The sequence below is a fragment of the Pontibacter roseus DSM 17521 genome, assembly GCF_000373265.1.
Lineage (GTDB): Bacteria > Bacteroidota > Bacteroidia > Cytophagales > Hymenobacteraceae > Pontibacter > Pontibacter roseus.
This window is the reverse complement of the sequence record NZ_KB890768.1, coordinates 115,344-171,802: the sequence shown is the minus strand read 5'-3', so window position 1 is coordinate 171,802 and position 56,459 is coordinate 115,344. Positions and strand designations below refer to the sequence as shown.

The following is a 56,459-nucleotide window of genomic DNA, read 5'->3' as shown; positions in this document are numbered from 1 at the left end:
TTACATTGCCGGTTTTATCGATAAAAGGCGAGAGAAAAACAGGTGATTTAAAGTAGTTTTTCCTGAGAAGTAAAATTGGAGTTGCAGTCAGAACATATAATGTGCTCTCCATAGAGAGGCAGGAGGGAATTGCTTGACAACAATTCACTGAAACAGACAGAGCCCGCAGGTGCTATACCTACGGGCTCTGTCTGTTAGGCTATACCTGGTTAGAAACCCACTGCCATGTCATCACCGCGCGGGTCTGCGCCTCCTTCGAGTTTGCCGTTGGGAAGTACCAGAATGCCTTCCACGGCGCCATACTTGCCTCTTTGCTTCAGTTTATACCCTTTGCTTTCAAGTGTCGCTCTTACCTCAGGCGAGATAGCGTCCGGCTCATGCTGAATCTCATCGGGCAGCCACTGGTGATGAAAGCGGGGAGCGGCTACGGCTTCCTGCATGGTCATGCCGTGTTCCACCACATTCAGGATGGTCTGAAAAACGGAGGTGATGATGGTAGAGCCTCCTGGCGTTCCCACCACCATGAAGAGTTTCCCGTCTTTCTCTACAATGGTGGGCGTCATGGCACTGAGCATGCGCTTTCCGGGCTGCACGGAGTTCGCCTCACCGCCTACCAAGCCAAACATGTTGGGTACGCCTGGCTTGGCGCTGAAGTCATCCATCTCATTGTTCAGCAGGAAGCCGGCACCTTCCACGACCACCATAGAGCCATAGCCGCCGTTGATGGTGGTAGTGATAGAGGCGGCGTTGCCGAACTGGTCTACAATGCTGAAGTGCGTGGTCTGGTCAGACTCGTAAATGGGCAGTTCTCCGGCCTTCACGGCAGACGATGGCGTAGCCTGCGCAAGGTTGACATCATCCATCCGGTTTTTAAGGTAAGTCCGGTCCAGCAGGCCGCTCACCGGCACGTCGTAGAAGTCTGGGTCGCCCAGGTAGGTGGCCCGGTCAGCGTATACCCGGCGCTCGGCCTCCGTCATGATTTGGATAGTCTGTGGTTGTTGCCAGCCTGTTTCCTTCAGGTCGTATGGTTCCACCATGGTGAGAAGCTGCAACAAAGCTATACCTCCGCTGGATGGCGGTGACATAGAAGTGAGCTTGAAATCTTTGTACTGACCTGTTATAGGTGTACGCCACACAGCGTTGTACTCCTGCAGGTCCTGATGCGAGATAAGGCCGCCGCCGCGCTGCATTTCCTTTACAATCAAATCGGCTGTCTCGCCGGTATAGAAGCCAGCCCGTCCCTTGTCGCGGATGCGCTCGAGCGTTCGGGCCAGGTCTAGGTGGTAGAGCGTGTCCCCTGCCTGCCAGGTTTGCTGGCGCACCAGGTAGGGGAGGTGCTTGTTATAGGCCACCATCTCCTCCTTGGCATTGTTGAGCATGCGTGCCTCCCGCGGTGTCAGCACCACGCCCTGGCGGGCCAGGTCAATAGCGGGTTGCACCAGTTCTGCAAAGGGAAGCGTACCCAGTTTCTCATGAAGCTTCACCATGCCATCCACGGAGCCAGGCACGCCGGCGGCCAAGTGGCCCAGTAGACTCAGGTTCGGTACCACATTTCCTAGAGAGTCCAGATACATATCACGTGACGCGGCGGCGGGGGCTTTCTCCCGGAAATCGAGGGCGCCGGTCTCACCGGTGTGGTGGCGGTACACCAGAAAGCCACCGCCCCCGATGTTGCCAGCCACCGGATAGCACACGGCCAGGGCAAACTGCGTAGCGATGGCCGCATCGTAGGCGTTGCCCCCCTTGCGGAGTATCTCCAATCCAATTTTAGATGCGTCAGGATGGGCGGATACCACCATGGCTTTATCAGCAACCACACCCCGATTTGCAGCCTCCGTGCCGGTTCTGGAACCGGTGGCACAGCCCGAGACGGTAAGAAGTATGGCAGCGAAACAGGTGAAGGTATGGAGCCTAGCTTTGGGTTTATAGGCGTGTATGGTTAGTCTCATAATCAGCGTTTTTAGTGGAAGGATGATGTGCAAAATAAAAAAAAGCCGGTTATAAACATAACCGGCTTTCCTAGTCAGGCTGTGGTTAGCCTATTTGATATCGCTCTTGATGATGGCTACCGCCTCCTCTACATAAATGTCTTTCTGCAGGTTCTTGATGAAGTCCTTGTTACGAGCAAGCTTGGCGGTGTCTCCGGCAATGGCCTGCAGGTCCATCTTCATTCTCGACACATTGAGGGTCGGCACGCTCTTCTGGGCTTCCTCCAACTGTTTGCTGGCGGCCTCACTCTTCTTCTCTTCCTCCATGTACTTCTGCAGGCTCAGGGAGCGAGTGGTGATGTCTGACTGCTTTTTCAGACGCTGTCCGCTCTGCTGAATCAGTTTGAAGCTCTCGTTGCTGGCCATGCGACTACGGCTGTTCGCCTGGATGGATGGTATGTTGAGTTTGCTCTGTGTCCACGGCTTGTAGCGGGCAGGGGCTATCTCATCGAACGGAAGCGGATACTCCTGCTCTTTCTCGCCAAACTCCAGGAAGCTGTACATGTCAGGCAACTCCACATCCGGCTTTACGCCACGCAGCTGCGTAGTGCCGCCATTGATGCGGTAGAACTTCTGGATAGTCAGCTTCAGGGCTCCGAAGGGCTTGTAAGGGTCGAACTGCGATGGCAACGCCTCGTCCAACTCAAAAAACTGCTGTACCGTTCCTTTGCCGAAGGTAGGGCTACCCACAATCACGGCACGTTTGTAATCCTGCATGGCAGCGGCCAGAATCTCAGAGGCAGACGCGCTGTTGGCATTCACCATGACTACGAGCGGGCCACCATATTGCACCGCGGCGTCTCGGTCATCGAGCACCACTGTTTTGCCAGAAGCTGCCCTTATTTGCACAATCGGCCCCTGCTCAATGAACAGGCCGGCCATCTCCACGGCATCAGCCAAAGAGCCACCCCCGTTATTGCGGAGGTCCAGAATCAGGCCTTCCATACCTGCTTTCTTCAGCTTCTCTATTTCGGCCTTCACATCGGCGCCGCTGTTACGGCCACCCTTGCGCTCAAAGTCAGCGTAGAAGCCAGGCAGCTTGATGTAGCCTATTTTCTTGTTGTCGTCAATCATGGCGGACTGTGCGTACGTCTCCTCAAACACAATCACGTCACGGATGATGGGTATGATGCGGGTGCTACCATCTGGCTTTCTCACCGTCAGGCGGACCTCAGTTCCTTTCTTGCCACGAATCAGTTGGATGGCGTCGTCGAGGCGCATGCCTTCTACCAGCACGGGGTCACCGTTGGCCTGTGCCACTTTTTGGATGGCATCACCTGGCTTCAAATCACCTTGCAGGTACGACGGGCTACCCGGCACAATTTCCACTACCTTTATCTGACCGTCTTTCTCTTGAAGTGAGGCGCCTATACCTTCCAGGCGACCTGTGAACTCAATGTCAAAATCGGACTTGGCCTTTGGAGGGAAGTAACCGGTATGCGGGTCATATACATTGGCCACTGCGTTGATGTAGGTAGCACGGCGGTCGTCGCGCGTCACCTGGTCCAGCCGCTTGTACAGTTCATTGTAAGCAGTCAGCACCTTTTCTCTGGCCTCCGCCTCCAGTTGTTCTGGTGTCTTCTGCTCTTTGTTTTCGCCTTTGGCTTTTGCCTGCTGCTGTTGCATGTCAGCCAGTCGCACCAGGGTCTGGTACTTTAGCTGCTTTCTCCAGGCTTCCTTCAGTTCTGCCTTGTCTTTGGCGAACTTCAGTTTCTCCCCGTCCAGCTCTATCGTTTCGTCTTTGGTGAAGTCGAATGGTTTGGCCAGAATCTCTTTGTAGAAAGCCGCAGACTCTTTGGTGCGCTTCTCAATCAGGTCAGCCGATATGTCGAAGAACTCGAAGGAGCCCTGGCGCAGCTGGTCGTCCAGTTGGGTTTCATACTTACGCAGCATGGCCACGTCAGACTCCAGCAGGAACTTCTTGTTGAAGTCCAGGCGGTCCAGGTATAGGCCGAACGCTTTCTTGGAGAAGTTGTCGTCTACTTTCTCAGGGCTATAATGGGCTGAGCTAAGGCCTTGCATCAAGGCCTTTATCAGTATCTCGTTTTTCCCCTCAGGTACGCTGTTCTTACTGTAGAGTATGAAGGAGCCCGTGAGCAATATCACGGCCAGCACAGAGAGGAATATTTTTAATCTGGTTGTCAAGGATAGCATCTAATTAGGTTAGTTGGACTACAAAGCTATACGCAAAAGTAATGCCGCAGATGGTATGGCAGCGGCTTCTTTGGCTGCGACTCCTAATGTAGTATAAATAATACTCTATCACAAAGGATGCAGCAGGCAGTATAGCTACAGGCAAGGGCGGTAAGATGTTTACGCGCACGCCCACTGTTTATTATAACTGTTCTACATTTTTTTTCGTTTCCGATGGAGAATAAAACTTGGGTATAGCGGTCGTGCCACTTGCGCGCGCGCATAGCTAGCGAGCGGTCCAGGGGGCTGGGTTCTGTAATGTAAACCTGAGTAAATAGACAATAGGAGAGGCTATGAAGACAATACTATTTTTTGGAGACAGTCTGACGGCAGGGTATGGGTTGCCAGCCTCCCAAGCTTATCCATCGCTCATACAAGCGAAGCTGAAGGAGGACGGCTACGACTATACCGTCATCAACGCCGGTATAAGCGGCGACACCACAGCCAGTGGCCTGTACCGGCTGGACAGGTGGCTAGGCAAGCCGGTGGATATTTTTGTGCTGGCTCTAGGGGCTAACGATGGCCTGCGTGGCATACCTGCCCGCGAAACATCCCAGAACCTGCAGCAGATGATTGACAAAGTGAAGCACAAAAGCCCTGAGGCGCAGATAATCCTATCCGGTATGGAGATTCCAGACATCGTACCGGGACGTTATGCGGCTGAGTTTCGGGTGCTGTTCCGGGAACTGGCCATCAAGAACAACGTCTCTTTCGTGCCTTTCCTGCTGGAAGGGGTGGCCGGCATGCGCCACCTCAACCTGCCGGATGGCGTGCATCCCAATGCGGAAGGGCAAAAACTGCTGGCACGCCATACCTGGGCGGTGCTGGAAGGGCTATTGAAGAAAGATGCTTAAAAAACGAAAGGCGAAACTCAAGTGCTTCGCCTTTCGTGCTGCGTGCGGTATGGCTAGTTCTTCTGGTCCTGCCGGCGCTCCATGGCCTCTTCCATGTGGGCGCGCACTTCTTTCGCGCTGTTTCTAGCCCAAAGGTTAAATGGGGCGTTGTCTGTCTCTTTAAAGTCCTTCACTTTGTCATCGAACTCTCCCAGAGCCTCTTTGTGAGCCTCCACGACGGTGTCCCAGTAGGCTTTGTCAAACTCTTTGGAGTCTTTGTCGCGCAGTTCCTGCACCTTTCCCATCTGGTCCTCGGTCATGTTTGCAGTCAGCATGGCCGAATCCTGCCCGGCAATTTCCTTTAACTCCTTTTGCCTTTCGCCGTAAAGGTCCACCATTTTCTGGCCATACTCCCTTACCTGCGTGGCGCCGCCTTTCTCAACTGCCAGCTTGCCGAGTTCCATCTGCAGGGCAGAGTTCGTGAAGGCATAGCCCATAAACTCACGTATGTCCTCGCTGAAGGCCGTCGTGTCTGCGGAGGTCGTCTCTGTCTCGACGGTCTGCTCTGTATCCGTAGCAGTGGTCGTGGTCTGTTCCTGTGAGCCGGAGTCACAGGATATAAAGGCAACGGCTCCGAAAATAAGGCCCGCTGCCATCCATAGGTTCTTCATAGTTTTATGCTTTAGAGTTAGCGTGATAGTTTCCTAAAGCATACGAAACTGATGCGAATTGTTTGCTACCCCTGTACTTTGGCAGTGGTGGAGAGCAGGTTCTGTAACATAACCAGCGACAGCGGCTTCTGCAGAAAGCCCTGTACAACACAGTAGCTGAGGGCTCGTTTTTTCAGTTCTTCCTCTTCTGAGGATGATAGGATGATGATGACTGCGTCCTGTGTCTCCTGAAAACCTGCCTGGTAGTAGTACTCCAGAAAAGTGAACCCGTCATGGTAGGGCATGGTAAGGTCAAGCAGAATCAGGTCAGGGAAAGATGGCTCTTGGTGCTGCTCCGAATTGCGCAGAAAATCGAATGCTTCGGGTACACTTTGGCATACCGAGGTGCGGTGGCTGATATCGGCATCCTCCAGTATGATTTGCGTGAATACATTGTTTATCTCGTCGTCGTCTACAATCAGAATGTGATTGAGCTTGTGCATCCTACCCTCCTTTAAGCTGATGAAATTTCAGGCAATTTAGGAAGGTTTTACCTTTTAATTACTCTTTTTAATGGTAAAATTAAAATAATAAAATAAATGATTATACTTTAGGATATTAGGGTTGTGCTGCAGGTATAGGAGGAAAGGGAGGCGGCAAGAATATAGAAGACCTGCTTTGGTGGTAATACTCAGCATGTTGCAGCTAGGTCGGTTAAGAGCGGAGGGAGGGGGTGAAAGAACAAAGGCTCGACTCCTCCGTCAGGACAAGCCAAGCCTTTGTATTATCTAATATTTACTACGGTCTAGTAATAGATATGCTCTCCGCGGTTTTTCTGGAAGTGCTGCTCAAAGTAGCGGGCATCTTCCGGAGTACGAGGATTGAAGCCTAGTACGATATTACCTTCCTTCACGCCTTCTTCGTATACTTTGGCGCGTTCTTCAGGTATACCGGCACCTACCAGTGCGCCAATCAGGCCGCCTGTCAGACCACCAGCACCGGCACCCGCCAGACCAGCCGCCAACGGACCTGCCACTACCAGACCAAGGCCCGGAATCGCTACTGACGTACCGATAGCCGCTATGGCACCTACAATGGCACCCAAGGTACCACCAATGGCAGAACCAGCGCCTGCACCTTCCAATGATTTGTTGCCGAGTTCCGTGTCGCCTTCTTTGTTCACTTCATTTGAGAAGTGACGCTTGCGGCCCTCATCTGACATCACTACATTGATATCATCTTTGTCATATCCTCTGGCACGTAGTTCTTCATAAGCGCGTTCAGCACTGTCTCTGTCTCTGAACATGGCTGTCATCATGTTGGTCTTATCTGTTGTGTTCATAGCTTTATTTAAGTTTATGTTTGATGGTTCAAATGTGTCTTTTTTAAGACTAGTCTATTATAACGAATCCATAAGGCTATAGTTACGAATGATTTCCATATCCTCTGACAGGCCAATCTGGTATTGCCAGGTTATGCCTGCTCTTGACTGAAAGTATTCCCAAGCCATGAAGGTGGGGGTGATTCGCTCTAGAATGAGGCTCCTCATACTTACCCGGCACAAAAAAAGCCCCCTTGTATCAGGGGGCTTTTTCTAAATTAAATGAGTTGTATTATTTTTGGTCTTGTACACGGTCAGCGGTAACAAGCACCTTGTCCACAATATGGATGACACCGTTAGCAGCTTCAATATCGGCCTCTACAACGCTGGCGCCGCCTATAGTCACGTTGTTCATGCTGTCGCCTACGCTCACATCGATGTAGTCATTTTCGCCTACCTGTATGCGCTGGTTGTTCTGAAGCTGCGCGGTGGTCACCTTGGTGGCAATCATGTGCGCTTGCAAGACCTTCAGAAGTTCATTTCTATTCTCAGGCTTTTTCAGATAGTCGAGTTGGCCCGCTGGCAGGTTTTCGAAAGCCTCGTTGGTAGGGGCAAAGATGGTGAACTCACCCTGTCCCTGCAGAGCCTTAGCCACTTTGGCGGTCTCAATCAGCTCCAGAAAGGTGGAAATCTCACTTCTGGTGGCTGCGGCATCGAGGATGGACATAGAGCTCGTCTCCATATCACTTGTGACCTCCGTACTCATTGCGTCTGTGTTGGTCGTCACGTCTGTCGTGGAAGCAGTATCTGTGGCCATATCGTCACCAGCCATCGTCTGCGTTTCGCTCATCGTGCTGGTGTCGTCTGCGGCAGTTGTGTCTGTCGTCTCGCCTGTACTGGCGCATCCATACATGAATCCTGCAGCAAGCACGGCAACAAATGGTTTTAACATTCTCAGTTTCATAGTTTTCATATTTATGTTAGTCAAAAAAAGGCGCATCAGTTACCGGAACCAACACCCTTCTTATTTAACTGCTTCTTTCCTAAAATGTTAAATAAAAAAGGGATTATCCATGGCTTTGCACCGGATAATCCCTAAAATTATTGCAATAAAGCAATAGGATATTATTTAATTATAAACTTTTACAACGAAAACGTAATCCTGTAGTTTCTTGAGTTGCTGTGTTCTGGAGCTGCCTAGCAAGGTATTGTTAGCAGGTATAGAGACGGGTGCAGTCGCTGTGCTCTGCTGCATCTCGGTCACCATCTGCAGCAGGTAAGACGACTTCACAGCAAAGGCGGCACCTTCCTGTCCAGCCTGCTTGCCATTGATTACCCCAATCACGTTGCCCTTGTCATCTAGCAGCGGACCACCGCTGTTGCCCGGGTTAAGCGGAATGGAAATCTGATAGGACGTGGTATCGCCCTCAAAGCCTGTGGCGGAACTCAGCGAGCCTTCCCCAAAGACGATGTCCTCGCGCGGGAAGCCCAGGGTATACACACGTTCTCCCAAATCAGAAGAGGCTGTTTTGAAGGTATAGGGCAGCTTACCGAATCCTCCGAAAGTAGGGTCCTCCACTTTCAGGATGGTCAGGTCATATTCTGTGTTGCGGTATACCTCTGTCACCTTGTACCTGAGTCCAGCCTTGTTCTCGATGAGGATGGAGTCGGCTTTGGCGATTACGTGCGAGCTCGTCACCACGTATCCGTCGGGGCTGATGGCGAAGCCGGTTCCGCTGAAGCGGGCCGAGCGGGGAGCCGGAGCTACCGTCTCGTTGCTGGCTATGCCGTTGATGAGGGCGCGCTGCTCCTTCTTGATTTTCTCTACTTCGCGGCGAAGCTCGATGTACCTAGCCGTCTGCTGCCGCACTGGTGCTTTCAGCTGCTGCACGCTCCAAAGCGTACCAAACACAGAGAGTAGGGACACGCTGGCTGCCACGGCCATGGTCTGTGCGTGTTTCTTCCAGAAGACTTTCCAAACGGGAACCTCTTCTGTGGCCACGGTTGGTTGCTGTGCTGCCTCCATGTCGTGGTGTATGCTGTTGAGCTTCTGGCGGAGGCTCTGGCGCTGGCCGTAGTGCTGCATGGCCTGCAGGAGCTGCTTGTGCTCCTGCACCTTGTCAGCCAGCCGGAGGTCGGTGCGCAGGAGAGCTTCAAAAGCCGCCTGCTCTTCAGCGGGCATGCTCTTGTTGAGGTAGCGCTCTATTTGCTCGTAAATGCGGTAGTCAAACATTTTCCTAAAAACTATACCTTCTGCAAGGTGGTAAATCCAATAGCGGGTGGCCTATACCTGTGGTTTATAAGCCGTGAAAAACAGTTTCTTGAGGCGCTGCAGGCACTTGTACTTCTGGTTTTTGGCTGTGTCGGTGTTGGTGTAGCCAAACTTCTCCGTGATATCCTGCATGCTTTGCAGGCGGATGTAGAAGTCCTCTAACAGGGTGCGGCAGGGTTCCCCCAACTGGGACAGCGACTCGGCCATTACCCCAAACTGCTTTTCGTTCTCCTCGTGCACAGGCACCTCGTCTTCCAAAGTAAGGTAGCTGTCCGAGTCATCAATTCTGTTGGCGTAGCGCCCTTTCTCGGCTAGCCGCTTCAGCCAAAGCCTCCTGCACACCGAGTAAATGTACGTTTTGATTTGGCAGCTGAGTTCGAGGCTGTTGCCCTTTATCTTCTCATAGAAAACGATGACGCCTTCCTGGTAAATGTCCTTGGCCTCATCATCAGTTCCACTGTTGCTGATAATGAAGTGAGATATCATGGGGAAGTGAAGCTTATACAGGTAGGCAAGCGCCCTGTCGTCATCCTGCCTGATGCCCTCTATTATCGCCTCATCCGTCTCATACAAACTCTTCTTCATTCCGCTCTACTTTTAATACTTCCGGCCGCTTTTTGTAACCCATCGAAAAATAATTTAAAAAAAATAAAAAGAGCCGGGTTACCTAGGCTCTGTTCTGGTATCAAGTTCAAATTCGAAACCAAAACACTTAATCACAAACACAAAATGAAAAATCTGTTCAAATTCGCTTTCGTAGCGTTCGCCCTGGTAGCTTTCACAGCTTGCAACACTGAAGAAACTGCAACTGAAACTGAAGCTGTAGAAACTGAAGTAACTACTGAAGAAGAAGTTGTTACTGAAGAAGTTGAAGCTGACACTACTGTTGAGACTACAGTTGAGACTGACACTACTGTAACTGTACAGTAATCAATAACGGAACTACGGTTCATACCTTATAGTTCTAAACACATAAGCAGGCCCTGCAGCAATGCAGGGCCTGCTTATTTTTATTTCAGGCTAGTCACAGGTATAGCCACGGCAGGTTTACCGCGGTGACAGGTATAGCCTAGCGCTTGGCCTTCTTGCGGCGCTCCATCTCTTTTCGAATCAGGCCGAACTCACGGCTGCTCTGCCCGGCTATGGCCGTGTTCTCGTTGGCGCGGCGCAGCAGGTAAGGCATTACGGCCTCCACCGGACCATAGGGCACGTACTTGGCCACGTTATAACCCGCCTTGGCCAGGTTGTAGGACAGGTTATCGCTCATGCCATACAGCTGTGCAAAGAAGATACGCTCGTCGTTAGGCGCGATGCCTTTCTCTTCCATCAGCTCCATGAGCAGGTAAGAACTGTTCTCGTTGTGCGTGCCGGCACAGAGGGCGATGCGGTCCAGGTGCTCCACACAGTAACGCACTGCCTCGTCAAACAGCGCATCAGAAGCTTTTTTGTTTGGGTTGATGGGGTCCTGGTAACCGTCTTCCTGCGCGCGTCTGCGCTCTTTCTCCATGTAGGCGCCACGCACCAGCTTGGCACCTACAAAATAGCCGCGCTCCACCGCCTGCTCGTAATCGCGCTTGATGACCTCGAGGCGGTCGTGGCGGTATAACTGGTATGTGTTGTAGACAATGGCCTTCTCCCGGTTGTAGAGCTCCATCATCTCGTAAGTCAGGTTATCAATCGTCTCCTGTATCCAGCTTTCCTCGGCATCCACGAACACGCGCACGTTAGCCTGGAAGCAGCGCTGGCAGATGGCATTCACGCGCTCGCGGCCACGCTCGAAGGCGGCGCGCTCATCGGCTGTGAGCTCCTGCCGCGCCTGCACCTTCTCCAGCAGCTTGATGTCTATGAGGCCTGTCACTTTGAACACCGAGAAGGGGATGTTTGGATTGCCTTTGGCCTTCTCCACGGTACGGAGCAGTTCGTCGCGGGTGGCGTTGAAGCTTTTCTCATCGCCTTCGCCCTCCACGGAGTAGTCCAGAATGGTGCCGATGTTATATCGGGCCAGCTCCTGTATAGCGCGCTCTGATTCTTCTATCGTCTCGCCTCCGCAGAAGTGGTTGAAGATGGTTGGCTTGATGATGAACTTCACCGGCAGGTGCAGGTTGAGGGCCAGATTAAGCAGACTTCCACCCACTTTCACGAACGTGTTGCTGTTCATGGACTTGAACAGCAGGTACATTTTGTACAGTTCAGCGTCTGATTTGGATGAAAAAGCGACGGCGGTGTCGTCGAAGGAAACGTTGGTAACCGGGTTCATGTAATTGAGTATTAGACGGTGCAAAGATAGTGCATCAGCCAATTTATACACCATAGCAGCCCCTCCTTGCCGCATATTTTTGTACTTTGGTCTGGTTGGGGCTCTGGCATCAAACCTCTGTGCCTGCCATATTGTTCTAATTGTCGTACCTTTGCAGGGAGATTCGACACACATGATTTTCAAGAATAAAGATACTTATTTCGCAGACCTGCTGGCGGAGCGGGGCAGGCCGCTGGTGATAGCCGGGCCGTGCAGCGCCGAGAGCGAGCAGCAGGTGATGCAGACGGCGGAGGCGCTCCAGCAACTAGGAGTGCACCTGTTCCGGGCCGGCATCTGGAAGCCGCGCTCCCGACCCAACACCTTTGAGGGAGTGGGGTTGCAGGGACTCGCCTGGCTAGGCCGCGTAAAGCGAGAACTAGGTATGCGTGTGACGACGGAGGTGGCCACGGGCCGCCATGTGGAAGAGGCGCTGAAGCAGGGGATGGATGTGCTGTGGATTGGCGCCCGCACCACCGTGAACCCTTTTGCCGTGCAGGAGATAGCCGATGCTTTGACCGGCGTTCAGGTACCGGTGATGGTGAAAAATCCAGTCAACCCAGACTTGGCACTTTGGATTGGAGCGATTGAGCGCATCTACAACGCAGGTATAACAGATTTGGCCGCCATCCACAGAGGATTCTCTTCTTACCAGCCTTCTAAGTACCGCAACGCGCCGGTATGGCAGATTCCCATTGAGCTGAAAGCCCGTTTCCAGAACCTGCCCATCATTGTGGACCCGAGCCACATTGGCGGAAGCCGCCCCCTGATACACCCGCTGTCGCAGCGCGCGCTGGATTTAGGCTATGACGGCGTGATGATTGAGACGCACCCGAACCCCGACCAGGCGCTGAGCGATGCTGAGCAGCAGGTAACGCCAGCAGCGCTAGCCGACATCCTGGGTAAACTGCAGGTCCGCAAAACCAACTACGACGATGCCGAACTGGTGAACAGGGCAGAGGAGCTGCGCCTGAAGATTGATGCCGCTGACCACGATTTGATTGGCGCGCTGGCCCGGCGCATGGCGCTGGTGGAGCAGATTGGAGAATATAAGAAACAGAACAACGTGCAGGTGCTGCAGCTGGAGCGCTGGAAAGAGATTTTTAGGACCCGCGCCGACTGGGCCGCCGAGGCCGGCATCAACCCGGCTTTCGTGGAAGAACTGTACCAACTCATACATGTAGAGTCCATCCGCAAGCAAACAGCCATCCTGCAGGCTGAGGCCCCAGAGGTTCAGCCCGATGGCGCTAAGCCTGCTTCTACGTAAGAATCACTCAGCTCAGGTGCCTGCCTCTGGTTTGTACAGGCCCTGGAGTTTACGCTATACCTTAAAAGACACGTGACAGATAACATCTATATCGGGAAAAAGGCCCTGCCACAACTGACGGAAGTGCTGCAGAACCTGGCCTTCACCAAAGTGGCCGTGCTGGTGGACGAAAACACCCTGCGCGACTGCTATGCATTGCTGAAGCCATACCTGCCTGAGCACGACATCATCCAGGTGCCGAGTGGCGAGGAGAACAAGACCCTCCATACCTGTGAGCACATCTGGCAGCGCATGACGGAACTGAACCTAGACCGTTGGTCGGTGCTGGTGAACCTGGGCGGTGGCGTGATTGGCGACATGGGTGGCTTCTGTGCGGCCGTTTTCAAGCGGGGTATGTTCTTCGTGCAGGTGCCCACCACGCTGCTGGCGCAGGTAGATGCCAGTGTGGGCGGCAAGACAGGCATCGATTTCCATGGCCTCAAAAACCACATTGGGGTATACCGCGAGCCTCGTGCTGTTATTATTAACCCGGACTTTCTGAGCACCTTGCCCCAACGCCAGATTAAGTCGGGTTATGCCGAAATCATCAAGCACTGGCTGATTGCGGACAGGGAGGCTTTCCAGGAGCAGCGGCATGTCGGTTTGTTTACGGAAGATTGGGAAGAACTTATCCGGCACTCCGTAGGTATAAAATCGGGTGTGGTGGAGGCTGATCCGCTGGAAGGCGGCTACCGGAAGGTGCTGAACTTCGGGCATACCGTAGGGCATGCCGTGGAGAGCTTCCTGCTGGAGCAACCCGGCCGGGAGCTGCTGCATGGCGAGGCCATCGCGGTGGGAATGCTGTGTGAGGCTTTCCTGTCGGTGAAAAAGGAACTGCTGAGCCAGCAGGAACTGGAGCGTATTGAGACCTTCCTGGTATCGGTGTACGATAAGGTGAAACTCACCGAGGAAGACATCAAGGCCATATCCCAGCTGGCGTTGCAGGACAAAAAGAACACCGGTTCCACCATCAACTGCACCTTATTGCAAGGTATAGGAAAGGCCGTCTACGACCAACCCGTTACCCTGTCCGAAATTCAGGCATCGTTGCGCTATTACCAACTACTATGATTAAAACTGTTACGCTCACCCATCCTTCGGGAGTTTTGAAGGGAACCATACAGCTGCCAGCTTCTAAGAGCGAGTCGAACCGCGCCCTGATTATCGCTGCCCTTTCGGGTCAGGAGTCGGAGCTGCACAACGTATCCGAGGCCAACGATACCCAATTGCTGCAGCGCCTGCTGCAAAGCACGGACGAAACGATTGATGCCGAAGATGCAGGAACCGTCATGCGGTTTCTGACGGCTTACTATGCCATAACGGGGCAGCAGAAGACGCTCACCGGAACCGAACGCATGTGCCAACGACCCATACAGGTGCTGGTGGAGGCGCTACGGGAACTGGGAGCAGGTATAGCCTACCTGGGAGAAGAGGGATATCCTCCCCTGAAAATAACCGGTTTCGAAGGCAACGGAAACAACAGGCTCAAAGTCCGCAGCGACATCAGCAGCCAGTATATTTCGGCGCTGCTGATGGTGGCGCCCCTGCTGCCGGAGGGGCTGGTGCTAGAACTGGAAGGGAAAATCGGCTCCCGACCTTACATCGAGATGACGCTCTCGCTGATGCGCCACTTCGGAGTCAGTGCGGAATTTGGAGGGAACACCATCACCGTGCCGCACCAATCCTACAAGCCGGCTAGCTTCGAGGTAGAGCCGGACTGGTCAGCAGCGAGCTACTGGTATAGCCTGGTGGCGATGGCCAAAGAAGCTGATATCCTGTTGCCCGGGCTCAAGGAGAAATCTTTGCAAGGCGACCGCGCCATCGTGGACATCATGAGGCGGCTAGGAGTGCACACAGCGTTTTCGCAGGAAGGGGTGCGGCTCACCAAAAAACACAGTGAGAAGCGCATTTCCTGCGACTTCAGTAACTACCCGGACTTGGCCCAGACAGTAGTGGCCGTATGTGCCGCCTTGGGGATAAACCTGGAAATGACGGGTGTAGAGAGCCTGCGCATCAAAGAAACCGACCGCATACAGGCGCTGCAGATTGAGGTGCTCACATTGGGCGCCTCTTTAGAGGAATACGCCCCAGGCGTTTTCCAGATGAAGCCTTCAATCATCAAAAACCGGAGGTTTGTTTTCAGGACCTACCAAGACCACCGCATGGCCATGGCCTTTGCCCCGCTGGCCCTCCTGGAGCCCATCGAGATTCAGGAGCCGGAGGTGGTACGAAAATCATACCCGCGCTTTTGGGAGGATTTGGCAAGAGTAGGCTTCGAGTTGAGCTATAAAGAACAACAGTATGGGGAAAAGGCGCCTGTTCGGTGACGCAGATTTAATTGAGATTCTGCTGAAGCAGATGGAGCTGAAAGAGACCGCTGCAGGTGGCTTCGCATCAGTCTATCAAGACACAACCAATGGCTCTTTCTGGTTGAAGTACTATGCCACCGCGGCCACGCAGGGCGGAGGTTACTTAACGCTCATGCGGTTACCAGCCCCACCCACAAAAGAGTTGATTGAATTGGCCTTGACATCGGTTTTTGAGGATGAGGCCGTGGCAGCTATCCTGCGCCTTTTAGACGAAGAAGCGATAGAGAAGAAGGATTTCCGGCAGCGCCTGGTGGAACGGCTCGAGCAGGCACACGAAGAGGCAACGGTGGAACCTGAACGGCTGGTGAAAGTCATCAAGCTAGCCGGGCTGGATGACCCGATGAACCGGCGCGAGCTGCTGCACAAGAGCCAGGGACAGATTCAGCAGGATGCGGATTATTACAAGAGGGTGGCTGATAGAGCCGCTAAACTGCTGGAGAAGCTACTTGCCTAATTCCTATACATTGAATTCCTGCCTTACCTCATTTACCAACTGTTGCAGGTATGCCGGCGCCAGTAGCAACCTGCTGCCGTACCAACTGAACATCTCTCCATCCACTACCTTGATGATAGCCTGCGGGCATAGTGCCTGAAACTCGACGAAATGTTTTTCCTGGAAGGGGTAGGGCTCTGAAGAAAGCAGGATAAGCTGTGGGGTAATTTGCTGCAACTGCTCCGGGGCCACCTCCGGATAACGCGCCGTATCAGCGAACACGTTGGCAAAGCCGCAGCGCTGCAGCATGTGGTCAATGATGTTGTGGCTGCCCACCGCCATGTACGGCTTGCGCCAGATGAAATAGGCCGTAGGTATAGCGGTCTGTAGAGGTTGCAGCTTCTCGAAGCCTGCTGCTATACCTTGGGCCAGTTCCTGCGCCCTCTGTTCTGTGTCCGTCAGCTGCCCGATTTGAAGAATCATCCCCAACGCATCTTCCAAGGTATAGATGTCACTCATCCAGACGGGATACTTCTCCTGCAGCCGGGCTATACCTTCCTGATAGTTCTCTTCCTTATTGCCTATAATCAGGTCAGGCAGCAGTTGGTCTATCACATCCAACTTGAAGTTCTTGGTGCCGCCTACCACCTCTTTTAGCTTTACCTGCTGCTGCGGATGTATACAGAACTTCGTGAGCCCTACTACACGTTCACCCAAACCAAGCTCGAAGAGAAGCTCCGTTTGCGAAGGCACCAGCGACACGATGCGCCTTGGCAGGTGCGGCAGTGTGATTTGGTGACCCATCTGATCGGTAAAGGTATAGGGAAAGCGCATGTTCAAATGTAGGGATTTGCGAGGGGGCAAAAAAGAAAAACCTCACAGGTCCAGAAGACGCTGTGAGGCTTCACATTGGCTAAAAGTGAACTCTTACTTCAGGTACCGGAAGTCCTGGTTGTCTTCTATTTTGAGGAGCGTCTCGTAAATCAGTTTTGTCACGTTCTCCACGTCATCCTTGTGCACGGTCTCCACCGTGGTGTGCATGTACTTCAGCGGCAACGATATTAGGGCTGAGGCCACACCGGCGTTGGAGTAGGCGAAGGCATCGGTGTCGGTGCCGGTTGCACGTGAAACAGCAGAGCGCTGGAACGGAATCTCTTTCTCCTTGGCGGTATTGATAATCAGGTCGCGAACATTGTTCTGCACCGCCGGGCCATAGGCAATCACCGGACCTTTGCCGCAATGGATGTCGCCGCTGTTCTTCTTGTCATACATCGGCGACTGCGTGTCGTGCGTCACGTCTGTGATGATGGCCACATTCGGGTTAATGCGATGGGCAATCATCTCAGCGCCACGCAGGCCAATTTCCTCCTGCACGGAGTTGACGATATAGAGGCCGAACGGCAGCTTGTGCTTGCGCTCGTGAAGCATGCGCGCCACCTCGGCAATCATGAAACCTCCCACGCGGTTGTCCAGAGCGCGGCCCACGTAGAACTTGTCGTTCATCACCGTGAACTCATCCTCGAAAGTAGCCACACAGCCTACGTGTATGCCCATTGCCTCCACTTCTTCGCGGTTACTGGCGCCGCAGTCCAGGAACACAGTCTCAATGGTCGGCGCTTTGTCGTTCTCCACCTTGCGCACGTGTATGGCTGGCCAGCCGAAAACAGCCTTCACTATACCTTTGGACGTATAGATGTTCACCCGCTTGGACGGAGCAATCAGGGCATCGGAGCCGCCGTTTCGCTTCAGGTATAGGTAACCTTCCTGAGTGATGTAGTTCACAAACCAGGAAATCTCGTCGGCATGCGCCTCAATCACCACCTTGTACTCCGCCTCCGGGTTTACCACACCCACCACAGTGCCATAGGTATCCACGAAGTAATCGTCGATGTACGGTTTTATATACTCCAGCCACAGCTTCTGACCCTCAGACTCGAAGCCGGTAGGAGAGGAGTTGTTCAGATATTTCTTCAGGAACTCAAAAGATTCTTCTCTCATCAATGTCAGTTAACAATTGTCAAAAATCGGTTATCAGATGATAACGGGTTGAAGCTAGGTTTGTTTACCAGTGCCTTGTCCACTGGTTGCTGCTAAAGCGGGATGTTGCCGTGCTTCTTACGAGGGAGTTGCACCGCTTTGTTCTCCAGCATCTTGAACGCCTTGATGAGCTTACCGCGTGTCTCGGATGGCATGATGACCTCATCAATAAAACCACGGTGCGCGGCACGGTAAGGCGTCGCGAATTTCTCCTTGTACTCCTGCACCTTCTCCGCCAGCTTGGCTGCCGGGTCTTCGGCCGTGGCAATCTCGCGCTTAAAGATGATTTCGGCGGCACCCTGCGCGCCCATCACCGCAATCTCGGCCGTTGGCCAGGCGTAGTTCATATCAGCCCCGATATGCTTGGAGTTCATCACATCGTACGCGCCACCGTACGCCTTGCGGGTAATCACGGTGATACGTGGTACAGTAGCCTCGCAGAAAGCGTAAAGCAACTTGGCTCCGTTCGTGATGATGCCGCGCCACTCCTGGTCGGTACCTGGCAGGAAGCCTGGTACATCCTCAAGCACCAGCAACGGCACATTGAAGCAATCGCAGAAGCGTACGAAGCGCGCGGCCTTGGTGCTGGCATTAATGTCCAGTACGCCAGCGAGCACGGCAGGCTGGTTGCCCACGATGCCGATGCTGCGGCCTCCCAAACGGGCAAATCCCACCACGATGTTCTCGCCAAAGTTTTTGTGTACTTCAAAGAAGGTGTCGGTATCAATGATGCCTTCAATCACCTCACGGATGTCGTACGGCTGGTTCGGGTTTTCAGGTATGATGGTGTCAAGTACGGAGCGGATTTCGTCAGCTGCTTCCTCATAAGGTACTGAAGGCGGCAACTCTTCGCAGTTCTGCGGGATGTAGCTCAGCAGCGTTTTGATGTAGTTGATGCACTCCACCTCGTTGGCGCAGGAGAAGTGTGTCACGCCGCTCTTGGTGCTGTGGGTGCTGGCTCCGCCCAGTTCCTCAGAAGTCACGTTCTCGTGCGTCACCGTCTTCACGACGTTAGGCCCGGTCACGAACATATATGAGGTGTCCTGTACCATCATGATGAAGTCGGTGATGGCAGGGGAGTACACGGCACCGCCGGCGCATGGTCCCATAACAGCCGAAATCTGAGGTATAACGCCAGAGGCCAGTGTGTTACGGTAGAAGATGTCAGCATAGCCGCCCAATGATACCACGCCCTCCTGTATGCGGGCACCACCAGAGTCGTTGAGACCGATGACCGGAGCGCCGTTCTTCATGGCCAGCTCCATGATTTTCACTATTTTCTCAGCGTGTGTCTCGGACAGCGAACCACCCAGCACGGTGAAATCCTGTGAGAAGACGTAGACCAAACGGCCGTGGATGGTGCCGTAGCCTGTCACCACACCGTCACCCAGGTAGTACTGCTTGTCAAGACCAAAGTCCTTTGAGCGGTGCATCACGAACTTTCNGATTTCCTCGAATGAGTTCTCGTCGAGGAGCAGGTGGATGCGCTCACGGGCTGTGAGTTTGCCTTTCTTGTGCTGTGCTTCTATTCTGTCCTGTCCGCCACCTAGCAACGCCTCCGCGTTTTTGCGCTCCAGCGTTTCTATCTGGGTTTGTCTGATTTCTCCTGCCATGAAAATGGGTATAGCTGTTTGTCTGATATCGTGTGATGAATGTCCAAATTTAAAAACTATAAGCCGAAATCAGTCACAATCCGGATACTTTTTGCAGGTATAGCCGAGCATGGCGCAGAAGCAGGGGCAAAAAATAAGGGCTGCCCATCCGGGCAGCCCTTAAAGTCAATCATATTTATAGTTTATTCGCCAGATTTATCTGTGCCTGAGTCAGTACCGGTAGATTTGGTCGGCTCTGTCTCTTCCTCTCCGTCGTCAGCCATGCCTTTGTTTTTCTTGCCATTGCTTTTCTTAGAAGAGAAGGTGAGTTTGTCATCGCCTTCCTTGTAATCCACCATCATGGTGTCGCCTTGCGCTACCTCGGCCTTCAGAATCTCTTCCGCAATTGGGTCTTCGATGTACTTCTGAATAGCACGGTTCAGCGGACGGGCACCATATTTCGGATCGTAACCTTTCTCTGCCACATAATCTTTCGCTTTGTCTGTCAGCTCAATCTTGTAGCCAAGCGTCTCAATGCGCTTGAACAGCTTACCAAGCGACAGCTCGATGATTTTGTGCATGTCTTCGCGGCTGAGCGAATTGAACACAATCACATCATCCAGACGATTCAGGAACTCAGGCGAGAACGTCTTCTTCAGGGCGCTGGCAATAGTGCCTTTCATGATATCGTCCACGTTTTCCTGCTTGCTCTTAGACATGAAACCGATACCGGCTCCAAAGTCCTGCAGGTCGCGGGCACCGATGTTGGATGTCATGATGATAATCGTGTTACGGAAGTCAACCTTGCGGCCCAGTCCGTCTGTCAAAATACCATCGTCGAGCACCTGCAGCAGCAGGTTGTACACATCCGGGTGTGCTTTCTCAATCTCGTCGAGCAGCACCACAGAGTATGGCTTGCGGCGGATTTTCTCCGTCAGCTGACCACCTTCTTCGTAGCCCACGTAGCCTGGAGGCGCTCCCACCAAGCGAGACACGCTGAATTTCTCCATGTACTCGCTCATGTCGATACGCACCAGCGAATCTTCTTTATCGAACAGGTAAGTAGCCAGTACTTTGGCAAGCTCCGTTTTACCAACACCAGTCGGGCCTAGGAACACGAATGAGCCAATTGGCTTTTTCGGGTCTTTCAGACCAACACGGGTACGCTGGATGGCTTTCACCAATTGCTTGATGGCTTTCTCCTGGCCAATCACCTTGCCACTCAGCTCGTCGGCCATGTTCAACAGCTTCTGGCCTTCGTTCTGGGCAATACGCTTCACCGGTATACCTGTCATCATGGCAATAACCTCTGCCACATTTTCCTCTTTTACCGAATAGCGCTTCTTCTTGGTCTCTTCTTCCCAGTTCTTTTTAGCTGACTCGAGTTGGTCAATGAGTTTTTTCTCTTTGTCTCGCAGCTGGGCAGCCTCTTCGTACTTCTGGCTCTTCACCACACGGTTTTTCTCCACCTTGATGTTCTCAATCTGCTCTTCGAGCTTCAGGATATCATCCGGCACCACGATGTTGTTGATGTGCACGCGCGCACCAGCCTCATCGAGGATGTCAATAGCCTTGTCCGGAAGGAAACGGTCGCTCATGTAGCGGTCCGAAAGCTTGACGCAGGCTTCGATTGCCTTGTCGGTGTAGTTCACATGGTGGTGGTCCTGGTACTTGTCCTTGATGTTGTGCAGGATTTCCATGGTCTCCTCCGGTGTGGTAGGGTCTACCATCACAATCTGGAAACGACGGGCCAACGCACCATCTTTCTCAATGTACTGGCGGTACTCGTCTAGCGTAGTCGCGCCAATGCATTGAATTTCGCCACGGGCCAAGGCAGGCTTGAACATATTGGAGGCATCCAAGGAGCCAGAGGCACCACCAGCACCTACAATCGTGTGCAGCTCATCAATAAACAGGATAACGTCCGGAGACTTCTCCAGCTCGTTCATCACAGCCTTCATGCGCTCCTCAAACTGACCGCGGTACTTCGTACCGGCCACCAATGAGGCCAAGTCCAGAGTAACCACACGCTTGTTGAACAGCACGCGGCTCACCTTTTTCTGGATGATGCGCAGGGCCAGGCCTTCAGCGATAGCTGTCTTACCCACACCAGGCTCACCAATCAGAATCGGGTTGTTCTTTTTGCGGCGGCTCAGGACCTGCGCCACGCGCTCAATCTCTTTTTCACGACCAACTATTGGGTCCAGCTTGTCGTCTTCGGCCAGCTTGGTCAAGTCGCGGCCAAAGTTGTCGAGCACCGGGGTGCGCGACTTCTCGCCAGGCTTCTTGCTCGAGCTGCTGCCAGCGCGGGATGAGCTGCCGAATAGCTTGTCAGAATCATCATTGTCATCTGTATCAGACGATGCCAGCGGATTATTGCTGTGATAATCCAGGGAGTCTCTTATTGCTTCGTAGTTCACGTTGAATTTCGCTAGGATTTGAGAAGAAATATTGTCCTCATCCCGAAGGATGGATAATAAGAGGTGTTCAGTACCTATAATGTCACTTTTGAAGATTTTGGCCTCCAGGTAAGTAATCTTAAGCACCTTCTCAGTTTGCTTGGTAAGCGGGATACTGCCGGTGATGCTGTTGCTCTGCGATGCGGTGTTTCGTGTAGCCTGCTCCAAAGCGTACTTCAGTTCATCTATCGAAACGCCCAGCTTCTTAAGCAAAGCGATGGCTGTACCTTCTCCCTCCCGAATCATGCCCAGCACCAGGTGTTCGGTGCCGATGTAGTCATGGCCAAGACGGATAGCTTCCTCACGGCTGAGTGAGATAACCTCTTTCACTCTGTTCGAGAATTTAGCTTCCATGTATACTCTATAAAAAATCTAAAAAGTCTAAAAATTATAACTGATTGAGGCTAACAGGATAAGCCCTAGTTTTCAAACAAGCCATGCGGTACAAAGGTTTAATTTGCTGCAGCCTTATTGTGTATAGGAAAGTGACTTTGGTCCCTGCGTAAACAACAAGTCAAGTATACTAAGGTCTTGTACAAATTGTTTGCCAAATACCTGCGTATAGGGTTTTACGTACAAGTTGTCAGGAATGATTTTAGGATGTATCCTATTTCTGAGGTCCAGCACTCCGGGCGGGGGCTCAGGCTGGTAGCTGTCAGTGAACTGCAGCGGCTTTTCCAGTTTCAGAAATTTAAGATAAAGCCGCAATAAGTCAATGTTGAGCTCGAACAAATATTTCGGCTGCCGCTCGTACACCTCCCGCAGATAGTCACTGTAAAATTCAAAATAGGGCGCCCGCCCATACGCCGCCTGTATGGTGCGCCAGTGCACGTTGTGCCACTTCTGGGTATAATCTATCTCAATCTGGGTGATGCGCGTCTTGTCTTTGCTGTTGCCCCGCAGCACAGGTATGCTGAGCGGCACCACTCCCTGCGCCGTGAGTACGTGGCAGCGGTTGCGGTAACTCTGCTTCACGTAGTTCTCGTGCTGCTCCACCAGCAGCGCCTCGGCCCTTGCGGCCTGTGCGAAGTACTGGATGGGTGGGTTGTACATGGTTTCGGTGAGGAGGAGCAAGGTAGTTAAAGAGTTAGAAAGAGTAGAAGTTAGAAAGCGAACGAGTATGCCTGGCTATACCTGATGGTTTTTCCAGAGCCAATCTCCATAGCTAGTGTTAATGCCAAGGCGCACATCTGCTAAATACGCATCATTTCTTTAATTTCATAATACACGGGGAGGTTGTACCTTTGCCACTGACCTATACCTTGTGAAGAAATCTCCTGACATACCTGCGCTGTATTACCCGCTCTGGCTGTTGCTGAAGGGCCTGTCGCTGTTGCCGCTGCCGGTGCTCTACGTGCTGAGCGATGCCCTATACCTGTTGGCATACCACGTGATTGGTTACCGCAAAAAGGTGGTACTGCAGAACCTGCGCAACTCCTTCCCGGAGAAGGAGGAACAGGAGATACAGCTAATCGCGAAAGACTTCTACAAGCAGTTCCTGGATGTGGTGGTGGAGATACTTAAACTGGCCTCTATGGACAAAGCAGAAATGAGGCGCCGGATTGAGTTTGCCAACCAGGAGGTGCTCGATGACTTTGTGCAGCAGGGAAAGACCGTCATCACCATGGGCTCTCACTCAGGAAACTGGGAATGGATATTGTCGGCTGGTGCGGTCCAGTTCGGTTTCCCGGCAGAGGGTGTCTACAAGCCGCTGACCAATCCTTTCTTTGAGGAGTTCATGCTATACCTGCGAACCCGGCTCGGGGCACGCCTCATCAAGATGAAGGACACGATGCGCGACTTCGTGCGCAACAGGAAAGTCCCCCGCGTTGTCGCGATGCTCTCAGACCAAACGCCACCCTTCGGCGAGATACAGTACTGGACCACGTTCCTCAACCAGGACACCGCCTTCTTTGTCGGCGCTGAAAAGTTGGCCAATGCCTTTGGTTGCCCCGTCCTGTTCCTGGATGTGTACCGCTTCAAGCGCGGACACTACAGGTTGCGCTTCGAGGTGTTGTCGGATGGAACGGCTAAACCAGTAGAGGGAGAGTTTCCCATCACAGAAGCCTTTGCCCGGCAATTGGCAGCCTCTCTCCGCCGCAGCCCCGCCGACTACCTCTGGACCCACAAACGCTGGAAGCACAAGCGACCAGTTAAAAGTTGAGAGTTAAAAGTTAAGAGTTGAAAGTTTTTTTGGTGCATGGCTGAAGTTAATCTCCGCAACCACTTTTAACTCAGAACTCCTAAAGATATTCCTCAATATCACCAGCCCCTTCGCGAAGCACCTCAAAGTTGTTGGCGGCGTCTACCACGGTAGAGGCTATGTTGTTGCCCGGGCCACCATCAATCACGGCGTCTACCAGGTTGCGGTACTTTTCATAAATCAGTTCCGGGTCAGTGCTATACTCCAGTACCTCGTCTTCATCGCGGATGGAGGTGGATAGGATAGGGTTGCCTAACTCGCTTACTAAGGCCAGGGCTATCCGATTATCGGGCACACGTATACCCACCGTCTTCTTTTTGCTGCCGGCATAGCGGGGCACCTTGCTGCTGGCATCGAGCACAAAGGTGAACGGGCCCGGCAATGCTTTCTTCATCACCTTGTAGGTGGGGGTGTCTATCTTGGCGTAGTCCGAGATGTGGGTGAGGTCGGAGCAGATGAAAGAGAGGTTCACTTTGTCCGCCTTCACGCCCTTTATTTGGCAGACGCGCTCCACCGCTCTTGTGTTGTGGATGTCGCAGCCGATACCGTAGATGGTATCGGTGGGGTAAATGATGATGCCGCCGTTGCGCAGGATGCTGACTGCCTCCTGTATCTTCTTGGGCTGTGGGTTGTCGGGGTGTATCTGTATGAAAACAGCGTTGGCCATAGTTTTATCCGGTTTGCTAGGTATAGATAAGGCATACTTGATTCGGGTGTCCTACGTTGCAGGCGGAGCGGTGGCAGGCCGTCAGCTGCGGCCGCGGGAGCAAATAAATGCAGCCCTTGTTGCATAAGCTGTGTCAAAAGTAGACAGATGAGCCAGATAAATATTATTTTTGTAGCCTAAACTAATCGGGCCGAGGAATCCTACACCCATTCCTGTGCCTTTCTGTACTATTATGGCTAACCAAGTCAATCCACGCAAGCGCGTGAAAAAAGGAAGAAACAGCTGGCTGACCGGCATCATCGTGCTGTTCCTGTTCCTGTTCGTGAGCTTCTCCTACTATGCCTACCAGATAGTCTATACCCCCAATGTAGACACCAAAGACCAGGAGACCTACGTCTACATCCCGACCGGGGCCAGCTATGAGCAGGCGCTCGATTCGGTGGAGGCCACTGGCGTCATCATTGACCGGCTGTCGCTGCGTTTCATGGCCAAGCTCATGGACTATGACCAACTGGTGAAACCAGGCCGCTACAAACTGGAAAACGGCTGGAACAACCGCCAACTCATTGGTGTGCTTCGCTTGGGCGAGCAGGACCCACTCAAACTCACCTTCACCAACATCCGGCTCCGTAGCCAACTAGCCGAGAAACTGGCTGCCTCACTGGAGCCATCTACTGAAGAACTGGACAGCCTGCTCAACGACCAGGCATACCTGCAGACGCTGGGCTTCGACACAACCAACATTGTGAGCATGTTCATCCCGAACACCTACGAGGTATACTGGACCATCACGGCCGAGGAACTGATGCAGCGCATGAAGACCGAGTACGACCGCTTCTGGACGGAAGAACGCAAGGCAAAAGCAGCCAAGCTAGGCCTGTCGCAGAAAGAGGTGTCCACGCTCGCTTCCATCGTGCAGGCCGAGACCATCAAGAATGACGAGAAGCCCCGCGTGGCAGGCGTATACCTGAACCGACTCCAGAAAGGCATCCTGCTGCAGGCTGACCCGACGGTGGTGTTCGCGGTGAGGGACTTCTCTATCCGGCGCGTGCTCAACGTGCACCTGCAGCACGACTCCCCTTACAACACCTACAGGTATGCGGGCTTGCCTCCGGGACCCATCAACGTGCCCGATATTTCCAGCATCGATGCCGTCCTGAACCCGGAGCAGCACAACTACATCTATTTCTGCGCCAAGGAGGACTTCTCGGGCTACCACAGCTTTGCCGTGACGCATGCTGAGCACATGGCCAACGCCCGCCGCTACCAGAAAGCCCTTACTGAGCGGAATATTCTGAAGTAATGGCTTAATTGCCGCATTGTTGAATTGTTGCTTTGCAGGTATAGCAAGTGCCGCCAGCAGGTCAGCCATTTAGCAGTTTAACCACCCAACCATTCAATCCATGTTTGAATCAGAAGTGCAGATACGCGTACGCTACGCCGAGACTGACCAGATGGGCTACGTGTACTATGGTAACTATGCCGCCTATTATGAGGTGGCCCGTACCGAGGTATTCAGGAGGCTGGGCATACACTACAAAGAGATGGAGGCCACCGGTACCATGATGCCCGTGCTGGAGCTCAAGTGCAAGTACATTCGTCCTGCCAAGTACGATGATATGCTCACCATCAAGTTGTTTCTGAAGCACAAGCCCCACGGCACGCGTATAAAGTTTGAGTACGAAGTGTACAACGAGGAACAGACACTGCTGAACGTGGGCGAGACCACCATGGTGTTTGTGGACATGAAGTCAGGGCGCCCGACGGCTATACCTGCGCTCATCCACCAGAAGTTGGACGGATACTATAGCGAATGAGGCTGAACCAGCAATATCTGAAGCGCCGCCGGGCGTACCGTAAGTTCATCGTGTTTCTGAAGAGGTGGCGTTTCAACAACGGCCAGTCTTCGGTGTACGAGGTGGCTGACGTGCTGCTGGGCGAACTCAGGCTGGATTCCATCACCAAACGGGGCTCCTATATGGCCTTCAACTTCACGTTGGCTATCTTTCCCACCATCATCTTCCTCTTCACGCTCATACCCTACATCCCGAGCATTCTCTCCCTTGACCTGGGCGAGAGCATCCTCAGTTTCCTGGCCGATTTTCTGCCGGAGGAGATGTATACCGTGGCTTACGACACCATTGATGACATTGTGAACAAACCGCGGGGCGGCTTGCTCTCGTTCGGTTTTCTGTTCGCGCTGATACTCTCCACCAACGGCATCATGTCGCTCATGGATGCCTTCGACAAGAAGTACCATACCTTCTATAAGCGGCCGTACATCAAGAAGCGCGTCATCGCCACCATCCTGACATTTGCCCTGTCTTTCATCCTGCTGCTGGCTGTGTCGGCTATTTTCTTCGGACAGTGGATTCTGGATGTGCTGGTGTTTTATGAGATAGTGACCGAGAGCTATACCTATACCTTGATTGTGATGCTCAAGTATGTGGCCATCATCCTGCTGTTTCTGTTGGCTACTTCGCTCATCTATTACTATGTGCCTGCCATCGAGGACAAGTGGCCTTTCTTCTCGGCGGGGGCCGTGGTGGCCACCGTGCTGATTTTCCTGGTGTCGCTCATCTTCTCCCTTTACATCAGCGCTTTCGATACCTACAACAAGTTCTACGGGTCCATCGGTGCTCTCATCGGTCTGATGATTTGGCTCGACTTCATCTCCATGATTCTGATTCTGGGTTTTGAAATCAACGTGAGCATCGACACCGTGACCAAGCGCCTCACCCGCAAGACCGCCAAAAGTCAGGAGCAGGTCATAAAAGCAGCCTAAGACATTTCTGCCTGGTTATATTATTATTTTGCTATCTTTCGTAGTATGCCGCTTCTGTAGCGGCGGGAAGACCTACGACTATGGCTTGGCTCAAAAACATCTCGCTGCAGCAACTGTACCAGGGGGCAGCCTATACCTTTCTGAAGTATCCGCTGGTGCTGCTCTCTGCCTTTGTGGGCACTTGGGCGGCCATCGCCGGTGTGGATGTGCCTTACGAGCAGCGGGAGCAATACACCTACTTGGAGAAACTGGTGCAAGTGTCAGCGTTGGGGCTGATTCTGTTTTTTGTGCTCGAGCTGATTGGCAGCAGGTATAGGTTAAGTTTGCTTCAACGGGCGGTAGGCTGGGGGGCAGGTATAGCCTTATTGGCCACTTACTATTTCCTGCTGCCCCCTGAGCTGCAGACAAAGCAGCACCTTCGGTTCTTTTTGCTGGCTTTGACTCTGCACCTGGTGGCTTCTTACGCCATGTTCTTCAATAGGCGTGAAGAGAACGCCTTCTGGCAGTTCAACAAAGCGCTGTTCCTTCGCATTCTCACCTCCGCCCTCTATTCGGCGGTGCTCTATTTGGGCCTTTCTCTGGCGGTGCTGGCGGTGGAGAATCTCTTTGAGGTGGACGTGCACTATAACTTCTATCAGAAACTCTGGTTCTTCATGGTGGGCGTGTTCAACACCTGGTTCTTCCTGGCCGGCGTGCCCGACGATGTGGCGGAACTGGAGCATACCCATACCTACCCGAAAGGGCTGAAGGTGTTCACGCAGTTCGTGCTGCTGCCATTGGTTACGCTCTACCTGGTCATCCTATACCTGTATTTTGGGAAGATAGTGCTGCAATGGGACTGGCCGCAGGGTTGGGTGTCGGTGCTGGTGCTGTGCTTCTCCATTGCAGGCATCCTGTCGCTGCTGCTCATCCATCCCATCCGCCACACCGAGGGCAACACTTGGATTCGCACCTTCGGCCGCTGGTTCTTCCGGGCGCTTTTTCCGCTCATCATCCTGCTCATGCTCGCCATTTGGCGGCGGGTGTCGGAGTACGGCCTCACCGAGGAGCGCTATTTCGTGGTGGCGCTGGCGCTGTGGCTGTTCTGCACGGCACTGTACTTTCTCTTCAGCCGCCAGAAGAACATCAAGTTCGTGCCGATTACGCTCAGTCTGGTGGCTTTGCTCTCCGCAGTTGGTCCCTTCAGCGCCTTCCAGGTATCGGAGCGAAGCCAGTTTAACAGACTGCGGATTATGCTGGAACAGCAGGGTATGTTGGTGGATGGAAAGCTTATACCTGCCACCCAGGACGTAGCAGATTCAGTAGAGCAGGAGGTGAGCTCCATCCTGCATTACTTGGATGCAGTGCACGGTCTGGAAAGGGTACAGCCCTGGTTCAACCTGAATTTAGATTCGGTGCTGGCCCAGCATCAGGATACCCTGAAGGCTCAGCGCATCTATGACCGCAACAACATTCCAGTGGTGATGGATTTGATGGGTCTAGAGTATGGACAGCGGCCTTACCTTGGTCAGGATATGTTGTTCTTCAACACGAACGCTGGGCAGCAGCAGGAGGTATGGCACATCACCGGGTATGATTACCTGCTCAACCTGCACATTGGGGCAGAAAAAGTAAACAGACAAGAAGCCCTACAACCAAACACGTACAAAATAGGAAGCGATTCATTGCAAATCCGTTACCTGGAGCCGGAGGCAGGGCAGCAGGAAACTTTGCTTTTTGTGCACGCAGAAGACAGCCTAGGACTGGTATTGGAGCCGCTGTTTCAGGAACTGCGCCAGAAGGGGCGACAGGAGATGACCGGAGAGGAAATGACATGGACGAGGAGCGGTGAGGGCTTTTCCCTGAAACTAGAGCTACAGCATGTGGCCATTCGGCGGGAAAAAGGCAAGTACCGACTAGAAAACATCTCTGGCAGGCTGCTCCTGAAAGTAGAGGATTAAATTTTGAGCTTAAGAATCAATGGCTTACTGTGGGCTCCGGATAACCAGCGAAAAATATTGCCGTATAGCTTTGAAAATTGGGCGCGGCACTATACTTTTGTGCTAGATTCAATTACAGAGAGTTGGCGGAGTGGTCGATCGCGGCGGTCTTGAAAACCGTTGACTGTAACAGGTCCGGGGGTTCGAATCCCTCACTCTCTGCTGGTAGCGATACCCAGAACTTAAAAGCCTGCAAACGATAAGTTTGCAGGCTTTTTGCTTTAAAAACTTCAGGTATGGGTGTGGCTTCATGTAATCTGTAACTATTATACAGCCAATGCTACCCTAGTTGTCTCCTCCCATCTAACCACGTTAATTATACCCTTTCAAGCACTACCGCATACCCCTGCCCAACGCCGACGCATAAAGTAGCCAACGCATAGCGTTTCTGTTGCCGTTTCAGCGACAGCGCCGCGCTGAGGATGATGCGCGTGCCGGAAATGCCGAGCGGGTGGCCCAGTGCGATAGCACCGCCGTTCACATTGACGCGGCTGTCGTCATCGGCCAGGCCTAAGGCTCTTGTGCAGGCTAGGCTTTGGGCCGCGAATGCTTCATTCAGCTCGATGATGTCCATATCAGATAGGGAGAGACCGGCTCTTTTCAGCGCCTTTTCTGATGCCGGTACCGGGCCTATACCCATGATACGTGGCTCGACTCCCACCACAGCCGAACTCACGATTCTAGCCAGGGGCGTCAGGTTGTATTTCTTGAGCGCATCCTCAGAGACGATATAGGTGGCTGCCGCGCCGTCGTTCAGGCCGGAAGCGTTGCCGGCTGTCACCGTGCCCTCTTTCTTAAAAGCGGGACGCAGTTTGGCTAGGGCCTCCAGCGTGGTACTGGGGCGCACGAACTCATCCTGGGACACGACGATGGGCTCGCCCTTGCGCTGCGGAATGGTCACCGGCATGATTTCCTCGGCCAATGCGCCGTTCTCCTGCGCCTTGGTCGCCTTCATTTGGGACTGGTAGGCGAACTTGTCCTGGTCCTCCCGTGATATCTGGTACATCTCGGCTAGGTTCTCCGCCGTCACACCCATAGGGTCAACGCCGTACATTTCCTCCATCTTGGGGTTGACGAAGCGCCATCCAAAACTCGAATCCTCCATTTTGGAGTCGGTGCCAAAAGCCTTCGATGGCTTTGAGATGACCAAAGGACCGCGTGTCATGTGCTCCACGCCGCCAGCAATGAACACATCGCCTTCGTCGGATCGGATGGCCCGCATCGCCTGCACGACCGACGCCATGCCCGAGGAGCACAGGCGGTTGACCGTCTCCCCTGGCACTGTGACCGGCAGGCCGGCCAGCAGCAAAGCCATGCGGGCCACGTTCCGGTTATCTTCCCCCGCCTGGTTGTGGCAGCCCAGAATCACATCGTCCACGCTCTCCATAGGGATATTGGGATTCCGGCTGACGAGCTCTTTGATGACCATGGCGGCCAAATCGTCGGTGCGGATGGGGGAGAGGCCTCCTCCGAGCTTTCCGATGGGGGTTCTGATTCCATCTACTAAATATGCTTCTCTTCTCATGGTTTTCAGGTTTTATTTTATCTGTTCTTCAAGGGCTGTGCCTTTTCGCAGGCGCATGGTGAGGTAGGCCGTGGAGGTGGTCACGGAGAGGCCGATGAGGCAACCGAGCGTCACCGACAGGAATCGTTCCACGGCGGCCCAGTATGTCAGGGTAGTGAGCTGTTCGTGAATCAGCACGATGATGAGCGCCACCACCGCCGTCCGTGCCACCCCCATCAGGTGGAAGAAGTGGCAGATGACAATGGAAAGGATAATCCCAAATACCATCCTAAACACTTCCGGCGCCGGCAGCAGAAAGCAGACTAGCCCGACGCTGGAGCCAATCAGGTTAGCTTTGAAGCGCTCCAGCGTGAGCCTTCGGGCATCTTTCTCCTCCGGCGATATGACCAGGATAATGGAGATAAGCGTCCAATAGAGCTCAAATTGAGGGAAACTCAGGTATAGCCAATAGCCAACCAGGAACCCGATGGTGCACCTGACGCCGTAGATGACCAAATCAGAGCCTATGCTATACCTCAGGAATCTGTTCATCATGGCATGCAGGTAATATGTACTATTCATCGCCGGATTTTCCGTATGCGCTGCAAGTTTACCGACCCTTCAGGTGCTGAAGGAGATGGTCGCTATACCTTACGCCAGCCTCTCCACGAACTTAGCCGATGTCTTTTCCCGCACCTCCTCCAGGGAGGAGCCTGGCATGAGTTCAGTCAGAGTCAGTTGTCCGTCTAGGTAGCGGAACACCGCCAGGTCGGTAATCAGCATGTCCACGGCCTGGAGCGCCGTCAGCGGCAGGGTGCAGGTAGGCACTACCTTGGGTGAGCCGTCCCGTTCGGTATGCATCATGGTGATGATGAGAATCTTGGCGCCGGAGGCCAAATCCATGGCGCCGCCCACACCTAGCAGCGGCTGGCCCGGTACCGCCCAGTTGGCCAGGTTCGCTTTTTCATCTACCTCCAGACCGCCCATCACAGCAATGTCCACGTGCTTTCCACGAATCATAGCGAATGACTCGGCGCTATCGAAATAGCTGGAGCCCGGAAGCGCCGTCACGGGTATCTTGCCCGCATTCACCGGGTAGTCCATCGCACCACCCCCGTCCGTGGGGACCGGTCCGACGCCCAGCATGCCGTTCTCGGTGTGCATGATGATGCCATCCTGCGGCGAAATCAAATCAGCCACCAGGGTAGGTATACCGATTCCCAGATTCACCACGTCGCCTTTCTTCAGCTCCTTCAGGGCACGCCGGGCCATGTTCATGCGCTTCTCACTCGCTTTTCTGGAGGAGGATACCGAAGCCGAGGAACCTAAATCCTCCAGCGTGAGCGTGGCCTGCACCAGGTAGTCCACATAAGAGCCAGGCGTATGGATGTGCTCCGGTGCGATTTCACCTACCGGCACAATCTCCTCCACCTCCGCGATGACCAGGTCGGCGGCGGTGGCCATGGCACGGTTGAAGTTCTGCTCCGTCATCCGGTAGGTCAGGTTGCCGGCCGTGTCGGCCCGCCAGGCACGCACAAATGCCACGTTCCCACGGATGCCTTCAATGTATACCTGCTCCTTGCCCTGAATGATTTTTGTCTCGCGACCCTTGGCCAACTCGGTACCTGCGGAAGTGGGTGTGAAGAAACCTCCGATGCCGGCACCGCCTGCGCGGATGGCTTCGGCGAGCGTACCCTGCGGCAGCAGTTCATACTCTACCTGGCCCTCCTGCGCGGCTTTCACCGCTTCCGGGTTGCTGGTGAAGAAGGAGCCAATCATCTTCCTGAGCTGGCCGTTCCGTAGCAGACGGCCTCCGCCTATACCTGCCTCACCCACGTTGTTGCCGATGAACGTCAGGTTTTTGGTACTAGTCTCGGCCAGGGCGTGCATCAGGTGCACCGGGTTGCCCGTCATGCCGAAGCCACCCTGTAGCAATATGTCGCCATCCTTGACCAAGGCAACGGCTTCTTCGAGGGTTATCTGTGGTACTGATTTCATCTGTAGCCTTATGAATAGAGTTTTAAATATAAGTGTCCTTCGTTCTGTACGAATTGAATAAGCGCCCGGGCAAAATCATCGGGAAGCTCCACAGCGGACAAATGGTTGGCGTCCAGCTGCACATGGCGCGCGTCCGGTATAGTGCTTGCCAAGAAATCGCCATCTGCCGGTGTAGTCACCTCATCCTGCAGGCCGCTGATAACCAGGGTAGGGACCTGAAGCTGGTGCAGCTCTTCCCGGAAGTCAGCGTCGCGCACGGCGGCGCAGTTGGCTGCATAGCCCTGTGCGGAGTTCTGTCCAAACTTGCGCAGGATGTCTGTCACCATCTCTGGGTGCTGCTCCTGGAAGGAGGGCGTGAACCACCGCTGTGCCGTGCCATCAAGCAAAATCTCCAGTCCCTGCGCCCGCACCTGTTGGATGCGGTCGTTCCAGCCAGTTGCCGTGCCGATTTTGGCTGACGTGTTGGCCAGGATGATTTTCTTGAAACGCTCCGGGGCATGTATCCCCAGCCACTGGCCTATCAGCCCGCCCATGGAGAGACCGCAGAAATGTACCTTATCCAGTCGCAGGTGGTCCAGCAAGCCCAGCACGTCCTGCCCCAGCGCGGCTACACTCACCTCTTCTCCCTGAATGGTGCTCTGCCCATGGCCGCGGGTATCGTAGCGCAGCACATTGAAGTGGGGGCGCAGAATGGCCACCACCGGGTCCCACATGGTGTGGTCCGTGCCGAGGGAGTTGGAGAACACGATGGTTTCGGCCTTCCCGGAGTCCTCAAAGGTATAGAAGCACGTGTGGTTCGATAGGCTGATGGTCGGCATAATGTTTATCTCAAGCCCCTGGTTCTTTCAATGTCCGTGTCAAACACGCCTTCCGCCTCATGGTGCATTTCAAAGTCGAAGTCAATGGAGGCGAACGGCTCTTCTATACCGAACTGCTCCTTGGCCTCCTCCCTGGTGTAGCGCGTGATGTGAGGGACCAGTTCTGGGCGGGTCGCAAAGGCAAAGTCATCCCAGATGAGCGGGTCGCCTTCGATGTTTATTTGCGTGGTGAGTTTGCGGAGTCCGGGAGCGGTCACGAAGAAGTGGATGTGCGCAGGGCGGCTGCCATGGCGGCCAAGGGCTTTGAGTAGCTGGTCGGTGTTGCCACCTGGCGGGCAGCTATACCCTACCGGCAGGAAACTCTTGAACCTATACCTGCCGTTCTCATCGGTGATGATGGCCCTGCGCAGGTTGTAGGGCGGTTGGGAGGAGTCGAAGATGGAGTACATGCCCCGCAGGTTGCAATGCCATACCTCCACCTTGGCCCCGGGCACGGGCTTACCGTCTTCATCCAGCACCTGGCCCTGCATGTAAAGCCTTTCTGCGCCCTCTTCCGGCACGGTCTCCAGTTCAGCATACCCTACTGATTCCGGCGAGCCCGCCACATACAGCGGACCTTCTATGGTTCTCGGCGTTCCGCCCGTTATTCCTGCCTTCGCCTCGGCCTCGTCCATGCGTAGGTCCAGGAAGTGCTCCAGACCGATGCCTGCAGCCACCAGACCCCATTCGTTCGCTTTGCCGGTGTTGGTGAGCCAGTCCACGGCCTTCCAAATCTCTTCCGGCTGTATGTCCAGGTCCTCAATGGCGTAGAACAGGTCCCGGGTCAGGCGGTTTACGATTTCCTTCACGCGCTCTGAGCCTTCGCCCGGGTGTTCGGTTGAGGTAATCTTCTCAATAACGGCATCTATCTGACTTCTTTCCATAATCTTGGTTCTTTTATAGGTTAGCTTTTTTGTTTTAAGGTATGGTTAGTGGGCTGACTCCTCGTCCTTGACAGAGGAGTAGTGCTGGCACAGGGCCGTCACCTCCACCTGCATGAACGGGTACAGCGGCAGCGACATCAGGAGGTCGTGCAGTTCGCCGGCACTGCCCACGTTGAAGATGCTGATGTTGGCGTACTGTCCGGCGATGCGCCAGATGTGCGTCCATTTGCCCTGGCGCTGCAGTTCTTGGGATAGCGCCTTCTCCTTGGCTTTCAAATCATCCACATAGGCTTTGTCCAAATCCAGGGGGATGTTCACAATCATGTGCACGTGGAATAACATGGCTTATTTTCTTTTATATTTCTCTACTTGATTCAGTTCCAGTTCTATACCAAGGCCCGGGCCCTGCGGAATCTCCATGACGCCGTTGCCATACCTGACGCGGGTCTTCACAATATCGTCGGTGAGCAGGAGGGGGCCGAACAATTCGGTGCCCCAGTCCAGGGTGGGAAGGGTACTGAACACCTGCGCCGAGGCCACCGAGCCGATGGTGCCCTCCAGCATAGTGCCCCCGTAAATGCTTATACCTGCGCCCTGGGCGATGGCGGCCTGCTTCTGAATATTGACTAGACCGCCAGCCTTTGCGATTTTCAGGGCAAACACGCTGCCTCCTCCGACCTTGGCCAGTTTGAAGGCGTCGGACACGGTGGCCACCGCTTCATCGGCCATGATGGGCACCTCAAAATACCGGGTGAGGCGCGCCAGCCCGTCAAAGTTCGTCTTATGGATGGGTTGTTCAATCAGGTCTATACCTGCCAGCTGCAGTTGCGCTATACCTTGCTTAGCCACACTCTCGGACCAGGCCTGGTTCACATCCACCGTCACCACCGTATCTGCGCCCACAGCCTCTTTGATGGCCGCTACATGGGCAATGTCTTCCTTAGGGGGCTTTCGGCCTATCTTCAGTTTAAAGGCTTTGTGCCGGCCGTCAGCCAGCAGCGCATGCGCCTCCTCAATGTCCTTGGTCGTGTCGCCGCTGGCCAGGGTCCAGAGCACGGGCAGCGTCTTCGTCACGGCTCCGCCGAGCAGGTGCGCCACCGACACTCCAATGCGTTTTCCCTGGGCATCCAGCAGCGCGGTTTCAATAGCAGATTTAACAAAGTAATTCCCTTGAATGTGGTGGTCGAGCAGCGACATGAGGGCGTTGGCGCTGCGCGCGGATTTGCCTTGCAGCAGGGGGGCAATGTAGGTGTCGATGGTAAGTTTCATGCCCTCCGGCGACTCATCGCCGTAGCTCAGCCCGCCTATGGTGGTCGCCTCGCCAATGCCTTCAATGCCGTCGCTGCAGAACAGGCGAACGATGACCATTGTCTGTTTGCGCATGACGGCCATGGACAGGTGGTGCGGGCGTATGGTGGGGAGGTCTACTATAATCGTCTCAACTCTCTCAATCTGGACATCTCTCATTTGCAGGCGGTAAGGTTGTCTAGTGAGTGTTTACCTACGTGTGTAAGTAAACACTCACCATCTATACAAATTTAACGCTTTAGATTCCAGTGAGTTAGGATACTTGCTCTAATAATTAGACAAATCGAACATGTAGAGGAGGGCACCCTCAGGAGCCTTTGACGCCAATTTGTTTCCTGAAGGCCATGGGAGTCAAGCCGGTGCGCTTTTTGAAGAGCCTGGCGAAGTAAGCGGGGTCATCAAAACCAAGCGAGTAACCAATAGAGGCAATGTTCTTGTCAATATCAGACAAGGCCAATTGCGCCTCCGTGATAAAATAATCGATGAGGATGTCTTTAGGGGATTTCCCGGCGATGCTCCTGCACACCCGGCTAAGGTGGCCGGTAGAGATGTGGAGGTCCCGGGCATATTCCTCCACCGTTTTCTTGTAGGTGTTGCCTGCTTTGATGAGCTGCTGGAACCTTCTGAAGTACACCTTGCTGGCATTGTCGGAAGAAGTTAACGTCTGGTGGCCCTTGCAATAGATGCGGTATAGCTGAATAAGCGCCTGGCCCACCAGGTACTGCAGCATCAGCAGGCGGCCCGGTAGTTCGCTCTGGTATTCGGCCACGCACTTCTGCAGGGTTTCAAAGGCATTGGAGGCCTCAACATCATCCGATGCAACAGGAACGATGAGTAGCTCGTCCATCCCGAATAACACCTCCGCTTCGCGTTGCAGCATGTGCTCCAGCACAGTGTCCGATAGGCTGACAATCCAGCCGCTCACCTCTCCCTGGTGCTTAAATCCATGCTCCACATTCTTGGGCACGGCTATGAAAGCGGGTCCTGCGACAGAGGTGTTGAACTGGCCATACCTGAACTGAGTAACACCAGTGGTGATAAGGAAAATCTGCAGGAGGTTGTTGTGGGCGTGCGGCTTTACTTGACCGTGGTGGTTCTTGCCAATCTCACCGAAGGGGTAGACATGGACAAGCCCTTTGGCGAACTCAATGGAGTGGGTGCCATACAGACCACTGTAGAACTTCTTGTTTTCCATCTTGCCCTCGTTCGAGTGGTACCGGACTGGATGAAGTGCCGGACAGAACTATACGCAGCGGTGAAGATAGTGATTACAAGGGAAAGGCCGAAGGGGAATGGCCAGTACATTTGAAATCCAGCCAGGCCGGCCTCAGGGCTATACCCTAGGGCTAGGTATAGCAGGGGCAATATGGCGCAAGTCCCCTTAATCTGCCTAGCCTGCTGCCAATACTGTAGCCTGGCCGGCTGATGTAGGGGGTGCGCCTATAATTTACTGTTGAAAAAGAATCAAGGTATAGCGAGAGCTAAGCCAGTTTCACATTGACTGCGTTGAGTCCTTTGTGTCCCATCTCCACCTCAAAGGTCACTCTGTCGTTCTCTTTGATTTTGTCTACCAAACCGTTTTGGTGAACAAACACGCGCTCCTGGCTTACATGGTCCTGAATGAAACCATAGCCTTTCGAGTCGTTGAAGAAAGCCACTGTGCCTTTTCGAATCAGGTCAGCCGGGTCAGCCTCAGCCTGCTTCGAAACACCAATCTGGATGTCCTCCTGCTTGATGACTCTCTTGTTCTTCGGGTCTGGAGGAGTGGAGGTGATGTTGCCTTCATCGTCCACGTAGGCCAGCATTTCGTCAATGCCCTTCCCTTTGTCGGAGTTGGCTTTTCTGTCCTCTTTCTTCTGCTCCTTGTCTTGTCTCTTCTTTAGCTTTTTCTTTTCTTTCTCTTTTTTACTGAAAGTCTCTTGTGATCTACCCATATAGTGTTCGGTGTTCTATTTTTTCTGTGTTGATATTTCTTGGCCTGTGTGGCGCACTAGTACCTGAAGAGGAAATTAGTGCCGTTGCGTATCCACTTCTCAAAGAAGGAGTTATCGTTGTACTCGCCTGAAAGGAGTTCGAAGTCAGGGTTGCTTTTGTTGGTGCGGGAGTCCATGAACTCAGGGAGTGATTCCTGGTTGTTTGGCGTCCATTCCTGCCCTTTCTGCAGGGCTACGCATATGTACTCGCGGGTGGTGGTGTCTACTAGGTACTTTCGATTCATCTCGGTGGGGTTAAGGTTAAACTTAGATACAAAACTGAGCCTGGAACCGGCTCCAACGAGGAGAGACAACCATCTCGTTTACGCAAGTGGCGCAAAAAGAAAGCCTTACAGAACGTAAGGCTTCCCCGAGATGGCTTATATGTGAAAACTAAGCACGCTTTACGTTAACCGCGTTTAGTCCCTTTCTTCCTTCTTGCAAGTCAAAAGTTACTTTGTCATTCTCCTGGATTTCATGCACTAGGCCAGACACGTGTACAAAGTACTCCTGATCTGAATCGTTTTCCTTAATAAACCCGAACCCTTTCAGGTCATTAAAGAATTTTACTGTTCCGTTATTCATTGTGTGATGTTTAATTATATACTAACTACACCTGCAGCAGCATATAGGTTCATTATTTTTTTTACAATATACGATAAAAATTTTACAATTGCACACGGTGTTGATACCACTTTACCATTTATACCTTATAGGTATAAGCTAAATGGCTGAGGCGTACGCAAGTAGCTACTCGCAGAAAATCAGATATTTATGAAAAGCAGGTATAGCCAAGGAAGGAAATCGTGTTACTGGTGACTGATCTATACCTGAACAGGCTCCCATGCGGGCGCCTATACCTGGCATTTGTCTATACTAGGTTTCGTCTCAGGCTGTGTGCTACCCGTAGAAGCACTACATACCGCTGGCGGCACCGGCTGGCCACCACCACAGCACCAATAGCCCACCTGCCAGCACCACCCCAAACAGGAGCGACACCTTGCCAAGCAAAGGCCTGTTGCCCATAAAGCCAACAAGCGCCGCCTTAAAGGCTACGTTGGACAGGCCAGCAACCAGAATGATACGCCAGCCGCTGGCAGGCGAGAGGTTCCCGACCTGCATGAGCCGGGAAGTAGAGAGCGTGATGGCATCCACATCGGTGAGTCCCGAGATGATGGCTACAATATACAATCCGCTACTGCCCAAGTAGTCTTTCGCAGCGGCTGTGGCCAGTATCACCAGGGCGTAAATGGCCCCGAATACCAAGGCTGTCTTGAGCTGCGCCGGGTTTTCCTGCTCGGGCATGTGGTCGCCTTGCTCCTTGTTGGTGAAGTAGGCCACTATGCCTGTTACGACCATCAGCCCAATGACTGCCAGCAGGGGAGGGGCCACCTCCGGCAAAGTACCCGGCGCGACGATGGTTACTTCTGCCAGTATGCGGATGAAAGCCACTGTGGATGCAATGAAAATGACCAGTGCCGCTAGGCTGCTGCTGCCTTTGGCCTGCTTGGTGCGGCGGGCATAGCTCACTGTTGTCGCGGTGCTGGAGATGAGCCCTCCCAGCACACCGCCCAGAAAAGTGCCAGCCTTGTTTCCGAAGAACTTGTAGATGAAGTAGCCCAGCAGGCCTATACCTACAATCAGGACTACCATCAACCAGACGTTGTGAGGGTTCAGTACCTCATAGGGGCCGTATTCCTTATTTGGCAGCACAGGCAGGATGACCAGCGATATCACCACAAACTGCATGACAGCCGTCAAATCCTTTTGCCCGATGCGGTCCACGAACCGGTGCAGTGCCTCCTTGAGATGCAGCAGTACGGCTACCGTGGCCCCTACTGCCACCGCCACAGTCGTGTTACCGAGTACCAGGTAAGCACCGACAGCATACATGAGCAAAGCGGCCGCTTCAGTGGTCTGGCCGATGTCTGGCTGCGTTTCCCGCTGCATCATATTAGCCACGACCACAATAGCGGCTATAGCCAGAATACCGGCCCCTACCACCCAACCTCCCAGACTTTGAGCCAGGAGAGCGGAAAGGGTGCCGAAAAGGGTGATGATAGGGAAGGTGCGGATGCCCGCAATGCGCGCGTTCTGATGTTGGCGCTGCAAGCCCACCAGTAGGCCGAGGCCCAGCGAAATGGCGAGTATCTGGAAGAGTTCCTGTTCCATAGTGGCAGCGCAGCACCTGATGGTGCCCCACTAAGATACTGCCCTAAACGATAAAAGTATAGCCATGGCTATACTTTTATATAGATAATACCAAATATTAATTTGCCTACTTCTGGGTGTCCCGCAGTAGGGTGCTGCTGATGCGCTTCAGTTCCGTCTCAGCCGCTTTGGCCTGGTACTGTATGTCAATGAGGCGGTTCTCGGCTACCAGTTGGTTACGCTGTGCTTCCCGTAGCTCAATAGCAGTCAGAAGCCCCAGGCGGTAGCGCTCTAAAGCAATATCGGCGTTCTCCTGTGCCAGAGCCAGGTTGCTTTCTTCTAACTCCAGCAGCTGCAAGCGGTTGCTGTACTGGCTATACGCTCTTGCCAGTGCTGACTCCAGCTGATTCTGCTGACGCTGGTACTCTAGGTCCGCTGTCTCCAGGTTGATGCGGGCGTTCTGTGCCTGTCGGTTCAGGTTGAACCCGTTGAAAATAGGCAGGTTGACTGTCAAGCCATAGTTGTGTCCCCGGTTCTGGTTGAACAAGGGCGAAAACTCGTTCAGTGGCTCGTTTTCGGAGCGGTTGAAATTATAGGCACTCACTATGCTCACCACTGGAAGGCGACTGGCACGGATTGCCTTGATATCCAGGTTGGCTATTTGCTGGTTGAGCTTCAGACGCTGCAGGACCGGGTTATTCGCAAACATGCCTGCGTCGGCGTTGCCGTAAGTCAGGCTCGGGTCCACCACAATGGAATCCGTTACTAAAAAGTCAATATCCGGGTCGCGGCTGAGGAGTTGGTTCAGGTTGATTTTGGCATTCTGGAGCGCCTCCTGTTGGACCAGCAGCTCAGAGCGGTCTGTGTTAAAGTCCACTTGGGCGCGCAGTATCTCCACTTTGGCACTCACGCCCACCTCATACTGTGCCTGCGCTATTTCCACGCGTGCCTGCGAGATGGCAATGGCATCCTCAATCGCCTGCATCTTTTTAGACTGGCGCACCACTTCAAAGTAGTTGTCAGAGATGGAGGCAAGGGTGTTTTGCACGGTCTCACGCGTAATCAGTTGGCCAGATTTTTCCAGTGCCTTCAGCCGCTCGTAGTTGATGAACATGCCCAGCCCGTCAAATATGGTCCAGTTCAGGTTCACGCTGTAGTTGAGGTTGTTGGAACTGGCTCCGTTTCGTGTACGGTCCGGGCCGGTTTGGAACGACTGGCGGGAGTTGTTCTCGGTGAAGGTACGACTTCCGCGGGCATCCACATTGGGCAGAAAACCGGCGTTGCCACGGGTCACGTTGTTTCCGGCAATGGCCTCCTGCCGGTTAGCAATCTGTATGTCGTAGTTGTTCTGCAGCCCTATGCGTATGGCCTCTTCCAGGGAAAGCTGCTCCTGCGCTACAAGTTTGTGAGGGAAGAGCAGCACTATTCCCAGTAGGAACAGTGCTGCAGCTTTGAGTGGGGACATTATGTTGGAATGCAAATGTTTAAGTCTTAGCGTCAAAGGTTGGATTTCGATTTTACTTGCTGAAAGCCGGCTCTCTTTCCTTCTTGGCCTTCTTCTCATGCAGCTTCTCTTCCTCATCCTCTTTATCAGACAGGGCTACGTTAGCTTCTGCTGACGAGAAGTAGGAGTAGATGGCCGGGATGATGTAAAGCGTAAGACCAGTAGAGAAAATAAGCCCGCCTACTACCGCTATACCCATCGACACCCGGCTTTCAGAACCAGCACCAAGCGCGAGGGCGATTGGCAGGGTACCCAGTATGGTTGCCAAACTCGTCATCAGGATAGGGCGGAAACGTGATACTGCGGAGTCGATGGCGGCATTGTACTTGGTCAGGCCTTCCTGCTTGCGCTGATTCGCGAATTCCACCAACAGGATACCGTTTTTCGTCACCAGACCCACCAGCATAATCATACCAATCTGGCTGAAGATGTTCAACGTCTGACTAAAGTACCACAAGCTGAACAAGGCACCTGCCAAGGCGAGCGGAACAGTGAACATGATGATAATCGGGTCACGGAAGCTCTCGAACTGTGCTGCTAGGGCTAGGTAAATGAGGCCCAGCGCCAATAGGAACGCGAACATCAAACTACCTGAGCTTTCCTGGAAATCACGTGACTGGCCTGTCAGGGCTGTTTGGAACGTCTCGTCCAGCGAGTTGGCAGCTATGGCATCCATGGCGGCTATACCATCGCCAATGGTCTTGCCTTTGGCCAGTGACGCACTGAACGTGGCTGCTGCGAATCGGTTGAAGCGGTAAATCTGCGGCATGGCGCTCTCCTCCTTCAACTCTATCAGGTTATCCAACTGAATCAGTTCACCGGAATTGCTCTTCACGTAGAGGCTGCGCAGGTCCAGCGGTTCACTGCGGTTGGCGCGCTCCACCTGACCAATGATTTGGTACTGCTTGCCGCCTTTCACAAAGTAACCGAAGCGTGAGCCACTCAGGCCAAGCTGCAGCGTCTGCGCCACGTCTCGGATGTCCACTCCCAGCGAAAGTGCTTTCTCGCGGTCAATCTCCACACGCAGCTCAGGCTTGTTGAATTTCACGTTGACGTCCACGAAGCTGAAAGTAGGGTCTTGACGGGCTGCCTCCAGGAACTGCGGGACCACCTCGCGCAGCTTTGCCACACTTTGCGACTGTATCACATACTGTACCGGCTGTCCGGCGCCTCGGCCTCCACCCAAGCCTTTGTCACCTGAGGCGAAAGCACGGGCTCCCGGAATCTGGTTAATCAGACCGGGTAGCCTGTCCACGATTTCCTGCTGGGTCAGTTCCCGTTCAGAAGGGTCAACCAAACGCAGGCGTATAAAGCCGCTGTTGGCGTTACGGGTCATACTCGTCATGCTGCCTATACCTGACACAGAGTCATTCACCAAAGTCGTCAACTCGCGCATGTAGTTGTCCATGAACTCGAAAGAGGCACCCTCAGGACCAGTTGCGTTGATACGCAGGCCACTGCGGTCTTCATCCGGGGTAAGCTCTGATGGCATGGTTTTCATTAGTCCCCAGATGATCCCGGCAGAAGCGATAATCAGGATGAAAGAGACCCAACGGAACTTCATGAAGCTCTCCAAGCTGCTGCGGTAGCCACTGGTGAGGGAGTTGAAGAAAGGCTCTGTTTTGCGGTAAAACCAGTTGGGTTTCTCCTGGTGGCGGAGCATGCGCGACGACATCATCGGCGTCATGGTGAGCGAGACGAAGGCCGAGATAATCACCGAACTGGCTACCACAATGCCAAATTCCTTGAAGAGGCGGCCGGTGGTGTCTTCCAGAAAGGCTACCGGCATGAACACCGCTGCAAGTGCCACGGTTGTAGAGATAATAGCGAAGTATATTTCCTCTGAACCTTTCTTGGCCGCTTTCATAGGGTCCTGGCCGTCTTCTATGCGGGCATAGATGTTCTCCAGCACCACAATGGCATCGTCTACCACCAGACCAATTGCAAGTACGATACCGAGCAGCGTGAGCACGTTGATGGAGAAGCCCATCAGGTACATGATGAAGAAGGTACCGATGAGCGAGACAGGTATAGCCACGACCGGAATGAGCGTTGAGCGCCAATCGCGAAGAAACAGGAAGATGATGATAACCACCAGGCCGAAGGCGATGAAGAACGTCTCCTGCACCTCAAACAGGGAGGCCTTGATGTATTCAGAGTTATCGAAGCCGATGACCAGCTCAATGTCTTTGGGAATGTCTTTTTTGATGTGCTCGAGGCGTCGGTAGAACTCATCGGCAATCTCCACCTGGTTGGAACCCGGCTGCGGGATGATGACCACGCCTAGCATCGGGATGCCGTTGTAGCGTAACACGGTTTTCTCGTTCTCGGGGGCCAGCTCGGCAAACCCGATGTCACGGAAGCGAATCAGGCGGTCGGCGTCCTGGCGCACTACCAGGTTGTTGAATTCCTCTGGGGTGGAGATACGACCCATGGTGCGTACCGAAAGCTCAGTGCTGGCGCCTTCGATACTTCCGGAAGGCAGCTCCACGTTTTGCCGGGTCAGCGCTTGCTGTACCTCAACAGGCGTCACGCTGAGGGCGGATAGTTTGTCTGGGTCCATGCGCAAGCGCATGGAGTAGCGCTTGTCTCCCCAGATGTTGATGGCACTCACCCCCGGAATGGTCTGCAACTGCTCCTTGAACACGTTGGTGGCGATGTCAGAAAGGTCGAGCAGGGAGCGCGTCTCGCTCTTGATGCCCAGCATCAGAATAGGGTTGGCGTCCGCGTCGGCCTTGGCGATGGTGGGTGGGTCGGCATCGTCAGGCAGCAGGCGCTGCGCCCGCGACACCCGGTCACGCACATCGTTGGCGGCGGCCTCCAGGTCTACGCCCAGGTTGAACTCCACGGTGATGTTACTGCTGCCCTCGCTGCTGGAGGAGGTAAGCGTGCGTATACCAGCTATACCGTTGATGGACTCCTCGAGCGGCTCTGTGATTTCCGACTCAATGGTCTCAGCGTTGGCACCGGTATAGGAGGTGGACACGTTCACGATGGGAGGGTCCACACTCGGGTACTCCCGCACCCCCAGGAAGTTTACCCCGATGATGCCGAATACGATGATGGTGATACTCATCACGATGGCGAGTACCGGGCGCTTTATACTGATAGTTGATAAACTTGCCATACTTCTTATTTACTAGTCCCTTCCCTGCAGAGGGTATACGTTCGATTATATCTCCTCAGACTCCATAAAGCACTTTAATGTAGTGCTATTCTTTCACTTCGGATGATGTCACTCTTCTGATACTCAAATCAGAGCCGGGGCGTGCCTGCAGGATTCCTGAGCTGATGATGGTATCGCCCGGTTCTACTCCATCGATTATCTGAATCATGGTTTCGGAGCGCTGCCCGATTTTTACCATCTGTGGCTGGGCTTTTCCGCCCTTCACCAGGAACACCTTGTGTCCGGTGGCCTCCGGTATGATGGACTCTGTCGGGATGAGAATAGCTTGCTCCACGTCCTTCAGGCCAAGCTCCACTTTCACAAAGGCGCCTGGCTTTATCTCCTGGTTCTTGTTCTCGTATTGCGCGCGCAGCTGCAAGGTGCGTGTGGCCGGGTCTATGTTTGGCTGTATGGCGTATATAATGGCCTCGTATTGCGTTGCACTGGCTTCTGACGAGAAAGTGATTTTGTCGCCTACCTTCACCGACTGGCTGTAGCGGCCAGGTATGGTGAAGTCAATCTTTACCGGGCTGATGTCCACGATGCGGGCCACCGGGGTGGTGGGCGTCACGTAGCTGCCTTCGCTCACTTGGCGCAAGCCAATTACCCCATCAAATGGCGCCCGAACATAAGCTTTGTCTAAAGTAGCTCTAAGTGCTTGGATGTCGGCTGTGGCCGTGGCGAGCTGGTTGCTTACCTGGTCATACTCCTGGCGGCTGATGTATTCTTTCTCCAGCAGGGTGCGCTGGCGCTCCTCCATGTCACGGTAAAGCTTTTGGTTAGACTGCAGCTTGGCCAGCTGGGCACGCAGGTCGGCGTCGTTCACCGTCAGCAGCAACTGCCCTTGCTTCACCTGCCCGCCTTCTTTGAAGTTGATGTTGGTCACGCGGCCCGATATCTCGCTGCGCAGCTCCACCTCCTCGTTAGGTATAACGGAGCCGGTGGATGTAATCCTGTTCTGGAAAGCGGTAGGGGAGACCACAAACACGTCTACGGCCACCTTCTGGGCCATGGGACCGCCTGTAGGGCCGGCTGCTTTGGCCTCGTCTTTGCCCGTGAACACTTTGCTGTACAACAAGTAGCCTGCCAGAGCGGCCACCACCAAGAGTAGGATTGTTTTGACTGTTTTATTCATTTATGCTTCAACTACAGTTTATTTGAACCGACCTCAAAGGTATATAATTCCAAAGTGGGTCTACAGGATGTGCTTTGCCAAAAGACGTATAAATTTACACCCTTGCCACTGTATTAGAAAATATCCGGGAGACGTACTCTACCAACAGGTACTTTTGTAAGACAGACGGCGCTTAAATAGGTTTAAAAGGGTTTCAAATAATTTTGAAAGCAGCATGAGCGAAAGCAAAAAGAACTTCTTTGAGGATGTGTATGACGTGGTGCGGCTGATTCCGGAGGGGCGTGTCACCTCCTACGGCGCTATTGCCAGTTACCTGGGCTCCAAAGGCTCGGCCCGCATGGTGGGCTGGGCACTTATCGCCTCGCAGCCTTTCGCCAGAATACCGGCGCACCGGGTGGTGAACCGGGTAGGTATGCTCACCGGCAAGCAGCACTTCGAAGCGTCCAACGCCATGCAAGAGCGCCTGGAGCAGGAAGGGGTGAAGGTGGAGAATGACCAGGTGGTGGAGTTCCAGAAGCTGTTCTGGGACCCGGCAAAGGAACTGCTTTGAGTTGGAGAGTTAGAAAGTTACTGTAGCGACATCACACTGTGACTTCTTGGTGGGCAGGTATAGGCGTCTGTCTCTAGAGACTGGCCACGTCCTTTGCGGGAATTCGCTGAGAAGCTATACTTATACCTGGCTAGAGTGTCCGCAGCACTTGTATGACTTCCGCTCTGCCCATACCTGACTGGATTTTGGGGTTGAGGATGTAGCTGATGAGCTTTTTGTCTATCTCGGCGTAGCTGGGGGTGCAGGTCCAGCGCTGGTAGAAGATGCTTTCGGCGTAGTCTTCGGTGTCTATCATCAGGCCGAGGCTTTGGGTGAGCTCTTCGCGCAGCAGGTGCTTCATGCAGTTGATGTCAGTGTTGCGGACCACATCCACATACATGCTCCCTCTGGTCAAGGTATGGCCAGAGGTCCAGTATATCCAGAACAGGCCCCAGTTGTTATCCACGTAGGCCGCCGCATTAGGCTCGTGTCGGGCGTAAGTGTCTTTGTCGCTCAGGAAGATGACATAGTTGGCCTCCTGCATCGTCATCACGCGCTTAACCTGTATACTCTGGCTCAGGCCGTTTATCTCGCCCATCACGCGCTTCAGTTCCGTCATCAGTTCGGTGTTGGAGGAATCCGGCACGAACACCTTCATGTCCTGCGACCACTTCCGGATGACGGCGCTGCTCTGGCCCAACTCGCTGCCTAAGGCTATCTTCAGAAAATATTGTTGTTCTGCCGTCAGTGGCTCTTCTTCTACAGGGGGAGTCGGGTCCTCGTCTTTGGAGCAGCTGGCCAGGAACAGGAGAAAAGCAATGGACAGGAGGTGTAGACTTCTTTTCATATTATGCTTTGGGAACAGGTATAGCGTGGAGGTACTGAAGGTATAGTCAGGTATAGCTGATGCCTGTGGGAGGTGGTTTTTATTGTAGGCTTACCGGAACAGGTCAATCACCCAAGTGTCTTCCGGCACCGCTGTTCCGTTAACCGTGATTTTTTCTATCACCGTTGTGCTGGGGCAGCACTCCGACGAAGGGATGGTAGACGATACCACCTGTATGGTGTCGGTTTTGTCCAGCGCAGTCACATAGTAGGTTTGTACCTCCCGGTCCAGACCCACCAGCGCATAGTCCATGTCTAACCGCATGGAAGCTGCCTGCCGGGTGCCGTTAGCGGTATAGTATACCTCTATGTTATCTTTTGTAAGCTGAGGGGAGTCCCCGAACAGCAAATCCTCGCCCGTTTCACTGGATTTGATGGTAAAGGCGAAAGCATCCTCCGAGAGGCATTCCAGGTTGTCGCAATCGGATTTGCAGGAATAGAGGAGGGGCAACAGGAGGAAAAGCAGGAGGTTAAGTTGTTTCATGGGGTAGTGGTGGTTTTTGGTTGATGGTGAGAGGCTTTCGGAAATAGAGCATTCTGTGATTCGTCAGCCTCATGGTTGTAGTACCAGGCACTTGCACTGCTGCCTGTATTTAGGGAAGACCGCGTTATCGGCAGTTCATTTGTTTATCTAATCTGTTTTGCAATACCATCGGTATATTCAATGAATGAACTGAGTTTCAGTTTCCCCCCTGCGTGCTGTGCAAAGATTTTTACCGATGAGTCTGGCTCGTGGCTGTGCCTGTAATGGTAATAATTAGTTACAATAAACTCATTAGGTTCAATCTTATAGGTGCCACTTACAAATAAAGTGTCATTTCGCTTTGCTTCGACTATGAGGCCAGCCTGATGCTCATCACCTGGTGAATACAGAGAAAACCAGTCACAGTGGTAAGACTCGTCCTTCAAAAACACTTTCGACTTTTTAGTCTTGTAAGCGAACTTACCAATCCTGATAATCCCATCTTGTAGAATAGCAGCACTACAGATGCCGAATGACAAAAAGCCGAAAATGAATAGAGTCTTGTTCATAGTTAATTCTAACGGATTAGTGCAGCCGGAACCCGTAGCGGAGCAAGGATTTCCCCTTTAGTTTTGATGGCTTTATTATTATCAATTCATTTAAAAGCCCTAGGTTCTCATTCATATCAACGGACTGCCCAATGCGTAGCAAGGGTTAAAGCTGCACCTTGTTAGGGGATTTGATTTTTAGTGACTAAGCAATATTTCCCCTTGTTTTCTTTGACTAAAGTTATCGCCGTACCCACTCTTTTTGTCCAGAACCAAACCAGCAACTTGTGGGTTAAATTTCCTTGTCTTTTTAGTCGTAATTAGTATTGTGACATGCTCACCAAGACTTCCATAAATAGCTTGAGAGGCTTTAGGCTCCACTACAGCCACTCTATCAATTAATTCATAGTCGAGTAACTGTTCTGTAAATTCTGCTACTTTATTTCCTTCTATTATATCCAGTTTGTAAGAGAACTTGCCATTGACTTTAATCAATGGTGATGTCAGTTTTGTATTTCTTGTACCAGTAGAAGTATGCACTAAATCACTCCTTTTGAAATTAACTGTGTCTGTAAGAAGTGAAGTCTTAAGACTATCCAGATATACTTTTAATTTTTCATTGGCTATTTCTTTCCCTAACCCACTATAGTAGCTTCGGTTTTTCTTCTGTGCAAAGGCAACGACAGATGAGAGTATGAGAAGTATAGAAAGAATTATTTTCATATTGATTACTTATTCCCCCTAACTACCTGCTAGCAGGAGTACCTACTCCTACTATCTGCACAATATGTGGAGTGGGTCTCCCCTTTTGCCCCTGCACACGATATAAGGCTATGCTAATATATTGAAAATTTGGTTGAGTAGGAGGAAAACCATAAAAGAAGTTGTATTGGCAATAAAGCCTCTATTCTGAATAAGAAAGCTATTGTGACTTTGCCACCCATACCTCACTGAGTTCTCTATACCTTTCCAAAAGTTGCATGCTTCGCCAACAGCAGCAGCTTCCTATTGCTGTGTGGCAGGTATAGCGAGCGTAAACCGTTAGTGGCACGGCAGGCGCGGTTAAGGCTGAAGGTATAGCGGCTTGTCTAAAACCGGCTGCTGCCTAGGGACTTAAACCTGAGAAACCGTACCTTTGCCACATGGACGTGAAACTCAATGCGGAGCGGGCGCTGGACGTGAGGCCCTGGAGCCTGCCCGACATCCGGAACATAACCCAAAACCGACTGCTGCTGCACCTGTTCTTCTGGACAGGCTACGTCTGCTTTTTCGGCCTGCTCTACGGTAGCTACATTGACGACTACTACAACGCCTTCATGATTGAGCTCATCGAGCTGCCTTTCAAAATAACGCTGGTGTATTTCAACATGTATTTCCTGATGCCGCAGTACCTGCTCCAGAAGCGCTACCTGGAGTTTTTCGTATACCTGCTCCTGATGATGCTGGCCATCGGTACGCTCATGCAGTTCGTGCTCATGCCGATTTTGATACACCCGCTCATCTGCCCCACCACCTGCACCGAAGACAACCTGACGCTCTACCGCTTCGTCAAGAACGTGGTCAATCTGGGCTATCTGGTGTCTATTTCGGCGGCCATTTACCTGCTCAAGAACTGGTATAGCCACCAGCAGTCGGCGCAGGCGCTGGCGCAGGACAAACTGGAGGCCGAGCTTAAGTTTCTCAAAGGGCAGATTCACCCGCACTTCCTCTTTAACACCCTCAACAGCCTGTACTCGCTCACGCTCAAGAAGTCGGAGAACGCGCCGGAGGTGGTGCTCAAGCTGTCGGGCCTGATGGACTACATGCTCTATGACGCCGCTGCCGCCAAAGTACCGCTCGAGAAGGAGCTGAACTACATCCAGAACTACATTGCCTTGGAGCGCATCCGCTACGGCAACCGCGTAGATATTACTTATACTGAGTCCGGAGGTATAGCAGGCAAGCTGATTGCGCCCATGATGCTGTTGCCTTTCGTAGAGAATGCCTTCAAGCACGGCGTGAGTACCGAGACCGAGAACGCCTGGATTCGGGTGGACGTGAAGGTGCAGGGAGACAAGCTGACGGTGCTGGTGGAGAACTGCAAGTGCCTCGAGAAAGCCAGCAAGAGCCACCGCGACTTCGCCTCCGGTATAGGGCTTAAGAACGTGCAGCGCCGCCTGGAACTGCTCTACGAAGGCCGTTATACCTTGGAAGTGGAGGATGAAGCCGAGAGTTACGCCGTGCAACTGGAACTGGACCTAGGCGAGGAATGAACGGCTGTTGAATCGCCTGCTTGATGGTTTACCCACCTTGCTCGTCCGAGTGAGAATCGGGAACGGTTGACATCCCCCGCCCTTTCGAGGGGAGAGTTTTCTCTCTCATTCCTTCCCTTGTCGGCAGGACAGTGATAGAAGCATAATTTCCTTCTAGGGAGGGTCAGGGGTAGGTCCTTCTACAGGTATAGCCAAAAGAGAAATCAACACCCAATACGAAATCACCTGGCGCCGTTTATACCTTGTGCCAAAGCCATAGATAGAACATGAAACTCCGCTGCCTGATAGTAGACGACGAACCCCTGGCGCTTGATGTGCTGGAGACCTTTATAGAGCGCCTCGACAACCTGGAACTCGTGTGCCGCTGCAGCAATGCCGTGGAGGCCTATACCTGCCTGCAGACCGAGCACATCGATTTGATGTTCCTGGATATCCAGATGCCGAAGCTCAACGGGATAGACTTCCTGAAGTCGCTGCCCAGCCCGCCGCGGGTCATCTTCACAACCGCCTACCGTGACTACGCCCTGGACAGCTACGACCTCAACGCCGTGGATTACCTACTCAAACCCATTGCCTTTGAGCGGTTTCTGAAGGCCGTAGCCAAAGTGTCGCCCGTAGAACCCAAAAGCAATCTGGCAGCGCCGGCCGCCATCCTGCAGCCTGAACCGGACTACCGGGAGGCGTTTATCTACCTCAAGGCCGACAAGAAAATGGTGAAGGTCATGCTCTCCGACATCCTGTACATCGAGAGCCTGAAAGACTATATCCGGGTGAAGACGGAGACAAAAGAAATTATCTCCTACCAGAAAATCTCCTTCCTGGAAGAGAAACTGCCAGCCGGGAAATTCCTGCGCATTCACCGCTCCTTCATCGTCGCCCTCGACAAGATACAGGCCTTCTCGGCCACCGCCGTGGACATTGGCAAAACCGAGATTCCGATTGGTCGCTTCTACAAAAACGACGTGCTGCAGGTGCTCGGGCAGAATAACCTGTTGGAGAGTTAGCGAGTTTAGGAGTTAGAGAGTCGAAGACGGAGGGAAGAGTAAGCCGTACAAAGGGGCTTGGCCAGATTTCCTTATTTTACCAATTGCGCAGAGACAGCCAGGTATAGCAAAAGTGGTATGATTTCTATACCTTAACACGTAGCATATTTCCTGCCTTTTCCGTAGAGGTTCATCAGAATCCATTCTCTCTAACGCTTGCCTCCCAAACGCTCTAACTCCTAAGCTCCTTGAACACCATCTCCAAAAAGAAGCAGTTTTACCCTATTTCAGAATGCCTGCGGGCCTACCTGCGCGATTACGACCGCGAAACTAAGCTGCCCGTGCTCTACGAGGACCTGGTGCATTACACCGACGCCTTCCCATACTATGATAAAAAGGGGCAGGATACGCTGTGGGAGACGGTGATGTTTGACCAGCAGGCGCAGGCGGAACTGAACAAAGGGCTGACGCAGATTTACGCGCTGCTCAAAACCGATGGCGATATGTCGGTGATGGAGCACCTGTACGTTTCCCGCATCGACTACTGCACCTTCGGGAATTCCAATCCGTTCCGGGTGCAGATCATGAACCAGCTCAACGACAACTACGACTATTTTTATGTGAAACGGGCAGATGCCTCCCGCATCTACGGGCTGGAGCTGGAGTACATCCTGTCGCCGAACCGCATCAACTACCTGGCACATGGCAACACGCTCATCGAGGAGCACATTGCCGGTATACCTGGCGATATCTTCATCAAAGACTTCCTGAACCGGCCCAGCACGAACAAGGTGCGCATTGCTAAAGAGTTTGTAAAGTTCAACGAACGCTGCTTCGTGCGCCTGCTCGGCGACATGCGCTCCTACAATTATGTCATAGACATCACGCCGGATTTTGAGGATGAGCAGTACCGGGTGCGGCCCATCGACTTCGACCAGCAGTCTTATGAAGGTCGAAAGAGCATGTACCTGCCGCAGTTCTTCAAAGACAATAACGTGATAGTGGAGCTGGTGCTCAAGCTCCTGAAGCCTGAGACTGTGAAGCAGTACCAGAACGAGGAGCGGACGCTGATTTTCCGGCGCCTGCGCACCGCCCGTTACCGCCTCAAGGACTTGGTGGACTGCATGCGCCACGACACCATCTCCACCCCTGAGAAGATAGAAAGACTGAAGCAGGAACTCGCCCGGCACCACCAGTGCGACGATTTCCTGAAGTGCACTCACATGGGCGACCTCGTTCGCCTCAACCTCAAGACCATTCTCCGGAAGACCAAGCTGCAGGTATAGCTTATTCGTTACAGCCGCTCCAGGTTGGTGCGGGTGCGTTCGCTCTCGGGCAGGTTGCCGGTGTTCACCGTGGAGGCGGGCTCAAACAGCAGCACCTCCGCTTCGTCTGGTGCCACCGGACGGTGTTCCACGCCGCGCGGTACAATCAGGAACTCACCCGGGTTCACGGTGATGGTTTTGTCTCGGAATTCCATATCGAAGCTGCCTTTTATCACTAGGAACAACTCGTCCTCATGCTCGTGGTGGTGCCACTCGAATGGGCCTTTGAATTTTGCCAGTTTCACCTGCTGGCCATTTAACTCGCCGGCGATGCGTGGGTTCCAGTAATCGGATATCTGGGCGAACTTCTCGGCCAGGTTCACTTTCTCTAGTTCATGTGCCATAGGTATAGCAGGTATAGGTGGTGATGAATATCATCTAAATTTATTTGGACTGATTCTAAATAGAACCTACCTTTGTAGCGTTATGATGACAACAGCCACAGCGAATATAGGAGAGAAGATGCAGGTCGCCGCAGAATTAGTCGAGATTTATGCCAACGCCGCCGGAGCCGTATACCAATGTGACCGCAAGAGCCGCCTGGTGCTCAACTTCGCCGGTACGCTTTCCGTCCTCAAAGTAGATACCTTCCTGCGCCTGAAGCAGACTGTAGATAGCATAGACCTGGAGTCGATGGTGGTAGACCCTTCCCGTTCCTCTGATTTCGAAATCGTTTCGATTTGTGGCTGTGACCGTTGCTATGTGCTCACGCTCACCGAATTGTGCGACCTTAGGGAGCTGCTGGCAGGTGCCCGCTTCACGCTGGAGCTGAACCGGATGCTGCATGAATGCCTGCTGCCCATCACCGCCTAGCCATACCTCTTCTCACCTAGTTTTAGCACAGCCAGCCGCTGTGCTTTTTTTATTTAGACTGCTTCCATATTTCTTTTTCTATATCCGTTTACAGAACATTATACCTAACTTGATGGTAAGAAAAAGGGATGCCCAGTGTTGGGCTGACCTGAGATTTTGAAAAAGAAAAAGACCCTATACCTATGAAGGATTTACTAAGGCTAAGAACGTCTCTTACCGAGGAAATAGAGAGAGTGCTGAACGAGCAGATTAAGATGGAGGCCGATGCTTCTGCCATGTACCTGGCTATGTCGGCTTGGTGCGACCGAAATGGCTTCGACTTCAGCGCCGGATACTTCAAGAAGCAGTCGGATGAGGAGCGGGAGCACATGCTACGCCTGTTCAAATACGTGTCTGATATGGGCGGCAGAGCCGTGTCGCCGGACGTGACGGGCACACAGATTGAGTTTGATTCTTTCAGAGGCGTGTTTGAGCAGGCCCTGCAGCAGGAGATTGCCGTAACGCAGTCGTTCAACCGCATTGCCGACAAGTGCATGAAGACGAAGGACTATGTGACGTTTACCTTCCTACAGTGGTTCCTGAATGAGCAGATTGAAGAGGAATACGTGGCACGCCGTGCGCTGGAACTGTTTGAGGTGATTGGAGAGGAAGGCACCGGCCAGTACGAGATTGACAAGCGCGTACCTAAAATCAAGTACGAGAACACCTACGAAGATTAATCTAGGTATACCTATTTAAAGCGAAAGCCTTTGGAGCAATCCAAAGGCTTTCGCTTTTTTATACTGTCTTGTCTGAGTGAATGATGTGGTCCTGGAACGCCTGTTTGGCTTTCTCTTCCGTGGTATAGCTAAGCCACGCGTTATCTGGCTGGAAGCTCATGACGGGGGCAAAGTCGCAGCGGTCGGTGCATTCGGTCTTCACCACTTCCACCTTTCCTTTCAGCCCCATGTCCTTGATGAGGTTCCGGAGGGTTTTACCGATTTCCTTGCCGCCTTTCTTCTTGCACTTGCTGCCCGTGCAAACATATATCACCTTTTCAGGTACGTTGAATCCGTTGCTCATGTAATTGTTTGAATGTGCACTACCTTAAAGTAGAAAAGCCGTGAAATAGTTTCACGCAGAGGCTAAGGCAGCGGCGTCAGGAATCGGCTCCTGCTCCGTCACGGCAGGACCGGAGCCAGTCTCTGGCCTCCTGCATATCCTGGAAGATACGCATACGGAACCGTCCTTGCACCCTGTTCAGCATATCGGCCGATGAGGCAGCCGCGAACGACTCTCCGTCCACCACGTGGGCGTAATAGCGGAGGCCGGCAGCCGTGGCACGTGGTATCCATTGCTGCTCTATCCAATCCACGGATTGGTCCCAACGGCCTACCAGGTGGCGGTTATCGTTCAGGCCGTAAGGGACTTTGTACTTCTCCAAAGCAGCCAGAACTGCCAGGCTTCCCTGTTCCACGTTCTCAGGAGACACGTAACCCGACCAGTCGTTGTAGACCCAGTTCTCCTGCTCATCGAAATAGATGGTCAGGAAGAGTTTGCCTGTCGCGGTTTTGAGTTCCTGTACTTTCATGTGTAGTCCTCTGTGAGCAGAAGAGAGAAGATAGCCTCTCATGAATGTCGGCACAAGGCCTTGTAGTGCTTATGGCCGAGAGTTAAAGGTAATGAATTTCCAGTAATTTGCCACTCCGCATTTATAAGGCAATAGCTCCTGCAAATGTATAAGTCAGAGGCTTGTGCTATAAGTGAAAGTGAGAAGCTACAGGTTAAATCACCAGCGGGTGCTGTTGGGGTTCCTGACTTCACAGGAAATATACGCTCTTGATATTTTTGTTAATCAGCCTTTATTAGCTAACTATACCATCAAGTGAGTTCTTTTTCACGGCAGCCACCGGAATGGCTTCTACGGCTATGTCGTGATTAATATAAGACTTTCCTGCTTTGCCAGAGACACCATTTTCTCCACCTCTATACAATATGGTTATACTTCGATGATTTTGAGGCTGGTTGAAGGAAGGTGTAAAGTTGTGGGTGCTGTAAGTTAGCTTTACGTTTCCGCCATTTCCACCGAACCCTCCTGGAGTGCCTGGTTTACCATTTGTCGATGGGTCGCCGGAGACTAGATATCTGGCAGTATTGTTACCATACCCGATTTGATTGTTGGACTCACTTATAGGTCTACGTCCGTTAGCGCCCTTGGCTCCATTTCCGCCTTTGCCTCCACGGGTATCAATCGTGAGTCTGCCAAGCTCCATGAAGTGCATATCCAATTCAAGGTGCCCCCCATCCTCACCGTCTGTGCTTGGTTTGCCGGTTTCAGCTGCTGTACCTGGCCGCCCTGGTAGTGAGGCTAATCCAAGTTTACTAGCTTTACTGTTTTTGCCATCGGCACCCTTCGTCGTAATAAGGCAATTGTCACCAACATAAGCCATTCTGGCACCTAGTTCAGCGGGTAGGTCACTTGCAAATTTGATTGTAGCCTTGTCATGCATGATAAGCGTGTCCACGACTAGTATATTGTTTTCGTGCACCACGTAAGTCTCTCCCTTGGCGACTTCCAGCCTGGGTATAGCGGCCTGTTGCCCCTGAGCGGTGTGAAGAGTCAGTAGCGTGAAGGTGGAGGTGAGCAGGAGTAAGGTTTTCTTCATATCAGTATTAAGTTAACGATATAATTAGATATATTAAGCTTCAAGAAGGAATTTAGCCTGCACAGGCAAGCGCAGAGGCTATTGATACCGGTTAAACCTTCACCCGCACGCACTGTCTAACCCCACATCTAACCTATCTAACCGTAAACGAAATGC

Annotated in this window: 57 protein-coding genes and 1 tRNA gene (2 of these 58 cut by a window edge); 20 read left to right on the top strand and 38 right to left on the bottom strand. The window is 53.0% G+C overall.

The window, feature by feature from the left end; translation table 11 throughout:
- Positions 1 to 46, top strand: partial view of a hypothetical protein gene (locus tag B051_RS0118940; protein ID WP_018479804.1) — the end only. 347 nt of this gene lie to the left of the window's left edge; the window shows 46 of its 393 coding nt (coding positions 348-393); its start codon lies off the left edge, out of view; its stop codon occupies positions 44 to 46.
- Between the two features lie 163 nt (positions 47 to 209).
- On the opposite strand, the gene ggt is transcribed toward B051_RS0118940, so the two are convergent.
- Positions 210 to 1,949 carry a gamma-glutamyltransferase gene (gene ggt, locus B051_RS0118935; RefSeq protein WP_033317062.1) on the bottom strand — a complete coding sequence of 580 codons (1,740 nt, stop codon included), beginning with the start codon at positions 1,947 to 1,949 and terminating at the stop codon, positions 210 to 212.
- 90 nt (positions 1,950 to 2,039) lie between these two features.
- Complete coding sequence (locus B051_RS0118925) at positions 2,040 to 4,142, bottom strand: carboxy terminal-processing peptidase (RefSeq protein ID WP_018479801.1); 2,103 nt, start codon at positions 4,140 to 4,142, stop codon at positions 2,040 to 2,042.
- Between the two features lie 332 nt (positions 4,143 to 4,474).
- Here B051_RS0118925 and B051_RS0118920 point away from each other — a divergent pair, with 332 nt between their 5' ends.
- Positions 4,475 to 5,035, top strand: a complete 561-nt coding sequence (locus B051_RS0118920) for an arylesterase (RefSeq protein ID WP_018479800.1) — start codon at positions 4,475 to 4,477, stop codon at positions 5,033 to 5,035.
- A 53-nt stretch (positions 5,036 to 5,088) separates the two neighbouring features.
- On the opposite strand, the gene B051_RS0118915 is transcribed toward B051_RS0118920, so the two are convergent.
- The 6 genes from B051_RS0118915 to B051_RS0118890 form a co-directional block, all read right to left on the bottom strand.
- Positions 5,089 to 5,685 (bottom strand): DUF4142 domain-containing protein, encoded by a 597-nt coding sequence (locus tag B051_RS0118915; protein ID WP_018479799.1) that lies wholly within the window; start codon positions 5,683 to 5,685, stop codon positions 5,089 to 5,091.
- A 65-nt stretch (positions 5,686 to 5,750) separates the two neighbouring features.
- Positions 5,751 to 6,167 carry a response regulator gene (locus tag B051_RS0118910; protein ID WP_018479798.1) on the bottom strand — a complete coding sequence of 139 codons (417 nt, stop codon included), beginning with the start codon at positions 6,165 to 6,167 and terminating at the stop codon, positions 5,751 to 5,753.
- A 302-nt stretch (positions 6,168 to 6,469) separates the two neighbouring features.
- Entirely contained in the window at positions 6,470 to 7,006 is a 537-nt protein-coding gene (locus B051_RS0118905) for a hypothetical protein (protein ID WP_018479797.1), read from the bottom strand.
- Positions 7,007 to 7,277: 271 nt separating this feature from the next.
- A complete protein-coding gene (locus tag B051_RS0118900) occupies positions 7,278 to 7,949 on the bottom strand; it encodes a fasciclin domain-containing protein (protein WP_245539664.1) in 672 nt (223 codons plus the stop codon).
- A gap of 165 nt (positions 7,950 to 8,114) precedes the next feature.
- Positions 8,115 to 9,218: a S1 family peptidase gene (locus B051_RS0118895; RefSeq protein WP_018479794.1), complete on the bottom strand. Its 1,104-nt coding sequence runs from the start codon at positions 9,216 to 9,218 to the stop codon at positions 8,115 to 8,117.
- 51 nt (positions 9,219 to 9,269) lie between these two features.
- On the bottom strand, positions 9,270 to 9,842 hold the full coding sequence (locus B051_RS0118890; protein ID WP_018479793.1) for an RNA polymerase sigma factor: 573 nt from the start codon (positions 9,840 to 9,842) through the stop codon (positions 9,270 to 9,272).
- Between the two features lie 144 nt (positions 9,843 to 9,986).
- Between B051_RS0118890 and B051_RS21650 the strand changes: the two genes are divergently transcribed.
- Positions 9,987 to 10,187: a hypothetical protein gene (locus B051_RS21650; RefSeq protein ID WP_018479792.1), complete on the top strand. Its 201-nt coding sequence runs from the start codon at positions 9,987 to 9,989 to the stop codon at positions 10,185 to 10,187.
- 139 nt (positions 10,188 to 10,326) lie between these two features.
- Here B051_RS21650 and B051_RS0118880 read toward each other — a convergent pair whose 3' ends face one another.
- A complete protein-coding gene (locus B051_RS0118880; RefSeq protein WP_018479791.1) occupies positions 10,327 to 11,514 on the bottom strand; it encodes a proline dehydrogenase family protein in 1,188 nt (395 codons plus the stop codon).
- A 172-nt stretch (positions 11,515 to 11,686) separates the two neighbouring features.
- On the opposite strand from B051_RS0118880, the gene B051_RS0118875 reads away from it, so the two are divergent.
- The 4 genes from B051_RS0118875 to B051_RS0118860 all read left to right on the top strand — a co-directional run bounded on the left by B051_RS0118875 (position 11,687) and on the right by B051_RS0118860 (position 15,679).
- Complete coding sequence (locus tag B051_RS0118875) at positions 11,687 to 12,817, top strand: bifunctional 3-deoxy-7-phosphoheptulonate synthase/chorismate mutase type II (RefSeq protein ID WP_018479790.1); 1,131 nt, start codon at positions 11,687 to 11,689, stop codon at positions 12,815 to 12,817.
- Between the two features lie 72 nt (positions 12,818 to 12,889).
- Positions 12,890 to 13,927, top strand: coding sequence for a 3-dehydroquinate synthase (gene aroB / locus B051_RS0118870; RefSeq protein WP_018479789.1), 1,038 nt, complete (start codon positions 12,890 to 12,892; stop codon positions 13,925 to 13,927).
- Positions 13,924 to 15,183 carry a 3-phosphoshikimate 1-carboxyvinyltransferase gene (locus B051_RS0118865; RefSeq protein ID WP_211214357.1) on the top strand — a complete coding sequence of 420 codons (1,260 nt, stop codon included), beginning with the start codon at positions 13,924 to 13,926 and terminating at the stop codon, positions 15,181 to 15,183. Before aroB ends, B051_RS0118865 begins: the two co-directional genes overlap by 4 nt.
- Entirely contained in the window at positions 15,158 to 15,679 is a 522-nt protein-coding gene (locus tag B051_RS0118860) for a hypothetical protein (RefSeq protein WP_018479787.1), read from the top strand. Before B051_RS0118865 ends, B051_RS0118860 begins: the two co-directional genes overlap by 26 nt.
- 3 nt (positions 15,680 to 15,682) lie before the next feature.
- Here B051_RS0118860 and B051_RS0118855 read toward each other — a convergent pair whose 3' ends face one another.
- From B051_RS0118855 to B051_RS0118835, 5 genes are all read right to left on the bottom strand, one after another.
- Entirely contained in the window at positions 15,683 to 16,492 is an 810-nt protein-coding gene (locus B051_RS0118855) for a helical backbone metal receptor (RefSeq protein WP_026236527.1), read from the bottom strand.
- Positions 16,493 to 16,585: 93 nt separating this feature from the next.
- Positions 16,586 to 17,656 (bottom strand): M42 family metallopeptidase, encoded by a 1,071-nt coding sequence (locus B051_RS0118850; RefSeq protein ID WP_018479785.1) that lies wholly within the window; start codon positions 17,654 to 17,656, stop codon positions 16,586 to 16,588.
- Positions 17,657 to 17,748: 92 nt separating this feature from the next.
- Positions 17,749 to 19,308 carry an acyl-CoA carboxylase subunit beta gene (locus tag B051_RS0118845; protein ID WP_018479784.1) on the bottom strand — a complete coding sequence of 520 codons (1,560 nt, stop codon included), beginning with the start codon at positions 19,306 to 19,308 and terminating at the stop codon, positions 17,749 to 17,751.
- 182 nt (positions 19,309 to 19,490) lie between these two features.
- Positions 19,491 to 22,100 carry an ATP-dependent Clp protease ATP-binding subunit gene (locus B051_RS0118840; RefSeq protein ID WP_018479783.1) on the bottom strand — a complete coding sequence of 870 codons (2,610 nt, stop codon included), beginning with the start codon at positions 22,098 to 22,100 and terminating at the stop codon, positions 19,491 to 19,493.
- A gap of 114 nt (positions 22,101 to 22,214) precedes the next feature.
- The gene (locus B051_RS0118835) at positions 22,215 to 22,820 is read right to left on the bottom strand and encodes a WbqC family protein (protein ID WP_245539663.1); all 606 of its coding nucleotides are present in this window, start codon (positions 22,818 to 22,820) and stop codon (positions 22,215 to 22,217) included.
- A gap of 190 nt (positions 22,821 to 23,010) precedes the next feature.
- Here B051_RS0118835 and B051_RS0118830 point away from each other — a divergent pair, with 190 nt between their 5' ends.
- On the top strand, positions 23,011 to 23,910 hold the full coding sequence (locus tag B051_RS0118830) for a lysophospholipid acyltransferase family protein (protein WP_018479781.1): 900 nt from the start codon (positions 23,011 to 23,013) through the stop codon (positions 23,908 to 23,910).
- A 79-nt stretch (positions 23,911 to 23,989) separates the two neighbouring features.
- Here the strand turns inward: B051_RS0118830 and B051_RS0118825 are convergent, their stop codons facing one another.
- Positions 23,990 to 24,616 (bottom strand): L-threonylcarbamoyladenylate synthase, encoded by a 627-nt coding sequence (locus tag B051_RS0118825; protein WP_018479780.1) that lies wholly within the window; start codon positions 24,614 to 24,616, stop codon positions 23,990 to 23,992.
- 232 nt (positions 24,617 to 24,848) lie between these two features.
- On the opposite strand from B051_RS0118825, the gene mltG reads away from it, so the two are divergent.
- The 5 genes from mltG to B051_RS0118800 all read left to right on the top strand — a co-directional run bounded on the left by mltG (position 24,849) and on the right by B051_RS0118800 (position 29,542).
- Positions 24,849 to 25,919 carry an endolytic transglycosylase MltG gene (gene mltG, locus B051_RS0118820; protein WP_018479779.1) on the top strand — a complete coding sequence of 357 codons (1,071 nt, stop codon included), beginning with the start codon at positions 24,849 to 24,851 and terminating at the stop codon, positions 25,917 to 25,919.
- A gap of 100 nt (positions 25,920 to 26,019) precedes the next feature.
- Positions 26,020 to 26,433, top strand: coding sequence for an acyl-CoA thioesterase (locus B051_RS0118815; protein WP_018479778.1), 414 nt, complete (start codon positions 26,020 to 26,022; stop codon positions 26,431 to 26,433).
- Positions 26,430 to 27,401, top strand: a complete 972-nt coding sequence (locus B051_RS0118810) for a YihY/virulence factor BrkB family protein (RefSeq protein WP_018479777.1) — start codon at positions 26,430 to 26,432, stop codon at positions 27,399 to 27,401. The genes B051_RS0118815 and B051_RS0118810 overlap by 4 nt, the downstream gene beginning before the upstream one ends.
- An 80-nt stretch (positions 27,402 to 27,481) precedes the next feature.
- Positions 27,482 to 29,341: a DUF4153 domain-containing protein gene (locus B051_RS21645; protein ID WP_018479776.1), complete on the top strand. Its 1,860-nt coding sequence runs from the start codon at positions 27,482 to 27,484 to the stop codon at positions 29,339 to 29,341.
- A gap of 116 nt (positions 29,342 to 29,457) precedes the next feature.
- A tRNA-Ser gene (locus B051_RS0118800) sits at positions 29,458 to 29,542 on the top strand.
- A 154-nt stretch (positions 29,543 to 29,696) separates the two neighbouring features.
- Here B051_RS0118800 and pcaF read toward each other — a convergent pair.
- The 15 genes from pcaF to B051_RS0118725 all read right to left on the bottom strand — a co-directional run bounded on the left by pcaF (position 29,697) and on the right by B051_RS0118725 (position 45,860).
- The gene (gene pcaF / locus B051_RS0118795; protein WP_018479775.1) at positions 29,697 to 30,905 is read right to left on the bottom strand and encodes a 3-oxoadipyl-CoA thiolase; all 1,209 of its coding nucleotides are present in this window, start codon (positions 30,903 to 30,905) and stop codon (positions 29,697 to 29,699) included.
- Between the two features lie 12 nt (positions 30,906 to 30,917).
- Complete coding sequence (locus B051_RS0118790) at positions 30,918 to 31,439, bottom strand: aromatic acid exporter family protein (RefSeq protein ID WP_026236523.1); 522 nt, start codon at positions 31,437 to 31,439, stop codon at positions 30,918 to 30,920.
- A gap of 96 nt (positions 31,440 to 31,535) precedes the next feature.
- Complete coding sequence (locus tag B051_RS22240) at positions 31,536 to 32,882, bottom strand: 3-oxoacid CoA-transferase (protein WP_018479773.1); 1,347 nt, start codon at positions 32,880 to 32,882, stop codon at positions 31,536 to 31,538.
- 8 nt (positions 32,883 to 32,890) lie between these two features.
- Positions 32,891 to 33,700, bottom strand: coding sequence for a 3-oxoadipate enol-lactonase (gene pcaD, locus B051_RS0118780; RefSeq protein WP_018479772.1), 810 nt, complete (start codon positions 33,698 to 33,700; stop codon positions 32,891 to 32,893).
- 5 nt (positions 33,701 to 33,705) lie between these two features.
- Complete coding sequence (catA, locus tag B051_RS0118775; protein WP_018479771.1) at positions 33,706 to 34,623, bottom strand: catechol 1,2-dioxygenase; 918 nt, start codon at positions 34,621 to 34,623, stop codon at positions 33,706 to 33,708.
- A 45-nt stretch (positions 34,624 to 34,668) separates the two neighbouring features.
- Positions 34,669 to 34,965, bottom strand: a complete 297-nt coding sequence (gene catC, locus B051_RS0118770) for a muconolactone Delta-isomerase (protein ID WP_018479770.1) — start codon at positions 34,963 to 34,965, stop codon at positions 34,669 to 34,671.
- Positions 34,966 to 34,968: 3 nt separating this feature from the next.
- Positions 34,969 to 36,090 (bottom strand): muconate/chloromuconate family cycloisomerase, encoded by a 1,122-nt coding sequence (locus B051_RS0118765; protein WP_018479769.1) that lies wholly within the window; start codon positions 36,088 to 36,090, stop codon positions 34,969 to 34,971.
- A 148-nt stretch (positions 36,091 to 36,238) separates the two neighbouring features.
- Entirely contained in the window at positions 36,239 to 37,126 is an 888-nt protein-coding gene (locus B051_RS0118760; protein ID WP_018479768.1) for a helix-turn-helix domain-containing protein, read from the bottom strand.
- Positions 37,127 to 37,412: 286 nt separating this feature from the next.
- The gene (locus B051_RS0118755) at positions 37,413 to 37,865 is read right to left on the bottom strand and encodes a cold-shock protein (RefSeq protein ID WP_018479767.1); all 453 of its coding nucleotides are present in this window, start codon (positions 37,863 to 37,865) and stop codon (positions 37,413 to 37,415) included.
- A gap of 56 nt (positions 37,866 to 37,921) precedes the next feature.
- A complete protein-coding gene (locus B051_RS0118750) occupies positions 37,922 to 38,149 on the bottom strand; it encodes a hypothetical protein (RefSeq protein ID WP_018479766.1) in 228 nt (75 codons plus the stop codon).
- A 148-nt stretch (positions 38,150 to 38,297) separates the two neighbouring features.
- Positions 38,298 to 38,489: a cold-shock protein gene (locus tag B051_RS0118745; RefSeq protein ID WP_018479765.1), complete on the bottom strand. Its 192-nt coding sequence runs from the start codon at positions 38,487 to 38,489 to the stop codon at positions 38,298 to 38,300.
- 330 nt (positions 38,490 to 38,819) lie between these two features.
- Positions 38,820 to 40,076 carry an MgtC/SapB family protein gene (locus tag B051_RS0118740; protein WP_018479764.1) on the bottom strand — a complete coding sequence of 419 codons (1,257 nt, stop codon included), beginning with the start codon at positions 40,074 to 40,076 and terminating at the stop codon, positions 38,820 to 38,822.
- 106 nt (positions 40,077 to 40,182) lie between these two features.
- Positions 40,183 to 41,520, bottom strand: a complete 1,338-nt coding sequence (locus B051_RS0118735) for a TolC family protein (protein WP_018479763.1) — start codon at positions 41,518 to 41,520, stop codon at positions 40,183 to 40,185.
- A 52-nt stretch (positions 41,521 to 41,572) separates the two neighbouring features.
- A complete protein-coding gene (locus B051_RS0118730; RefSeq protein ID WP_026236522.1) occupies positions 41,573 to 44,686 on the bottom strand; it encodes an efflux RND transporter permease subunit in 3,114 nt (1,037 codons plus the stop codon).
- 85 nt (positions 44,687 to 44,771) lie between these two features.
- Positions 44,772 to 45,860 (bottom strand): efflux RND transporter periplasmic adaptor subunit, encoded by a 1,089-nt coding sequence (locus B051_RS0118725; RefSeq protein WP_026236521.1) that lies wholly within the window; start codon positions 45,858 to 45,860, stop codon positions 44,772 to 44,774.
- Positions 45,861 to 46,074: 214 nt separating this feature from the next.
- Here B051_RS0118725 and B051_RS0118720 point away from each other — a divergent pair, with 214 nt between their 5' ends.
- The gene (locus B051_RS0118720; RefSeq protein ID WP_018479760.1) at positions 46,075 to 46,410 is read left to right on the top strand and encodes an MGMT family protein; all 336 of its coding nucleotides are present in this window, start codon (positions 46,075 to 46,077) and stop codon (positions 46,408 to 46,410) included.
- Positions 46,411 to 46,540: 130 nt separating this feature from the next.
- Here the strand turns inward: B051_RS0118720 and B051_RS0118715 are convergent, their stop codons facing one another.
- From B051_RS0118715 to B051_RS0118700, 4 genes are all read right to left on the bottom strand, one after another.
- On the bottom strand, positions 46,541 to 47,236 hold the full coding sequence (locus B051_RS0118715; RefSeq protein WP_018479759.1) for a DUF2927 domain-containing protein: 696 nt from the start codon (positions 47,234 to 47,236) through the stop codon (positions 46,541 to 46,543).
- Positions 47,237 to 47,326: 90 nt separating this feature from the next.
- A complete protein-coding gene (locus tag B051_RS0118710) occupies positions 47,327 to 47,758 on the bottom strand; it encodes a hypothetical protein (protein ID WP_018479758.1) in 432 nt (143 codons plus the stop codon).
- A gap of 143 nt (positions 47,759 to 47,901) precedes the next feature.
- Positions 47,902 to 48,306, bottom strand: a complete 405-nt coding sequence (locus tag B051_RS0118705) for a hypothetical protein (RefSeq protein WP_018479757.1) — start codon at positions 48,304 to 48,306, stop codon at positions 47,902 to 47,904.
- Between the two features lie 177 nt (positions 48,307 to 48,483).
- Complete coding sequence (locus B051_RS0118700; protein WP_018479756.1) at positions 48,484 to 49,008, bottom strand: hypothetical protein; 525 nt, start codon at positions 49,006 to 49,008, stop codon at positions 48,484 to 48,486.
- A gap of 419 nt (positions 49,009 to 49,427) precedes the next feature.
- Between B051_RS0118700 and B051_RS0118695 the strand changes: the two genes are divergently transcribed.
- The 3 genes from B051_RS0118695 (at position 49,428) to B051_RS0118685 (ending at position 52,806) form a co-directional block, all read left to right on the top strand.
- On the top strand, positions 49,428 to 50,537 hold the full coding sequence (locus tag B051_RS0118695; protein WP_018479755.1) for a sensor histidine kinase: 1,110 nt from the start codon (positions 49,428 to 49,430) through the stop codon (positions 50,535 to 50,537).
- 266 nt (positions 50,538 to 50,803) lie between these two features.
- The gene (locus B051_RS0118690) at positions 50,804 to 51,541 is read left to right on the top strand and encodes a LytR/AlgR family response regulator transcription factor (RefSeq protein WP_018479754.1); all 738 of its coding nucleotides are present in this window, start codon (positions 50,804 to 50,806) and stop codon (positions 51,539 to 51,541) included.
- A 227-nt stretch (positions 51,542 to 51,768) separates the two neighbouring features.
- Positions 51,769 to 52,806, top strand: coding sequence for a hypothetical protein (locus B051_RS0118685; RefSeq protein ID WP_018479753.1), 1,038 nt, complete (start codon positions 51,769 to 51,771; stop codon positions 52,804 to 52,806).
- A gap of 8 nt (positions 52,807 to 52,814) precedes the next feature.
- On the opposite strand, the gene B051_RS0118680 is transcribed toward B051_RS0118685, so the two are convergent.
- Positions 52,815 to 53,189, bottom strand: coding sequence for a cupin domain-containing protein (locus tag B051_RS0118680; RefSeq protein ID WP_018479752.1), 375 nt, complete (start codon positions 53,187 to 53,189; stop codon positions 52,815 to 52,817).
- Between the two features lie 82 nt (positions 53,190 to 53,271).
- Between B051_RS0118680 and B051_RS0118675 the strand changes: the two genes are divergently transcribed.
- Complete coding sequence (locus tag B051_RS0118675; protein ID WP_018479751.1) at positions 53,272 to 53,658, top strand: hypothetical protein; 387 nt, start codon at positions 53,272 to 53,274, stop codon at positions 53,656 to 53,658.
- 182 nt (positions 53,659 to 53,840) lie between these two features.
- Positions 53,841 to 54,377, top strand: coding sequence for a ferritin (locus B051_RS0118670; RefSeq protein ID WP_018479750.1), 537 nt, complete (start codon positions 53,841 to 53,843; stop codon positions 54,375 to 54,377).
- Positions 54,378 to 54,435: 58 nt separating this feature from the next.
- Here the strand turns inward: B051_RS0118670 and B051_RS0118665 are convergent, their stop codons facing one another.
- The 3 genes from B051_RS0118665 to B051_RS0118655 form a co-directional block, all read right to left on the bottom strand.
- Positions 54,436 to 54,720, bottom strand: coding sequence for a (2Fe-2S) ferredoxin domain-containing protein (locus B051_RS0118665; protein ID WP_018479749.1), 285 nt, complete (start codon positions 54,718 to 54,720; stop codon positions 54,436 to 54,438).
- A gap of 76 nt (positions 54,721 to 54,796) precedes the next feature.
- Positions 54,797 to 55,228: a hypothetical protein gene (locus B051_RS0118660; RefSeq protein ID WP_018479748.1), complete on the bottom strand. Its 432-nt coding sequence runs from the start codon at positions 55,226 to 55,228 to the stop codon at positions 54,797 to 54,799.
- Positions 55,229 to 55,502: 274 nt separating this feature from the next.
- Complete coding sequence (locus B051_RS0118655; RefSeq protein ID WP_018479747.1) at positions 55,503 to 56,303, bottom strand: hypothetical protein; 801 nt, start codon at positions 56,301 to 56,303, stop codon at positions 55,503 to 55,505.
- 152 nt (positions 56,304 to 56,455) lie between these two features.
- Between B051_RS0118655 and B051_RS0118650 the strand changes: the two genes are divergently transcribed.
- On the top strand, positions 56,456 to 56,459 hold the 5' end (the start) of the coding sequence (locus B051_RS0118650; protein ID WP_018479746.1) for a S9 family peptidase. 2,468 nt of this gene lie beyond the right edge of the window; the window shows 4 of its 2,472 coding nt (coding positions 1-4); its start codon is at positions 56,456 to 56,458; its stop codon lies off the right edge, out of view.

Coding starts and splice junctions, on each gene's coding strand:
- B051_RS0118665 (WP_018479749.1), bottom strand. CDS start 54,720: ATGAGCAACGGATTCAACGTACCTGAAAAGGTGATATATGTTTGCACG.
- B051_RS0118825 (WP_018479780.1), bottom strand. CDS start 24,616: ATGGCCAACGCTGTTTTCATACAGATACACCCCGACAACCCACAGCCC.
- B051_RS0118815 (WP_018479778.1), top strand. CDS start 26,020: ATGTTTGAATCAGAAGTGCAGATACGCGTACGCTACGCCGAGACTGAC.
- B051_RS0118925 (WP_018479801.1), bottom strand. CDS start 4,142: ATGCTATCCTTGACAACCAGATTAAAAATATTCCTCTCTGTGCTGGCC.
- B051_RS0118690 (WP_018479754.1), top strand. CDS start 50,804: ATGAAACTCCGCTGCCTGATAGTAGACGACGAACCCCTGGCGCTTGAT.
- B051_RS0118860 (WP_018479787.1), top strand. CDS start 15,158: ATGGGGAAAAGGCGCCTGTTCGGTGACGCAGATTTAATTGAGATTCTG.
- B051_RS0118670 (WP_018479750.1), top strand. CDS start 53,841: ATGAAGGATTTACTAAGGCTAAGAACGTCTCTTACCGAGGAAATAGAG.
- B051_RS0118765 (WP_018479769.1), bottom strand. CDS start 36,090: ATGAGAGATGTCCAGATTGAGAGAGTTGAGACGATTATAGTAGACCTC.
- B051_RS0118905 (WP_018479797.1), bottom strand. CDS start 7,006: ATGAACACAACAGATAAGACCAACATGATGACAGCCATGTTCAGAGAC.
- pcaF (WP_018479775.1), bottom strand. CDS start 30,905: ATGAGAAGAGAAGCATATTTAGTAGATGGAATCAGAACCCCCATCGGA.
- B051_RS0118790 (WP_026236523.1), bottom strand. CDS start 31,439: ATGATGAACAGATTCCTGAGGTATAGCATAGGCTCTGATTTGGTCATC.
- B051_RS0118680 (WP_018479752.1), bottom strand. CDS start 53,189: ATGGCACATGAACTAGAGAAAGTGAACCTGGCCGAGAAGTTCGCCCAG.
- B051_RS0118705 (WP_018479757.1), bottom strand. CDS start 48,306: ATGAACAAGACTCTATTCATTTTCGGCTTTTTGTCATTCGGCATCTGT.
- B051_RS0118900 (WP_245539664.1), bottom strand. CDS start 7,949: ATGAAACTGAGAATGTTAAAACCATTTGTTGCCGTGCTTGCTGCAGGA.
- B051_RS0118740 (WP_018479764.1), bottom strand. CDS start 40,076: ATGGAACAGGAACTCTTCCAGATACTCGCCATTTCGCTGGGCCTCGGC.
- catC (WP_018479770.1), bottom strand. CDS start 34,965: ATGTTATTCCACGTGCACATGATTGTGAACATCCCCCTGGATTTGGAC.
- B051_RS0118755 (WP_018479767.1), bottom strand. CDS start 37,865: ATGGGTAGATCACAAGAGACTTTCAGTAAAAAAGAGAAAGAAAAGAAA.
- B051_RS0118675 (WP_018479751.1), top strand. CDS start 53,272: ATGATGACAACAGCCACAGCGAATATAGGAGAGAAGATGCAGGTCGCC.
- B051_RS0118810 (WP_018479777.1), top strand. CDS start 26,430: ATGAGGCTGAACCAGCAATATCTGAAGCGCCGCCGGGCGTACCGTAAG.
- B051_RS0118865 (WP_211214357.1), top strand. CDS start 13,924: ATGATTAAAACTGTTACGCTCACCCATCCTTCGGGAGTTTTGAAGGGA.
- B051_RS21650 (WP_018479792.1), top strand. CDS start 9,987: ATGAAAAATCTGTTCAAATTCGCTTTCGTAGCGTTCGCCCTGGTAGCT.
- B051_RS0118875 (WP_018479790.1), top strand. CDS start 11,687: ATGATTTTCAAGAATAAAGATACTTATTTCGCAGACCTGCTGGCGGAG.
- catA (WP_018479771.1), bottom strand. CDS start 34,623: ATGGAAAGAAGTCAGATAGATGCCGTTATTGAGAAGATTACCTCAACC.
- mltG (WP_018479779.1), top strand. CDS start 24,849: ATGGCTAACCAAGTCAATCCACGCAAGCGCGTGAAAAAAGGAAGAAAC.
- B051_RS0118655 (WP_018479747.1), bottom strand. CDS start 56,303: ATGAAGAAAACCTTACTCCTGCTCACCTCCACCTTCACGCTACTGACT.
- B051_RS21645 (WP_018479776.1), top strand. CDS start 27,482: ATGGCTTGGCTCAAAAACATCTCGCTGCAGCAACTGTACCAGGGGGCA.
- B051_RS22240 (WP_018479773.1), bottom strand. CDS start 32,882: ATGAAATCAGTACCACAGATAACCCTCGAAGAAGCCGTTGCCTTGGTC.
- B051_RS0118855 (WP_026236527.1), bottom strand. CDS start 16,492: ATGCGCTTTCCCTATACCTTTACCGATCAGATGGGTCACCAAATCACA.
- B051_RS0118895 (WP_018479794.1), bottom strand. CDS start 9,218: ATGTTTGACTACCGCATTTACGAGCAAATAGAGCGCTACCTCAACAAG.
- B051_RS0118850 (WP_018479785.1), bottom strand. CDS start 17,656: ATGAGAGAAGAATCTTTTGAGTTCCTGAAGAAATATCTGAACAACTCC.
- B051_RS0118720 (WP_018479760.1), top strand. CDS start 46,075: ATGAGCGAAAGCAAAAAGAACTTCTTTGAGGATGTGTATGACGTGGTG.
- B051_RS0118915 (WP_018479799.1), bottom strand. CDS start 5,685: ATGAAGAACCTATGGATGGCAGCGGGCCTTATTTTCGGAGCCGTTGCC.
- pcaD (WP_018479772.1), bottom strand. CDS start 33,700: ATGCCGACCATCAGCCTATCGAACCACACGTGCTTCTATACCTTTGAG.
- B051_RS0118920 (WP_018479800.1), top strand. CDS start 4,475: ATGAAGACAATACTATTTTTTGGAGACAGTCTGACGGCAGGGTATGGG.
- B051_RS0118715 (WP_018479759.1), bottom strand. CDS start 47,236: ATGAAAAGAAGTCTACACCTCCTGTCCATTGCTTTTCTCCTGTTCCTG.
- ggt (WP_033317062.1), bottom strand. CDS start 1,949: ATGAGACTAACCATACACGCCTATAAACCCAAAGCTAGGCTCCATACC.
- B051_RS0118910 (WP_018479798.1), bottom strand. CDS start 6,167: ATGCACAAGCTCAATCACATTCTGATTGTAGACGACGACGAGATAAAC.
- B051_RS0118660 (WP_018479748.1), bottom strand. CDS start 55,228: ATGAAAGTACAGGAACTCAAAACCGCGACAGGCAAACTCTTCCTGACC.
- B051_RS0118840 (WP_018479783.1), bottom strand. CDS start 22,100: ATGGAAGCTAAATTCTCGAACAGAGTGAAAGAGGTTATCTCACTCAGC.
- B051_RS0118750 (WP_018479766.1), bottom strand. CDS start 38,149: ATGAATCGAAAGTACCTAGTAGACACCACCACCCGCGAGTACATATGC.
- B051_RS0118745 (WP_018479765.1), bottom strand. CDS start 38,489: ATGAATAACGGAACAGTAAAATTCTTTAATGACCTGAAAGGGTTCGGG.
- B051_RS0118735 (WP_018479763.1), bottom strand. CDS start 41,520: ATGTCCCCACTCAAAGCTGCAGCACTGTTCCTACTGGGAATAGTGCTG.
- B051_RS0118880 (WP_018479791.1), bottom strand. CDS start 11,514: ATGAACCCGGTTACCAACGTTTCCTTCGACGACACCGCCGTCGCTTTT.
- B051_RS0118730 (WP_026236522.1), bottom strand. CDS start 44,686: ATGGCAAGTTTATCAACTATCAGTATAAAGCGCCCGGTACTCGCCATC.
- B051_RS0118725 (WP_026236521.1), bottom strand. CDS start 45,860: ATGAATAAAACAGTCAAAACAATCCTACTCTTGGTGGTGGCCGCTCTG.
- B051_RS0118760 (WP_018479768.1), bottom strand. CDS start 37,126: ATGGAAAACAAGAAGTTCTACAGTGGTCTGTATGGCACCCACTCCATT.
- B051_RS0118700 (WP_018479756.1), bottom strand. CDS start 49,008: ATGAAAATAATTCTTTCTATACTTCTCATACTCTCATCTGTCGTTGCC.
- B051_RS0118695 (WP_018479755.1), top strand. CDS start 49,428: ATGGACGTGAAACTCAATGCGGAGCGGGCGCTGGACGTGAGGCCCTGG.
- B051_RS0118890 (WP_018479793.1), bottom strand. CDS start 9,842: ATGAAGAAGAGTTTGTATGAGACGGATGAGGCGATAATAGAGGGCATC.
- B051_RS0118710 (WP_018479758.1), bottom strand. CDS start 47,758: ATGAAACAACTTAACCTCCTGCTTTTCCTCCTGTTGCCCCTCCTCTAT.